Origin of the sequence: Clostridium sp. FP2 (assembly GCF_011065955.2) — a bacterium.
In the GTDB taxonomy this organism is placed as follows: domain Bacteria; phylum Bacillota; class Clostridia; order Clostridiales; family Clostridiaceae; genus Clostridium_AD; species Clostridium_AD tagluense.
Map to the genome: position 1 here is coordinate 1 of NZ_JAAMNI020000004.1, position 57,671 is coordinate 57,671.

The 57,671-nt window shown below is 28.9% G+C and carries 64 protein-coding genes and 3 pseudogenes; 39 read left to right on the forward strand and 28 right to left on the reverse strand.

All coding sequences use genetic code 11. From position 1 onward, the window contains the following. Positions 1 to 154 precede the first annotated feature (154 nt). Positions 155 to 877 (reverse strand): glucosaminidase domain-containing protein, encoded by a 723-nt coding sequence (locus tag G9F71_RS27680; protein ID WP_224626968.1) that lies wholly within the window; start codon positions 875 to 877, stop codon positions 155 to 157. Between the two features lie 82 nt (positions 878 to 959). Further along, positions 960 to 1,145, reverse strand: coding sequence for a glucosaminidase domain-containing protein (locus G9F71_RS26370; RefSeq protein ID WP_164951984.1), 186 nt, complete (start codon positions 1,143 to 1,145; stop codon positions 960 to 962). Between the two features lie 924 nt (positions 1,146 to 2,069). Here G9F71_RS26370 and G9F71_RS26375 point away from each other — a divergent pair. Further along, complete coding sequence (locus G9F71_RS26375; protein ID WP_318011125.1) at positions 2,070 to 2,795, forward strand: LytTR family DNA-binding domain-containing protein; 726 nt, start codon at positions 2,070 to 2,072, stop codon at positions 2,793 to 2,795. A 40-nt stretch (positions 2,796 to 2,835) separates the two neighbouring features. Then, positions 2,836 to 4,128 (forward strand): sensor histidine kinase, encoded by a 1,293-nt coding sequence (locus G9F71_RS26380; RefSeq protein ID WP_164951982.1) that lies wholly within the window; start codon positions 2,836 to 2,838, stop codon positions 4,126 to 4,128. Here G9F71_RS26380 and G9F71_RS26385 read toward each other — a convergent pair. Both G9F71_RS26385 and G9F71_RS26390 read right to left on the reverse strand, forming a co-directional pair. After that, positions 4,087 to 4,218, reverse strand: a complete 132-nt coding sequence (locus G9F71_RS26385; protein ID WP_164951981.1) for an AgrD family cyclic lactone autoinducer peptide — start codon at positions 4,216 to 4,218, stop codon at positions 4,087 to 4,089. The two genes, G9F71_RS26380 and G9F71_RS26385, sit on opposite strands and share 42 nt — an antisense overlap. Then, positions 4,208 to 4,786, reverse strand: a complete 579-nt coding sequence (locus G9F71_RS26390; protein WP_164951980.1) for an accessory gene regulator ArgB-like protein — start codon at positions 4,784 to 4,786, stop codon at positions 4,208 to 4,210. Before G9F71_RS26390 ends, G9F71_RS26385 begins: the two co-directional genes overlap by 11 nt. A 339-nt stretch (positions 4,787 to 5,125) precedes the next feature. Between G9F71_RS26390 and G9F71_RS26395 the strand changes: the two genes are divergently transcribed. The 7 genes from G9F71_RS26395 (at position 5,126) to G9F71_RS26425 (ending at position 13,560) form a co-directional block, all read left to right on the forward strand. Beyond that, positions 5,126 to 6,940, forward strand: a complete 1,815-nt coding sequence (locus G9F71_RS26395) for an ABC transporter ATP-binding protein (RefSeq protein WP_164951979.1) — start codon at positions 5,126 to 5,128, stop codon at positions 6,938 to 6,940. 40 nt (positions 6,941 to 6,980) lie between these two features. Beyond that, the gene (locus tag G9F71_RS26400; RefSeq protein WP_164951978.1) at positions 6,981 to 8,564 is read left to right on the forward strand and encodes a radical SAM protein; all 1,584 of its coding nucleotides are present in this window, start codon (positions 6,981 to 6,983) and stop codon (positions 8,562 to 8,564) included. A 97-nt stretch (positions 8,565 to 8,661) separates the two neighbouring features. Further along, a complete protein-coding gene (locus tag G9F71_RS26405) occupies positions 8,662 to 8,877 on the forward strand; it encodes a hypothetical protein (protein WP_164951977.1) in 216 nt (71 codons plus the stop codon). A gap of 91 nt (positions 8,878 to 8,968) precedes the next feature. After that, positions 8,969 to 10,252: a M16 family metallopeptidase gene (locus G9F71_RS26410; RefSeq protein ID WP_164951976.1), complete on the forward strand. Its 1,284-nt coding sequence runs from the start codon at positions 8,969 to 8,971 to the stop codon at positions 10,250 to 10,252. A gap of 27 nt (positions 10,253 to 10,279) precedes the next feature. Continuing rightward, on the forward strand, positions 10,280 to 11,164 hold the full coding sequence (locus G9F71_RS26415; protein WP_164951975.1) for an ABC transporter ATP-binding protein: 885 nt from the start codon (positions 10,280 to 10,282) through the stop codon (positions 11,162 to 11,164). Beyond that, positions 11,161 to 12,348, forward strand: coding sequence for an ABC transporter permease subunit (locus G9F71_RS26420; protein WP_164951974.1), 1,188 nt, complete (start codon positions 11,161 to 11,163; stop codon positions 12,346 to 12,348). The genes G9F71_RS26415 and G9F71_RS26420 overlap by 4 nt, the downstream gene beginning before the upstream one ends. A gap of 48 nt (positions 12,349 to 12,396) precedes the next feature. Further along, positions 12,397 to 13,560 carry an ABC transporter permease gene (locus tag G9F71_RS26425; RefSeq protein ID WP_164951973.1) on the forward strand — a complete coding sequence of 388 codons (1,164 nt, stop codon included), beginning with the start codon at positions 12,397 to 12,399 and terminating at the stop codon, positions 13,558 to 13,560. Positions 13,561 to 14,184: 624 nt separating this feature from the next. On the opposite strand, the gene G9F71_RS26430 is transcribed toward G9F71_RS26425, so the two are convergent. The 3 genes from G9F71_RS26430 to G9F71_RS26440 all read right to left on the reverse strand — a co-directional run bounded on the left by G9F71_RS26430 (position 14,185) and on the right by G9F71_RS26440 (position 16,481). Continuing rightward, on the reverse strand, positions 14,185 to 14,535 hold the full coding sequence (locus tag G9F71_RS26430; RefSeq protein ID WP_164951972.1) for a hypothetical protein: 351 nt from the start codon (positions 14,533 to 14,535) through the stop codon (positions 14,185 to 14,187). Between the two features lie 422 nt (positions 14,536 to 14,957). Next, positions 14,958 to 15,131: a hypothetical protein gene (locus G9F71_RS26435; RefSeq protein WP_164951971.1), complete on the reverse strand. Its 174-nt coding sequence runs from the start codon at positions 15,129 to 15,131 to the stop codon at positions 14,958 to 14,960. A 402-nt stretch (positions 15,132 to 15,533) separates the two neighbouring features. Next, entirely contained in the window at positions 15,534 to 16,481 is a 948-nt protein-coding gene (locus tag G9F71_RS26440; protein ID WP_164951970.1) for a hypothetical protein, read from the reverse strand. A gap of 200 nt (positions 16,482 to 16,681) precedes the next feature. On the opposite strand from G9F71_RS26440, the gene G9F71_RS26445 reads away from it, so the two are divergent. From G9F71_RS26445 to G9F71_RS26465, 5 genes are all read left to right on the forward strand, one after another. Beyond that, positions 16,682 to 16,999 carry a hypothetical protein gene (locus G9F71_RS26445; RefSeq protein ID WP_411956143.1) on the forward strand — a complete coding sequence of 106 codons (318 nt, stop codon included), beginning with the start codon at positions 16,682 to 16,684 and terminating at the stop codon, positions 16,997 to 16,999. 886 nt (positions 17,000 to 17,885) lie between these two features. Beyond that, positions 17,886 to 18,638 carry a ParA family protein gene (locus tag G9F71_RS26450; protein ID WP_164951968.1) on the forward strand — a complete coding sequence of 251 codons (753 nt, stop codon included), beginning with the start codon at positions 17,886 to 17,888 and terminating at the stop codon, positions 18,636 to 18,638. 28 nt (positions 18,639 to 18,666) lie between these two features. Next, positions 18,667 to 18,993: a ribbon-helix-helix protein, CopG family gene (locus G9F71_RS26455; protein WP_224626947.1), complete on the forward strand. Its 327-nt coding sequence runs from the start codon at positions 18,667 to 18,669 to the stop codon at positions 18,991 to 18,993. 1,258 nt (positions 18,994 to 20,251) lie between these two features. After that, on the forward strand, positions 20,252 to 20,980 hold the full coding sequence (locus G9F71_RS26460) for a metallophosphoesterase family protein (RefSeq protein ID WP_164951966.1): 729 nt from the start codon (positions 20,252 to 20,254) through the stop codon (positions 20,978 to 20,980). A gap of 189 nt (positions 20,981 to 21,169) precedes the next feature. Continuing rightward, positions 21,170 to 21,625, forward strand: a complete 456-nt coding sequence (locus G9F71_RS26465) for a GyrI-like domain-containing protein (protein WP_164951965.1) — start codon at positions 21,170 to 21,172, stop codon at positions 21,623 to 21,625. A gap of 448 nt (positions 21,626 to 22,073) precedes the next feature. Here the strand turns inward: G9F71_RS26465 and G9F71_RS27815 are convergent, their stop codons facing one another. Next, complete coding sequence (locus G9F71_RS27815) at positions 22,074 to 22,259, reverse strand: transposase (RefSeq protein ID WP_411956144.1); 186 nt, start codon at positions 22,257 to 22,259, stop codon at positions 22,074 to 22,076. A gap of 487 nt (positions 22,260 to 22,746) precedes the next feature. Between G9F71_RS27815 and G9F71_RS27820 the strand changes: the two genes are divergently transcribed. Next, complete coding sequence (locus G9F71_RS27820) at positions 22,747 to 23,631, forward strand: recombinase family protein (protein ID WP_164951964.1); 885 nt, start codon at positions 22,747 to 22,749, stop codon at positions 23,629 to 23,631. A 489-nt stretch (positions 23,632 to 24,120) separates the two neighbouring features. On the opposite strand, the gene G9F71_RS26480 is transcribed toward G9F71_RS27820, so the two are convergent. Together G9F71_RS26480 and G9F71_RS26485 are read right to left on the reverse strand one after the other, a co-directional pair. Continuing rightward, positions 24,121 to 24,426, reverse strand: a complete 306-nt coding sequence (locus G9F71_RS26480) for a hypothetical protein (RefSeq protein ID WP_164951963.1) — start codon at positions 24,424 to 24,426, stop codon at positions 24,121 to 24,123. Then, complete coding sequence (locus G9F71_RS26485) at positions 24,419 to 24,646, reverse strand: helix-turn-helix transcriptional regulator (protein WP_164951962.1); 228 nt, start codon at positions 24,644 to 24,646, stop codon at positions 24,419 to 24,421. Before G9F71_RS26485 ends, G9F71_RS26480 begins: the two co-directional genes overlap by 8 nt. A 191-nt stretch (positions 24,647 to 24,837) precedes the next feature. Between G9F71_RS26485 and G9F71_RS26490 the strand changes: the two genes are divergently transcribed. Then, entirely contained in the window at positions 24,838 to 25,002 is a 165-nt protein-coding gene (locus G9F71_RS26490; protein ID WP_164951961.1) for a hypothetical protein, read from the forward strand. A gap of 664 nt (positions 25,003 to 25,666) precedes the next feature. Here G9F71_RS26490 and G9F71_RS26495 read toward each other — a convergent pair. The 3 genes and pseudogenes from G9F71_RS26495 to G9F71_RS27830 all read right to left on the reverse strand — a co-directional run. After that, positions 25,667 to 25,948: a hypothetical protein gene (locus G9F71_RS26495; RefSeq protein WP_164951960.1), complete on the reverse strand. Its 282-nt coding sequence runs from the start codon at positions 25,946 to 25,948 to the stop codon at positions 25,667 to 25,669. Continuing rightward, entirely contained in the window at positions 25,941 to 26,213 is a 273-nt protein-coding gene (locus G9F71_RS27825) for a ParA family protein (RefSeq protein WP_411956145.1), read from the reverse strand. Before G9F71_RS27825 ends, G9F71_RS26495 begins: the two co-directional genes overlap by 8 nt. Positions 26,214 to 26,228: 15 nt before the next feature. After that, a pseudogene (locus tag G9F71_RS27830) lies at positions 26,229 to 26,635 on the reverse strand (ParA family protein); the annotation flags it as partial. Positions 26,636 to 26,972: 337 nt separating this feature from the next. On the opposite strand from G9F71_RS27830, the gene G9F71_RS26505 reads away from it, so the two are divergent. The 3 genes and pseudogenes from G9F71_RS26505 to G9F71_RS26515 all read left to right on the forward strand — a co-directional run bounded on the left by G9F71_RS26505 (position 26,973) and on the right by G9F71_RS26515 (position 28,266). Beyond that, positions 26,973 to 27,452, forward strand: a complete 480-nt coding sequence (locus G9F71_RS26505) for a hypothetical protein (RefSeq protein WP_164951959.1) — start codon at positions 26,973 to 26,975, stop codon at positions 27,450 to 27,452. A 314-nt stretch (positions 27,453 to 27,766) separates the two neighbouring features. Next, positions 27,767 to 27,958, forward strand: a pseudogene (locus G9F71_RS26510) (DUF1659 domain-containing protein); the annotation flags it as partial. A 71-nt stretch (positions 27,959 to 28,029) separates the two neighbouring features. Further along, complete coding sequence (locus G9F71_RS26515; protein WP_164951957.1) at positions 28,030 to 28,266, forward strand: DUF2922 domain-containing protein; 237 nt, start codon at positions 28,030 to 28,032, stop codon at positions 28,264 to 28,266. A gap of 137 nt (positions 28,267 to 28,403) precedes the next feature. Here the strand turns inward: G9F71_RS26515 and G9F71_RS26520 are convergent, their stop codons facing one another. After that, positions 28,404 to 28,562, reverse strand: coding sequence for a hypothetical protein (locus G9F71_RS26520; RefSeq protein WP_164951956.1), 159 nt, complete (start codon positions 28,560 to 28,562; stop codon positions 28,404 to 28,406). Between the two features lie 199 nt (positions 28,563 to 28,761). Then, complete coding sequence (locus G9F71_RS26525; protein WP_220322849.1) at positions 28,762 to 29,007, reverse strand: peptidoglycan-binding domain-containing protein; 246 nt, start codon at positions 29,005 to 29,007, stop codon at positions 28,762 to 28,764. A gap of 496 nt (positions 29,008 to 29,503) precedes the next feature. Here G9F71_RS26525 and G9F71_RS26530 point away from each other — a divergent pair, with 496 nt between their 5' ends. From G9F71_RS26530 to G9F71_RS26550, 5 genes are all read left to right on the forward strand, one after another. Then, positions 29,504 to 31,441 (forward strand): ABC transporter permease, encoded by a 1,938-nt coding sequence (locus tag G9F71_RS26530; protein ID WP_164951954.1) that lies wholly within the window; start codon positions 29,504 to 29,506, stop codon positions 31,439 to 31,441. Between the two features lie 10 nt (positions 31,442 to 31,451). After that, positions 31,452 to 32,291 carry an ATP-binding cassette domain-containing protein gene (locus G9F71_RS26535; RefSeq protein WP_164951953.1) on the forward strand — a complete coding sequence of 280 codons (840 nt, stop codon included), beginning with the start codon at positions 31,452 to 31,454 and terminating at the stop codon, positions 32,289 to 32,291. A 4-nt stretch (positions 32,292 to 32,295) separates the two neighbouring features. Then, on the forward strand, positions 32,296 to 32,937 hold the full coding sequence (locus tag G9F71_RS26540; RefSeq protein WP_164951952.1) for an ABC transporter permease: 642 nt from the start codon (positions 32,296 to 32,298) through the stop codon (positions 32,935 to 32,937). A gap of 395 nt (positions 32,938 to 33,332) precedes the next feature. Continuing rightward, positions 33,333 to 33,797: a tyrosine-type recombinase/integrase gene (locus G9F71_RS26545; protein ID WP_164951951.1), complete on the forward strand. Its 465-nt coding sequence runs from the start codon at positions 33,333 to 33,335 to the stop codon at positions 33,795 to 33,797. A gap of 4 nt (positions 33,798 to 33,801) precedes the next feature. After that, positions 33,802 to 34,410, forward strand: coding sequence for a class I SAM-dependent methyltransferase (locus tag G9F71_RS26550; RefSeq protein WP_164951950.1), 609 nt, complete (start codon positions 33,802 to 33,804; stop codon positions 34,408 to 34,410). On the opposite strand, the gene G9F71_RS26555 is transcribed toward G9F71_RS26550, so the two are convergent. Both G9F71_RS26555 and G9F71_RS26560 read right to left on the reverse strand, forming a co-directional pair. Beyond that, positions 34,307 to 35,053: a transposase gene (locus G9F71_RS26555; RefSeq protein WP_164951949.1), complete on the reverse strand. Its 747-nt coding sequence runs from the start codon at positions 35,051 to 35,053 to the stop codon at positions 34,307 to 34,309. The genes G9F71_RS26550 and G9F71_RS26555 overlap by 104 nt on opposite strands. Before the next feature lie 390 nt (positions 35,054 to 35,443). Continuing rightward, positions 35,444 to 35,632 (reverse strand): murein L,D-transpeptidase, encoded by a 189-nt coding sequence (locus tag G9F71_RS26560; protein ID WP_164951948.1) that lies wholly within the window; start codon positions 35,630 to 35,632, stop codon positions 35,444 to 35,446. Between the two features lie 436 nt (positions 35,633 to 36,068). Here G9F71_RS26560 and G9F71_RS26565 point away from each other — a divergent pair, with 436 nt between their 5' ends. The 8 genes and pseudogenes from G9F71_RS26565 (at position 36,069) to G9F71_RS26600 (ending at position 41,519) form a co-directional block, all read left to right on the forward strand. Next, the gene (locus G9F71_RS26565; protein WP_164951947.1) at positions 36,069 to 36,551 is read left to right on the forward strand and encodes a hypothetical protein; all 483 of its coding nucleotides are present in this window, start codon (positions 36,069 to 36,071) and stop codon (positions 36,549 to 36,551) included. Between the two features lie 444 nt (positions 36,552 to 36,995). Continuing rightward, positions 36,996 to 37,157 carry a YvrJ family protein gene (locus G9F71_RS26570; RefSeq protein ID WP_164951946.1) on the forward strand — a complete coding sequence of 54 codons (162 nt, stop codon included), beginning with the start codon at positions 36,996 to 36,998 and terminating at the stop codon, positions 37,155 to 37,157. 327 nt (positions 37,158 to 37,484) lie between these two features. Beyond that, a complete protein-coding gene (locus G9F71_RS26575; RefSeq protein WP_164951945.1) occupies positions 37,485 to 38,522 on the forward strand; it encodes a replication initiation protein in 1,038 nt (345 codons plus the stop codon). Between the two features lie 310 nt (positions 38,523 to 38,832). Then, positions 38,833 to 39,024: pseudogene (locus tag G9F71_RS26580) on the forward strand (DUF1659 domain-containing protein); the annotation flags it as partial. A 71-nt stretch (positions 39,025 to 39,095) separates the two neighbouring features. Continuing rightward, positions 39,096 to 39,332: a DUF2922 domain-containing protein gene (locus tag G9F71_RS26585; protein ID WP_125006667.1), complete on the forward strand. Its 237-nt coding sequence runs from the start codon at positions 39,096 to 39,098 to the stop codon at positions 39,330 to 39,332. 187 nt (positions 39,333 to 39,519) lie between these two features. Further along, entirely contained in the window at positions 39,520 to 39,693 is a 174-nt protein-coding gene (locus G9F71_RS26590) for a hypothetical protein (RefSeq protein ID WP_164951943.1), read from the forward strand. 100 nt (positions 39,694 to 39,793) lie between these two features. Beyond that, positions 39,794 to 40,807 (forward strand): serine hydrolase domain-containing protein, encoded by a 1,014-nt coding sequence (locus G9F71_RS26595; protein ID WP_224626948.1) that lies wholly within the window; start codon positions 39,794 to 39,796, stop codon positions 40,805 to 40,807. Between the two features lie 109 nt (positions 40,808 to 40,916). Beyond that, positions 40,917 to 41,519, forward strand: coding sequence for a YdcF family protein (locus G9F71_RS26600; protein WP_202018026.1), 603 nt, complete (start codon positions 40,917 to 40,919; stop codon positions 41,517 to 41,519). A 276-nt stretch (positions 41,520 to 41,795) separates the two neighbouring features. On the opposite strand, the gene G9F71_RS27495 is transcribed toward G9F71_RS26600, so the two are convergent. Further along, positions 41,796 to 41,918 carry a hypothetical protein gene (locus G9F71_RS27495; RefSeq protein WP_263488340.1) on the reverse strand — a complete coding sequence of 41 codons (123 nt, stop codon included), beginning with the start codon at positions 41,916 to 41,918 and terminating at the stop codon, positions 41,796 to 41,798. 263 nt (positions 41,919 to 42,181) lie between these two features. Between G9F71_RS27495 and G9F71_RS26605 the strand changes: the two genes are divergently transcribed. After that, entirely contained in the window at positions 42,182 to 42,649 is a 468-nt protein-coding gene (locus tag G9F71_RS26605) for a hypothetical protein (RefSeq protein WP_164952239.1), read from the forward strand. A gap of 105 nt (positions 42,650 to 42,754) precedes the next feature. On the opposite strand, the gene G9F71_RS26610 is transcribed toward G9F71_RS26605, so the two are convergent. The 5 genes from G9F71_RS26610 to xerA all read right to left on the reverse strand — a co-directional run bounded on the left by G9F71_RS26610 (position 42,755) and on the right by xerA (position 48,094). After that, the gene (locus G9F71_RS26610) at positions 42,755 to 43,615 is read right to left on the reverse strand and encodes a glucosaminidase domain-containing protein (RefSeq protein WP_164952238.1); all 861 of its coding nucleotides are present in this window, start codon (positions 43,613 to 43,615) and stop codon (positions 42,755 to 42,757) included. Between the two features lie 774 nt (positions 43,616 to 44,389). After that, a complete protein-coding gene (locus G9F71_RS26615) occupies positions 44,390 to 45,160 on the reverse strand; it encodes a hypothetical protein (RefSeq protein ID WP_164952237.1) in 771 nt (256 codons plus the stop codon). Beyond that, positions 45,147 to 45,635, reverse strand: a complete 489-nt coding sequence (locus tag G9F71_RS26620; protein ID WP_164952236.1) for an RNA polymerase sigma factor — start codon at positions 45,633 to 45,635, stop codon at positions 45,147 to 45,149. Before G9F71_RS26620 ends, G9F71_RS26615 begins: the two co-directional genes overlap by 14 nt. 757 nt (positions 45,636 to 46,392) lie before the next feature. Further along, on the reverse strand, positions 46,393 to 47,244 hold the full coding sequence (locus G9F71_RS26625; RefSeq protein WP_318011126.1) for an IS91 family transposase: 852 nt from the start codon (positions 47,242 to 47,244) through the stop codon (positions 46,393 to 46,395). Beyond that, positions 47,237 to 48,094, reverse strand: a complete 858-nt coding sequence (gene xerA, locus G9F71_RS26630; protein WP_164952235.1) for a site-specific tyrosine recombinase/integron integrase — start codon at positions 48,092 to 48,094, stop codon at positions 47,237 to 47,239. Before xerA ends, G9F71_RS26625 begins: the two co-directional genes overlap by 8 nt. 413 nt (positions 48,095 to 48,507) lie before the next feature. Between xerA and G9F71_RS26635 the strand changes: the two genes are divergently transcribed. The 6 genes from G9F71_RS26635 to G9F71_RS26660 all read left to right on the forward strand — a co-directional run bounded on the left by G9F71_RS26635 (position 48,508) and on the right by G9F71_RS26660 (position 52,686). Continuing rightward, positions 48,508 to 49,080 carry an RNA polymerase sigma factor gene (locus tag G9F71_RS26635; protein ID WP_164952234.1) on the forward strand — a complete coding sequence of 191 codons (573 nt, stop codon included), beginning with the start codon at positions 48,508 to 48,510 and terminating at the stop codon, positions 49,078 to 49,080. After that, positions 49,080 to 49,919 carry a hypothetical protein gene (locus G9F71_RS26640; protein WP_164952233.1) on the forward strand — a complete coding sequence of 280 codons (840 nt, stop codon included), beginning with the start codon at positions 49,080 to 49,082 and terminating at the stop codon, positions 49,917 to 49,919. Before G9F71_RS26635 ends, G9F71_RS26640 begins: the two co-directional genes overlap by 1 nt. Positions 49,920 to 50,446: 527 nt before the next feature. Beyond that, positions 50,447 to 50,869 carry a GNAT family N-acetyltransferase gene (locus G9F71_RS26645; protein ID WP_164952232.1) on the forward strand — a complete coding sequence of 141 codons (423 nt, stop codon included), beginning with the start codon at positions 50,447 to 50,449 and terminating at the stop codon, positions 50,867 to 50,869. A gap of 236 nt (positions 50,870 to 51,105) precedes the next feature. Then, the gene (locus G9F71_RS26650; RefSeq protein WP_164952231.1) at positions 51,106 to 51,543 is read left to right on the forward strand and encodes a LytTR family DNA-binding domain-containing protein; all 438 of its coding nucleotides are present in this window, start codon (positions 51,106 to 51,108) and stop codon (positions 51,541 to 51,543) included. A 12-nt stretch (positions 51,544 to 51,555) separates the two neighbouring features. Then, positions 51,556 to 51,996 carry a DUF3021 family protein gene (locus G9F71_RS26655; RefSeq protein ID WP_164952230.1) on the forward strand — a complete coding sequence of 147 codons (441 nt, stop codon included), beginning with the start codon at positions 51,556 to 51,558 and terminating at the stop codon, positions 51,994 to 51,996. 147 nt (positions 51,997 to 52,143) lie between these two features. Beyond that, positions 52,144 to 52,686 carry a hypothetical protein gene (locus G9F71_RS26660; protein ID WP_164952229.1) on the forward strand — a complete coding sequence of 181 codons (543 nt, stop codon included), beginning with the start codon at positions 52,144 to 52,146 and terminating at the stop codon, positions 52,684 to 52,686. 1,034 nt (positions 52,687 to 53,720) lie between these two features. Here the strand turns inward: G9F71_RS26660 and G9F71_RS26665 are convergent. The 5 genes from G9F71_RS26665 to G9F71_RS26685 all read right to left on the reverse strand — a co-directional run bounded on the left by G9F71_RS26665 (position 53,721) and on the right by G9F71_RS26685 (position 56,720). Continuing rightward, positions 53,721 to 54,137, reverse strand: a complete 417-nt coding sequence (locus tag G9F71_RS26665; protein ID WP_224626949.1) for a hypothetical protein — start codon at positions 54,135 to 54,137, stop codon at positions 53,721 to 53,723. A gap of 182 nt (positions 54,138 to 54,319) precedes the next feature. Continuing rightward, positions 54,320 to 55,054 carry a DUF4085 family protein gene (locus tag G9F71_RS26670; RefSeq protein ID WP_224626951.1) on the reverse strand — a complete coding sequence of 245 codons (735 nt, stop codon included), beginning with the start codon at positions 55,052 to 55,054 and terminating at the stop codon, positions 54,320 to 54,322. Between the two features lie 281 nt (positions 55,055 to 55,335). After that, positions 55,336 to 55,764 carry a hypothetical protein gene (locus G9F71_RS26675; RefSeq protein WP_164952226.1) on the reverse strand — a complete coding sequence of 143 codons (429 nt, stop codon included), beginning with the start codon at positions 55,762 to 55,764 and terminating at the stop codon, positions 55,336 to 55,338. A gap of 283 nt (positions 55,765 to 56,047) precedes the next feature. Continuing rightward, on the reverse strand, positions 56,048 to 56,452 hold the full coding sequence (locus G9F71_RS26680) for a glucosaminidase domain-containing protein (RefSeq protein WP_164952242.1): 405 nt from the start codon (positions 56,450 to 56,452) through the stop codon (positions 56,048 to 56,050). Positions 56,453 to 56,534: 82 nt separating this feature from the next. Continuing rightward, positions 56,535 to 56,720 carry a glucosaminidase domain-containing protein gene (locus G9F71_RS26685; RefSeq protein ID WP_164952225.1) on the reverse strand — a complete coding sequence of 62 codons (186 nt, stop codon included), beginning with the start codon at positions 56,718 to 56,720 and terminating at the stop codon, positions 56,535 to 56,537. Between the last annotated feature and the right edge of the window lie 951 nt (positions 56,721 to 57,671).

Here is a 57,671-nt window from a genome sequence, read left to right on the forward strand (position 1 = left end):
TGGCAATGGTGGTGGATGGGGCTTAGGAATGAAGCAAGGAAATCAAAATTAATAAAAGTAAATAATACCGTAGAATGTTAATTCTACGGTATTATTTATTGTTGGTAAGTTGAAAATGGAAAGCAAAGATAAGGTGTTTTGATAAATTTTTGTTTTAGGATAATAATCTATCCCAAGTGTTTTTTCCTACAATTCCATCTGCCACTAATTTATTATTTTGCTGATAGGTCTTAACAAGGCGTGCAGTTTCATTTCCATAAATGCCATCAATAGAGGCTCCAGTTCTCCACTGAATATATCTTATAGCTGTTTTGTACCCCATAGAATTAATGCTACATAAGGGCCTTTCCATAATACTTTTAACTGCAGATAATATTTCAGGTCCACACATGCCATACATAGAAAGATTAAGTATGTCCTGAAGCTTTTTAATTGCGCTTATGGTTAGTGGACCAATGAATCCATCCATAGATAAAGTATTATTATTTGTGTCTCTTATTTTCATAAGGTTTAAACACTTTTGCAAATACTTAATGTCTTCTGAAGAATTGTTTTTAGAGATTTCAGATCTAGGAGCATCATAAATATAAAGCTTATTTTCTTCAATTATAGAGATAAGCTTTTTAGGGTAATCAGTATCGGTACAATAACCTGAATTATAAACGTTCTGGCAGGCCTCCTTGTAGTCTTTAGATGTTATTACAGATTTGTACCTAGTGAAGCTTAAAAGCTTTCCATGGTCGAGGATGCTATCATCTAGAGAATCATACTTTCTAAATTTGCACACCATGGGGGTTTTGACTCCGTTAATCCATTCATGAGTATTAAGTTCTTGAACTTCATAGCCACAACCATTTGTCCATTTGATTCCGAAGATATTATTACCTTTAACGACATTTCAGAAGGAAAGTCCCCAACTTTTATAAGTGGGAGACACATACTATAACAAAAATAAAACTTTAGTGGAAGTCTAAATCTCCTTCTGAAGTCGTTAATTGCAGCTCCGCAGGAGATGATTTGACATATTGGAGCCAGCCTGTTTCGAGTATTGCCTCAGCTATGGTGAGTGAGGGGAGAATGTTGTATTTTTCATAGGATAGTAATGCTCCTGGGATCAGGGATTTTATTATTTGGGTTTTGTTCATGGGTGATTCCTCCTTTGGGGTTTTAACGACATTTCAGAAGGAAGGTCACCTATTTATATAAGTGGGTGCCACATACTATAGCAGAGAAGAAATATTAGTGGGAATATAAATTTCCTTCTGAAGTCGTTAATATTACAACACCTGCGGTGATGATTTAACTTATATATATGGAGGAGGGGGAGAGGTTTTTTAGATTTGGAGAAGATTTTTTTATTTTGGGTAAGATAGTTTATTAGATAAATATAATAATAAAATATACAGCATCGAATTTGATGATTTAAGATAAGATACAATAGGTAATTTGAAAAGAAATAAGACTATATATTATAAAAACTTGAAATTTTAGGTAATACAGAGTAAGATTAAATCAAATAAAGTTACAATAAACCAAATTAAACTACAAATATTTACAATAAAGTTGGCAATTTGAATTTATATATGAAATATACAAACTCTTGAATGTGCAAAGTTTGGCCACTTTAATTCAAGAGTTCAATAAATCAGATACATTCTCTAGGAGAGAATTATATCTTTAGATATTTAATTAAGTATATATATTTATTTTAATATATATATTCATTGTAGTCAATACAGTGTATATTAAATATTTAATAGATATTTTTAAAAGTTCTCCTAGTGGTTATACAGAAAAAGGGGGGCTTATTTTGTTGCTGAAAATTTTTATTTGATAATTTAAATGAAATTATCAAAAATTCAACAGAAGTGTCCATTGAAAAGGTGTTTAATAGCGCGCAGCTAATATAAACGTAGACACAAATAGAACTTTTATATTTAAATAATGATGAATATATTGGTATTACAATTTTAAAAAGGGATGGATGGTTGAGTTATCATTACAAAATAGACGAGCTTAAAGCCGGTATAATAAGTATGAGATGTTTTTAGTAATAGGGGGCAATGCAAATGAATGTGCTAATAGTAGAGGATAATAAAATACAAAGGAAAAGTTTAAAAAAGACTATACAACAAATAGATAAAGATATAAATATATATGAGTCAGAAGATAAAGATGAAGCTTTAGAGATTACAAATGATAATAATATAGATATATTTTATATAGATATTACTTTAAAGAATTCTTCAGGATTAGATTTTGCAATGGAGCTAAGACAAATACCTAGATACGAATTTAGTTTTATTATTTTCTTAACAACGCATGTTGAATATATAACTCAAGCATTTAAACAAGTGCATTGTTATGACTATATCTTAAAACCTTATGACATAGCTGATGTAGTAAATATGACAAAACGTTTTACATTATACGGTAACAGTGTAAAGGATACCCCAAAAGACAAGAGCTATGTGGTATTTGAAATTAGAAAAGGCATTTATGTAAAAATATATGTTGATGAAATAATTTTTATAGAAGTGCAGCTTCGAATACGTATGATACATACAGTAAATGGTGTTTACAAAGTTAATAATTTAGCACTAAAGAACATTCTTAAGCTTATAAACTGTGACAATATAATTCAGTGCCATAAATCATTTGCTGTGAACATTAACAATATAAGTAAAGTAGAGAGTATAGATAGTAAATTGAGTGAAATTTACTTTGAAAATTATGATAAAAATGCTCTTTTAGGTTACAAATTCAAAAATACAATAATGGAACGATTTCAATAATTATAAAAAATTGAATTTGTTATGAAATGGAGTGTATTAAATGCTAGATGTATTAAAGGAATCTTCGGTTAACTTCATTGAATTGACTGTGATTATGGTATTATGGTCAAAGTTTTATTTGAAAAATAAAACTGATTGGTTTAAAAATTTATTCGTAATTGTGATAAGTTCGTGCATAGTGGTTATGACGATGAATATAAGTATTTATTTGAATCTACTTATTAGATATTTAAGTATAATATTTTTAATTAAATTTATTTATAATAAATCTTTTATTAAGACATTAATGCAATTTATTGTGATTATTTGTATAAATATAGTAACGCAGATAAGTATTATTGCTTTTGTGAAGTTAATTGGATTTACATATTCAGATAAATTTATATTGAATATTACTATTATTATATTTGAATTAATTTTTATCATTGCCATATTAAGATGCAATTTTAGTACAAAAATAAGGAGTTTAGTTGAGTTAGAGTCTAAGATAATATATTATTTTATAATTAATTTAGGTCTATGTATATTATTTTCTAAATTTATATGGGCATATAATAAAAATATAATATTGAATAACTTGATAATATATATTTTAATTGTATCCTTGATGTTATCATTAAATATATTTTTATACTATTATATAGCTAAAATAAGTGAAGATAAAAAGGTTGCAGAATTGCAAAATAAGTATAATCCTATATTAATTGATATAGTAGAAGAGACAAGACGGAAACAGCATGATTTTAAAAATTATTTAAATACCATAAATGCAATAGTAGAAGTAGCAAGTGAAAATGAAGTTAAGCATGAATTAAAGAAGTATATTACGTCATTGAAAAATTCAAATAATAGTATAGAAGATATAGTATATATAGATAATATTATAATTAAAGCTATAATATATAATAAAATGTGTGAAGCAGATAGATTAAATATAAAATTTTTATTTAATGTGACGAATAATTCATTAGAAAATAGTTTAAATGATTATGAAATTTCTGATATACTAAATAATCTATTAGATAATGCTTTTCAATCCCTTGCAAATAGTAATATTGAGAAGGTGGTTATATTAAATATATGTGTAGAAGGAAATATTAATATTGTAGAGGTTAGAAATAGTGGAATAACAATAAAACCAGATACTATAGAAAACATATTCGAAAGAGGGTTTTCTACTAAAAAAGGGGAAAATAGAGGATATGGACTTTATAATATAAAAAAAATAGCTGAAAAAAACGGCAGTGATGTTCAGCTATTCTTTGAGGACAATTATACTGTTTTTAAAATATTATTTAAGCAAACTTTTAGGAGGCGTAGGCTCTCCAATTAAGCCAAAACAATTTATATTACTTATAAGTCCAGCTACAGCTATTAAGAATAGACCCATTATATTTACTACTGATTTTGATTTAATTTTCATAATCATACTCCTTTCTAGTTAGTAAGAATTGAATTACCTCTAATATAATTGTTAAAAATCCACAGTTTAAATAAGTTGATGAGTTTATGTAAAACAATAAAATGCTAAACCAAAATATAGTTACGAAGATGGAGATTAGTTTTATAATCCATCTTCTTTTTTTGCTTTTAATAGGCCTTTTTTTGTTTAAAAATGGGGCATAAATTGCAACTATAAATATACTCAATGCTGAAATTGTATAATAAAACAGAACATTAAATATAGGGAGTAGTGGACCTATCAATGAGGTTATTAAAAATAATATTGTTGAATATAACAAACATTTTAATGTAGTGTCGCAGTGATATCCACCTACAAAGCTTCTAAGGGTAAATAAAATCATCATTGAAAATAAAAGATAATTTATTTTTCCTAGTATTAAAAATAAACTTATTAATATTGCTATTTTGAATGTTTCACCTATAACTGCTTGTAATGCATAGTTTATTTTTTCTAAATCTTCATCTGTTTTAATATTGCTATTTTCTTTTATATATAGTGTCATTTTGTTAGATAAAATACTTATCATTTTAATCACCTTTAACAATTTATTATTTATAAAATAACATAAAAAATAAAATATGTAAATAAATATGTTGTAAAAAGCAAAAAAATGGTTATAAACGGAACATTATAAAAATATATGACATTCATGAACGAAAATATACGTTATAAGGCGTTTGTATTGTTTTATCTTGAAAAATTAGTAATATATACATTGTAAGGATTCTTACAACAAGTGGTCGTTCAATTAGAATATGAAATTCGGTTTAATTATACAAGGCTTACATTAAAAAAACATATTACAATACAAGTTATACGGAAAAATACTTATGAATTGTTTAAATTGTTAGGAGAAGTAATAATTATGCATACAGTCAAAAAAATTCATAAAGCGAAGTTGTTTTTTGAAAATATTATTAAAATAATAAAGATATCATGGAACTGTTCTAAATCAATAATGATTTCTTGTGTAATTTTAAGCATATTACTTGGTAGTATTGTTCCTTTAATACTAATAATATGGAAGAACTTCATTAACGAAGCAGCATTAATTTTATCCGGTAATTCACATAATTTCAATAAGGCAATAATATGGATAATATTGCATTTTATTGCTACGAGTTTAGATGGTTTTCTTAGAAAGCTTTTATCATACTTAACTAAAATACATGCAGATTATTTAAACAAATATACATCTGATTTAATCATGGAAAAAATTTCAAAACTGGATATGGAAAAATTTGATAATCCGAGTATATATAATGATATACAAAAAATAAATAATGAGTCAGTTTCACGTTCCATAAGTATTTTAAATGGAATTGTAAGTTTTATAAAAAATATAACGATTTTATTAGGAACTATAAGCATATTTTTTATGTTTAATCCTATAATTATAATTTTATGTTTTATCTCAGTCATACCAATGTTTTTTGTAAGAATAAGAATTTTAAAAAAACAGTTTTCTTTATATAACGGAAGGCTTGAACAATTAAGATTAGTATTATATTTGAAATCATTTTTTATAAAGAATGAAAATGTAAAAGAAATGAAAATATATGGTATAGGTAAATATTTTAAAAATATTATTTTAAATATTTATCAAGAATATATAGAAGAAGATAAAAAAATAAGAAAAAAATTTTTGAAAGAGCTTACTATTACAGATATATTAGAGAATACTATTTCTTATGGTTTCAAAATATATATTTTTCTAGTTACAATAAAGAAAAAATACGGAATTGGAGATTTAACAATGTATATTGTCTCAATTCAAAGATTTCAATCTTCTATTGAAGAAATATTAGATACTATTTCTGAATTATATGAGGACAACCTTTATATAAATAGCTTATTTGTATTGTTAGATTTAAAAGAAGAGCAAGAAGAAAAAAATAACTGCGATAAAATAATGTTCAATTATGATTTTGAAATAATCGAATTTAAAAATGTTTGGTTTAGATATCCTAATACAAAAGAATATGTTTTAAAAAATGTGAATTTGGAAATAAAATCAAAAAATGTTTATTCATTTGTAGGCCTTAACGGTTCAGGTAAAACAACTTTAATTAAGTTATTAATTGGATTATATTATCCAACAAAAGGTGAGATTAATATAGATGGTATCAATATTAAGAACTACGATAAAGAATCTATTTATAAAAATGTTAGTGCCATATTTCAAGACTTTATAAAATTCCCATTAGCCGTTAAAGAGAATATTGGATTAGGTGATATTCTTAATATTAATAATATAGACGTTATTAAAAATTCAGCTTATAAATCTGGCGCTAATAAGTTTATTGAGCAACTACCTCAAAAATACGAAACACGTCTTCAAAAAGAATGGACAGGTGGGGTTGATTTATCTCTTGGGCAATGGCAAAAATTAGCTATAGCTAGGGCTTTTATGAGGGATAGCACTATATTAGTACTCGATGAACCAACAGCATCACTGGATGCATTTGCTGAATATGAAATATTTAAAACATTTAGAGAGGGAGTTAAAGGGAAAACATGTATATTAATAGCTCATAGATTTTCAACCGTTAAATTAGCTGATAAAATTTTCGTTATTAAAGATGGCGAAATAATTGAAGAGGGATCTCATGAAAAATTGATAGAAATAAAGGGTGAATATTATAGTTTATATAAAATGCAAGCTGAAGCATATTCTTAGATAATTAAATTTAATTATAGATATAAAAGGAGGAGTAAAGTTGGAAAAGTTAAATGAAGCTAAAGATACTACACAATTATTAAAAAATTTATTCAAATTAAAAGAAACAGGTCAAATACTTAGGGTGGGGAAATTATTTAATACGAATAAAAATAATTATTTTTACGATACAGGTACTGGAAAAGTGCTATTGATAGATGATAATATCTTTAAAATATTTAATATTTTATTTAACGAAGAAGATAAAACTACATACGAAGAATTTAAATTATCTTTAAATGAAAATTTATCAGAATCGGTTGATGAATTAATGCAATCAATTAAAAAAGAAAACATTTTACTTGCACCATTAATGGATAGATTATATAGTTATAACCATTATGAAAATTTAGAAAATAAGGTTAATAATGAACTAGAGCAAATCATTTTAGAATTAACAGGACGATGCAATTTAAGATGTGGGTACTGTATTTACAATGATGATTATGAAGAGAATAGAAATTTTAATGAAGATGATATGTCAAAAGATTTAGCAAAGAAAGTAATTGATTATGCTAAAGAATGTGCAACGGACGAAGGAATTGCAATCTGTTTTTATGGTGGAGAACCTTTACTAAAATTTGATTTATTAAAATGGTGTATAGATTATACTAATAAAATATTCGGTGATAAAAAACATTCTTTTGCAATGACTACAAATTTAACTCTAGTTACTAAAGAAATAGCGGAATTTTTAGCTTCTGTAGATGGCATGAGTGTTCTCTGTAGCTTAGATGGACCAGAAAATGTTCAAAATGCTTATAGAAAATATAGTACTGGAGTGGGGTCATTTAATGAGGCTGTAAGAGGATTGAAATATTTAGTAGATGCATTTAAAGATAATGCTAAAAATAAAATTGCTGTAAATGCAGTTTTTGCTCCACCATATACTTTTGAAAAATTGGCTGAAATCAATAAATTCTTCAAAGGATTAGACTGGTTACACAAAGAAACTAGAATCACTATTGATTATGTTGCAAGTGGAAGTGTATCTGATAAAGAGCATATAAATGAACTTATGAATAACCCTAAATATAGAAAAAATGGACAAGACATTATAGATCCTTTAGGAGATTGGCAAACACAACTATTTGATAAGTATTCAGATAGTACAGGAAAAACACCATACTCATCTGATGGCAATATTAATAGGAAATTATTAAAAATTCATAATAGAATGCTATCAGATAAGCCTGTAGATTTTTACCCTTTTAATTCATGTTGTGTTCCAGGGTCTAGGCGACTTTATGTAAATACAAAAGGAGAATTTTCTGTATGTGAAAGAATTGGAAAAGCTCCTAATATAGGAAATGTTTTTGATGGTATTAACTTTAATGAATTGAAAAAACATTATATAGATGAGTATTCAAATAATTCTATAGGTGAATGCTCAAAGTGTTGGGCTGCAAGGATATGTGGCATATGTTATGTATCGATTGTTGAGGATGGGATTAACAAAGAAGTAAAGGCCATAGCATGTGATGCAGCAAGACGAGATACAGAAAGAAGTTTAGTTATGTATCATTCAATATTAGAGAATAATCCAGAAAAATTAGAAAGTTTAAATAGTATAATTACTTCTTAAGAGTTTACTTAGTTATTAATCTGTTTTTCATAATCCAATTTGGAAATGAACAATAGATATAAATATAAAATCACTAAAATTTAAGGGGGAAAATAACATGATAAAAGTTGTAAATCCATTTAACAAGAAAGCCGAAGAATTATATACTGCCGCAAACTGGGGGTGCAGTTGCAAATGTTACACAGATGATAGTAATAATGAGGGTAAGGGATGGACAGTCTTTTCACCAACTTCAAAGTGTGGATGTAATTGTCAGTATAACAACCCAGATAATAAAACTGAGAATCAAGCTATGGATAAAGCCAGAGGATAAAAGCAGATAGTATTTTTAAGTTTTTGAAAAGGATTAAAAAGGATTTTAAATTAGTTTAAGTCCTTTTTAATTTACTTTAATAGGAGATTTCATGAATAAAAACAATGAATTAATAGGGTCTTTAAAAAATGGATTGACATATTACCTTAGTAAAAATAAATTTAAGAAGAATGCTCAATTATTTTTAATAATTAAAGCTGGATCAATTAATGAAAATAAAAAAGAGAATGGAATAGCTCATTTATTAGAACATATGTGTTTATCTTATGAAAAATACTGCAATGATGGTGAGTTTTTAAAAAATAACTTAATAAATATAGAACCAAATCAATTTGATTATAGTGGATATACAGATTTTGATAAAACTGTTTTGTGTATAAAAAGTAGAGAAAATAATTGCTATACTATTATGGATGGAATTTGTATTTTAAGTGAAATAGTAAAGGGGAATATCTTAAAAGAAGATATTTTTGAAACTATAAAAAGAGATGTTATAGATGAGTGTAATCATTTCAGAGAAGAAAATTTACTAAAAGAAAAGATGGTATCTTTTCTTACAAATAATAAAATAACAAATCTGCCTATGGGAAATATAGATGACATATCTAATATGAAGTTTCAAGATTTATTAAGATTTCATAATGAAAATTTTATACCTAGTGAAGTAGGCATAATAATACAAGGAAACATAAATTTAATTAAAACCCAAGAGTTCATAAGTGGAAAATTTGATAGTATAAAAGATAATAAAAAGATAAGAGAAGAAAAACACAATATAAAACATAGTTCTAATGATAGATTATTAATATTAAATGAGAGGAAAAATAAATTTATAGAAATAAAATTTTTCTATAAGTTTTCATCTGCTGAGTTAACTATTAAAGATAAATTAATAAAGTATTTTTTTGAAAATATGATTAAAAATTATGTTGGGTGTAAATTTGAATTATATAACTTAAATATAAAACGATTAGTATGTTCAGATAAAATTATTAAACATGATTTTAAATTTTTCATTTTGAGTTATACCATTGATAAAATAAAAGATTCTGTTGAATACTTTACCAATATAATCAATGAACTTAAAAAAAATGGATTTAATAAAACAGAATATCAGTTAGAAAAAAATAAACTAAAAAATATAATGAAGCAAATATATAATGAAAGCACAATTCCAAGTGTTGATGAAATTTATGAATCCTATTTTTATAATTTTTTATATAATGAACCCATTTTTCAAATCAAAAAAGATTATGATTTGATTTTATCTATTATAGGTAAGATAACTATAGAAGATATTAATAATTTTATGATTTCTTTATTAAACAATTGTTATAATATGATTATCTCACAAAAGGATGATTTTTATAATTAATTTCACAATACATGGGGAGGTAGAAATTTGGAACTTATATTAAATAAAATTGATAAATCTTTTGGTAAAACTGAAATTCTGCATGATATTTCAGTTGCATTTGTTCCAGGTGTGTATGGGTTACTAGGGCCTAATGGTGCAGGTAAAACAACACTTATGAATATAATGACAAATACATTGATGCCAACTCACGGAAATGTTCTATGGAATGGAAAAGATGTACAAGCATGTGGAGAGAAATATAGAGAAATACTAGGGTATCTACCACAGGATGTAGGGTTATATCCTCATTTTACTGCACGTGATTTCCTAAGATATATAGCTACTTTAAAAGGCTTAGATAAAAGAGAAACAGAAGAAAAAATAGAGCGATTAGCAAAAGTTGTTAACTTGTCAGATGTATTAGATAAAAAATGCGGAAAATATTCTGGAGGCATGAAACGTAGATTAGGAGTTGCTCAATCATTATTAAATGATCCCAAGGTACTTATTCTAGACGAGCCTACTGCGGGATTAGACCCCATGGAACGTGTAAGATTTAGAAATATGTTATCAGAAATATCATCAGATAGGATAGTGATTTTATCTACTCACATTGTGTCCGATGTTGATAGAATTGCAAATAACGTAATTTTAATTAATGATGGTAGAATAATTGAAAATAATTCCGCTGAAAAAATTATAAATAATATGCAGGGCAAAGTTTGGGAGAGTACAGTAAGCAATACTGATTTAAATGAAATAGAACGTAAGTATAGAGTGGCAAATGTACAACAAACAAACGATGGAGTTTTAGTTCGAATCATTAATGAAGCAAAACCAACATCCAATGCCGTCAATGTACAAGCTTGCTTAGAGGATGTTTATCTATATTACTTTAACGACATTTCAGAAGGTGGTATCATAAAATGAGATTAATTGCTTTTGAAATACGAAAATTATTTTGTAGTAAAATAACACTAATTACAGTTGCGGCGATTTTAATCATAAGCAGTTGTATGGCTATTTCGGAGAGTCACACTTGGAAAAAACACATAGGTGATGTAGATATATTTAATAAAATGGTGCAGCCCTACGAAGGTAAGATAGATAAAAAATTAGCAAGTGAAATAAATGAGAAGATAGAAAAAAAACAATCCACAAGCTCGGATGGATATGATACTAATAGCAGTTTAAGTTATGAAGAAAGAAGAAAAGAGAGATTTGAAGGTAGCTATTACTCTGCATCAAACAACGCAAAAATGTGGAAATCTGATATATATGAGAATGCTGATATTCCTTATACTGTAACAGGATTAAGTAATTTATGTTCTACACTAGAAGCAAGAGGTCAAAAGGATAGTTACTTATATTCGGATACATTGAAACACGTAAATATGTTAAAAGTAGTCGGAGAACCTGGATATTATAATACTAAAGGGTGGAGTGGGCTTTTTCTATTTATTGCAGATTTACCAGGCATTATATTTATTTCAATCATACTTTTAATGGTGATAAGTCCTATATTTTCAAATGAAAGCAGGAATAATATGCAAAGAATTATTCTTTCTACAAAAAACGGACTACGTAAAATAGTATCAGCTAAAATAATAGCTTCTTTAGTTTTTACAATAGCTTGGGTTACTTTGTTTTATGTGGTAATGTACCTTTTATATTTAATACCATATGGAGCTTTAACGCATGGGAATATACCTTTAAACAGCCTATATGACTATACATATACCCCATATAATTGGACAGTGGTGCAAGCATTAGGAGTAATTTATTTAACAACGCTATTGTCAGCATGTACATTGGCAACTGTATTTTGTTTAATTTCATCATTTCAAAAAAAGAATTTAACAAGTATTGCTTGTGCTTTAATGTTTGTGATTGCTCCTATGTGCATAAGAGATGCTGGTACAATAGCTAATGTATTAATTCTTTTTCCTTCATCAATTATGTCTGGAAAAGTGCTTTTTAATAGTTATATTTCATTTAACATAATGAATACACCTATTATGTATCCAAGTTTGGCAATTATAGTTTTACTACTAACTTCATTAGTAGCAATTCTTCTTACGTTTAAATCTTATAGGCGTAAAATTAAAGCTTAAATGTATTTGCTATTCCTTAACTAATTTTAATAAAGGAAGTGGAGAAGAATGAGATTAATCATTTGGGAAATACGCAAATTACTTTTTAGTAAGCGGACAATAATTGCAACATTAGCTATATTAATTATTAGTATTACTTCAGGTCTATTAGAGGGATACTATTGGAATAGGCAAGTTGAGGATGTAACAGCCTATAATGAAATGGTAAAACCATATGAAGGTAAAATAGATAAAAAGTTGGTTGAATCGGATTTGGGACAATTTTATTATGTAGATCCTAAAGTAGGACCTAAAGAAAGAAGGATATTAACATTTAAAGATGAATATTCTAAAGCTATATTTTCAGCTCAACTGTACAGCAATAAAATAGAAAAAAATAAAAATAAAAATTATAAGTCTACTGTAAGTTATTTAAATAATTTATGTAGCACTTTAGAAAAAACAGGAAAAAAAGATAGCTATTTATATAAAGATTCATCAAAAAATTTGAAAATGATAAGTTCTGCAGGCGAACCAGGCTATTATAACAATGAGGGATGGCAGTTAGTTTATGTATTTCTCACGGCCACAAAAGGTATCTTCTTAATGTTAATAGCAATAATAGTAGTTATCACTCCTATTTTTTCAGAGGAAAATGATAATAATATGGAAAGAATTATTCTTTCTACAAAAATGGGGCGTGGTAAATTTATAGCAGCCAAGATAGTAACATCATTTATGTTTGTTATATCATGGATAACAATATATTATTTATGTAATACTCTTGTACGCTTAATTCCATACAAAAACTTAAATTTTGAAAATATACCATTAAACAGCATAAGAGGTTATTGGTTTACACCTTTTAATTTGACAGTATTACAAGGACTCGGCATTAGTTATATAACAACTATTTTATCAGCATTGGCATTAACAGCTGTATTTTGTGCAATATCAGCATGGCAAAAAAATAGTATTGTAAGTTTTGCATTGGGAGTCGGGATTTCATTAGGCACAGTATTTATAAGTGGAAATGAAGTTGTACATAAAATTGTATCCCTATGGCCTTCAATAACTATATCAAGCGGAGAGCTTTTTAGTAATTATAAGTCTTATAATATCTTAAATAATCCTGTTCTTTATCCAATATTTGCTGCAGTTGTTTTAATAATGATCTTAATCATAGGAGTTTTATTTACTTATAAAAATTTTTATGGAAAGATAAAAGCTTAAGTGGAATATATTAAGTCCTAGGTTGCCTCCACAGGACTTGTTTTTGTTTTTCTCATCTCATTATTAAAACATTAACCTTTTACAGGGTATTTTGGTGCTAGTAAGCATTTAGTTAAATTTAACTAAATGCTTACCAACCTATATGAATATTAAAAAAAGCAATATTTTGGTGTATTTGTAATAGTGTGTTTCATAATAATTTTAGATTTAGTTTGAAATAATTAATAAATAATTACTCTATTAGTATACCCAGTATACTAAATCTTGATAGTACAACTTCTTTTTAAAGATAGTGTAGTAGTTTTCTTAAGTTTGGGGGTTACCTGCAGCAGCTAACGGTTTTCTCATAAAATAGCGAATCAAAAGTTTTTGGCTAATATTTAAATTTTAAATTTGCTATCTTAATGAAAATGTGAGCTTTATTATGATAGATGCTCTAAGATTTTCACAACAAATGGTAGTTGCTGTGGTCAAGGCTTACGGGTCTTGTGAAAACTCCCAAACTTGAGACATCCCATTTTGGAGTATTCTTCTGTGGTAGGCATAATATAAAAATACGCTAAAAAGACATTTTAGTGTCTTTTTAGCGTATTGAAATTACTTCGAATTTACACGTCACTGGAGTTATTTCTTGAAAAATTCCAATCCAAGCTCCAAATCGCTTTTTTCCATTACTTTTTCTATAGTTCTATTTTTCAATTCATCTGCTAGCGCTAAAATATTAGGTATAACTGTGCTAAGCTCTTGGAGCTGCACTTGAGATGCAGTAAGATCCGCTTCAATTTTAGTTGCTAAGGTTTCTTCATCATGCCATTTAGATATTTGATTTTTATATAAACATATGTAATCTAATTGTTCGCTAAATACCTTAATAACTCTTTCTACTATTTCATAATTCAAAACATATGGTTTAGATTGTGCTTGTAAAAGATTTTTATACTGATTTTTAGCTTCTTCTAGTTGATCAGACAGCATAGGTAGCATACTGATAGGGTGCCAATTTTGTTGCTGTTTTTCCAGTATTTTAGTCCTTTCAAGTACTATATTTTTTATAATATATTCAAAATCTTAATCACTTAACTAAATTTAACTAAATGCTTAACAACATATATAATTCAAGGCTTCATTTAAAAATATGAATGTAATGTTTTATGGAAAAGTGTACATTCATTTAGGTCGTAGCTTTAGAACATTCTGAACTAATTTTCAATTGGTCTTTTGAAATAATGCCAACACCATTGTGCACAAACTAATTCCCAACCTTGTTGTCCTCTCACCCAATCCTCATATAAATACACATTTATATTCATATTTTTTCACAGACACCCCCTTTTTTAACCATTGTAATATACTTTATATTTATTTACGACTGATGCGTCATATACGAAGGTTATGAATTAATTTTTATTATCCAATAGTTTCTGGCATAAGTACATTAAACATCCATTTATTATTGCAAGTATAATATAATTAATTAAATTATTTTTTAATTTGATAACTTCAAATCCTATAAAAAATGTTAAGACAATACTCGAAAAATTTATTAATGCAAATAATTTATTCTTTTTCATATTTTATCCCCTTCATTCGTTAGGATAGTGTTTGCTCCGTATTATTCTACCAATCTGACGTAACTCTTAGGAATATTATACCATTACAAAACCATTTTTTATATTATGTGGCATAATTATAAATTACATAATATATAAAAAATATATTAGTATATTGCTTATTCTTTTACATTACATCAAACTTTAAAAGGTATCTGGGTAGGCTGATTTAAGTGCCCTATAAACAGATTTGTTAAAACATTTTTGGAGCATACTGCTCAGTCCATTTTCATTAAAAACATTTAGAGAGAGGTTTTTCTTTATATCGATTTTTGACAATTTAAGTTTTTCATCTACAAGCCACTTAGTAGCTTCTATGCCTGTCTCTATTGTCCAGTATTGGTTAGGAATTTGTATTAGCTCCTAGGGTTTAATTTTACCGGGATACAGTGCATTTATTGCTTTAAATGGGGAGGCACCATATACTATTTCAAACATCCCACCTAACCCATTTGTAGTAAATGTACTTACTCGAATAAACTTTTTAATATCATTTTCTGACCATTTAAGTTTCTCCTCAATAAGCCATTTGCTAGCATTTATACCTCTCTCTAATGTCCAATAGTTACGAGGACAATTAGACGCGAGTTCCCATTGATTAAATTTGTTTGGATATGTTGAGTCAATTGCATTAAAAAAAGAACCATTGTAAACTCCTTGTAACATTCCCCTTAATCCATTAATCGTGAATATATCTAATGAAATGTATTTTTTAATATCATTATCAGTCCATTTCAATTTTTCTTCAATAAGCCACTTAGTAGCTTCTATACCTGTTTCTACAGTACAATAGTTACGTGGAGATTTAGTAAATTCCCAATTCTTAAATTTATTAGGGTATGTGGTGTTAATTGCCTCATAAGGGGAGGCGTTAAATAACATCTTTAACATACCGTCAAGACCATTTTCCAAGTATTTAAGTTTCTCTTCAATAAGCCATTTAGTAGCCTCTATTCCGGAATCTAGTTCCCAATAATTTTTAGGAACACAGCCTAATTCCCAACTCTTAAATCGGTTTGGATAAGCAGCATTGAATGCTTCAAATGGCGACTGATTATGAACTTGATGAAGCATTCCATTTAATTTACATTCAACGAAAATGCTTTGAGATAACTTTTTCTTAATATCATTAGAAGACCATTTTAAAATTTCTTCTAATAAATATTTAATAATCTCCATTGCATTCTTATCAGCATCTGGTCTCTGCAAAAAATATGCGGGAAATTTCTTTAAATCACCTCTTAAAACCATTTTATAAATTTCTATTGCTGATGATTTATATAAATCATATTTATTTGTTTTTATATTCATAATTAAGCAATCTCCTTTAATGTAACATATTACAATATATTTACTAAATTATAATATATTTGTATATTATAATAAACATAGTTTTAAAATATAAATAATGGCCTTATCATATGTTTCTTGAAGTTAAAAAAAGAATTTATTATCATATCAAATATACATTAAATTTTAGTTGTATTTATAGTAAAAGAATTTATTATTATTTGAAGAGCTATGAGGACACTGGGTGGAGAATAGATAATCTTGACGCACTTAGAGATAAACTTCAATCTCCTAAGAGTTATAAAAAGTATTCTGATTTTAGGCGATTTGCACTAGAACCAGCACATGCTGAGATAAATAGTAACTCGGATATAAAATTTAAATATGAGGAAGTTAAAACTGGAAACAAAGTTATAGCCCTTAAATTTTCAATTAAATCATCAAAATGTGAAGAGGATTCCAAAGAGATTGCCATTGGTATCGATAAAGATCCAGAGATTATAAAGGAAGCTTTGGACAATCTTACTCACTGCCAGTAAATAAAATATTCTATTTAGACTTAGTAGCAGTCAGTAAACTTGTTCAAAGCAAAGCAATTAACTCCCCCTTCCCCCAGGGGTAACAATTCCTACTGCGTTTCCGCAGTAGGAATTGTTTTTTTGTTCTCCTTAACATTATCATTTAAAAAAACTCAACACGTTTTACAGGTATCTTAGGTCTAGTTATAGTTTAAAGTGAATTTAGATTTAGTTTTTAATAATAAAAACACACTTATTCTATTCATATACCTAGCATACTGAGTTTTGATAGTATAAGCGATTTTTCTTTCCACTGAAATAAAGATGGTGTAGTAGTTTTCTTAAATTTCGAGGGTTCCTACATCCGCTAACGGTTTTCTCATAAAATAGCTACTCGTAGGTTTTGGGCCAATGATTTAATTTTTGATTCGCTATTTTAATGAAAACTCGAGCTTTATTATGTGGTTGTTTTAAAGTTTTCACCACAAGTGGTATTTGATGTTTTGAATCAAAATCACTTTAATAAAAAATAATATATACGGATACGCAAATGAGTAATTTAAAGAATTATAATAGTAGTTAGATTTTGCTAAGTACAAGTACAGCTAACATGCTAGATAAATATATTCCTTGCAAACATTAATGTTTACAAATATGTAAACATTAATGTTTGAATATTTGTTTTCTTAAATGAAGATAATTTTGTAGATATAGTTGTAAATACTTATTGTTATGTGTTATCCTACTATTTAATCATCATCTGCGAAGCTGAAATATTAACGACTTAGAAAGATATTTAGGATACCACTGAAGGTTTCTATTTGTCCTAGTATGTGACACTCACTTATAGAAGTGGGAGACGTTAAAAGAGGATATAAATTTATATAGGAAAGCGAGGAAGAACTAAATGAAAAAAATTGCAGTTCTTAATAATAAGGGTGGCGTAGGGAAAAGTACCGTAGCTGTTCAACTAGCACATGGACTTTCAAAATTAGATTTTAAAGTTTTACTTATAGATTTAGATGGTCAAAATGACTCTTCTTTATTTTTAGGAAAAAATGAAAAAGATTATAATAAGACATTCTATGATCTTATTGATAGAAGAAATCCGGCAAAGATTGAAGAATGCATTATTAATGCCCGGGATGGTCTTGATCTCTTGCCAAACAAACATATAGAAGAAATAAATGCAGAATTCCATAGAGAAGCTAGAATTGATTTGTACCTTAACGAAAAGCTTCAAGGACTAAATCAACTTGGCTATGATTATGTAATTATAGATTGTGGTCCACAAAGAACAAAGGTTAATGATGCTGTGTTATGTTATGTAGATCATATAGTTATGCCAGTTCAAGTTGAAGCTGCATCGGTAAGAGCTATTGGTAATATTTATGAGTATCTTAGTGATTTAAGATTAAGTCCTGATATGATTGCTCTTGTAATACCAAATATGTTCGATCAAAGAACAAGGGATGCAAAAGAAAATCTAGATTTTTTAAAAGAGTTTTTCTCAGATAAAGATATTGTAACAGAGCCAATTCATAGAAGAGTAAAAATCACGGAAGCTGGAAAATTGGGAAAAACTGTTTTCGAGTATGACGAAGAAGCTGCCACGCAATTTTTTAAAGTCTTAGAGAGGTTGGTGAAAGAAATTGGCTAATATAAAAGAACAAAATAATTTTGATAAATTGAAAACTGAAATGCTTCAAAAAAAGAAGCAAGCAGAACAAAACAGCGAGATTAAAATGAATGTCATAAGTTCTAATGACATAAATGTTTCTAATAATGAAAACAAAGATGTAAACAAAAGTGTAAACATGCAAAGACAAGGCGTGATAACAATTGCAAAGAAAAAAAGCGAAGAAGATAAACTGATTAGAGCGACTTATTATGTAAGAGGAAGTCAGGATGAAAAACTTGAGAAATTAGCTAAAATGACTGGTAAAGGTAAAAATGAAATTTTAAGAGAATTACTTGATTCTGCTTTAAATATGATTCAAGTGGTTGAAGAATAAAAAGTACTTCCGGGATTTTTTTAATGAGATAAATTAAAACATCTCAATATTTGCTCTCTCAAGGGCATTCCTCTAGGGCCTCGCAAAAATTGAGCTGTTTTAATTTTTATGAAATTATCCCCCAGCCCCAAAGGGGAGCCTCTAGGGTAGTGCTCTGGGGTCAAGGAAGCTTTGGACAATCTTACTCACTGCCCTGAAGTAAAATACTTTATTAAAGTATGTTAACCTATATCTTTTAAATTAGTCTTAACAGCAGTCAGTAAACTTGTCCAAAGCAAAGAAATTAATTCCCCCTTCCCCCAGGGGTAACAAGTCTTGCGGCGCTTCTGCAGGACTTGTTTTTGTCTTCCACACACCATGATTTTAAAAAATTCAATAATTTTTTTTGATATCTTTGTATTGGTTATATTTTATAATAATTTTAGAGTTAGATTTAGTTTTAAATAATTAGTAATTGTAGACTATGCTTATATACTTGGTATACTGGTTTTTCATAGCACAAGTATTTTTTCTTTCCTCAGAAATAAAGATGGTGTAGTGGCTGTCTTAAGTGTAAAGGTTGCCTGCACCAGCTAACGGTTTTCTCATAAAATAGCTACTCGTAGGTTTTTGCCAATGAATTAATTTTAGATACGCTATTTTAATGAAAACGCGAGCTTTATTATGCAGATGTTCTGGGGTTTTTACCACAAGTGGTATTTGCTGGGGTAGTGCGCTGGGGTCCTCAAGGAAAGGACAAGCACTCGAAGTGTACTAGCCATCCTTGGCTGTTCCACTTCAACAGCTAGTCCTTTCCTTGAGGGGCGGGTGGACAAGCTCCTGGCTTAAGGAAATTGACAAGCCGTCCTTGGCTAGTCCATTTCCTTGGCCACAAGCTTGTCCACCCGCCTTTGATTAATCTAAAATAATCGTTAATTTAAAAAAGTTGAGTATACGCACGCATATATAATTTAATCATATCGTTAAAACTAAAAACGTATACCGCCGGTGGACAAGCCCAGGGCTGGTCCACCTTGAACAAGTTGTGATGAACCTACAACTTGCACAAGGTGGCTGGATTTTAAAATATACGTACGGAGTAAAAGTACGGAAACGATTCGTGCAAAAATATAATGTTTTATTATGAATTATTGTTGTTGCAATTAACTATAGGTTTCTGAGGCACGAAAAAGTAATGGTATAATTTATACACAAGTTGCGGCGCACTTGTAAAAATTTACGAAGGAACTGAAGGTTTATTAATAAGGGGGATTATTTTATGAAAGTAGCAGTTTTGTCCGATATTCATGGTAATGGAATAGCATTAAATTATGCAATAAGAGATTTGAAAAATTTAGGTATTAATAAACTTGTCATTTTAGGGGATGTGGTGATGAAAGGACCGATGCCTTCACAGGTTCTTGAAATGCTGAATGATAAGACTTTAGAGATTTTAGCATGGATTAAAGGTAATACAGATATGTGGTTTGAAGAAGTTTCAGAGACTTGGATACCTTCATCAGATAGAGAAAAGGAATTGTACTCATATTATAAATACGCAAAGGATAGTTTAAAAGAGGATCAAATATTATTTATTGAAAAATTGCCATTTGAATATTCATTTGTATTGAATGGAATTACAATACTTTGTGTTCATGGGACACCACAATCTATAGTTGAAGCAATTGATGGTAGCGTTTCAGAAGATGAAATTAAAAAAGCAATAAATGGTGTTAAGGAACAAGTAATTTTATGTGGACATTCTCACACTTCTTTTATAGGTGAGGTAGATGATAAAAAGATATTTAATGTTGGGAGTGTAGGTAATTCACTTGATGAAGATAATAGAATATCCTATGGTATATTAGATTTTTCAAAAAAAGAAATTAAATTAGTAAACAGACGGATTAGTTATCCAATAAATGAAATTATTGATATATCCATTAAAAATAATTTCCCTCTCTTGGATGAATATAAGAGCATTATATTGAACGCTTCTATGAATTAAAAATAGTATTTGCTATGTTGCATTTTTCATAAGAGACGACATAGTAAGAAAAGACGAAGTAAAGATTATTTACAAAAGATGCAGACAAATAGTAATTTGGTAATTTTAAAAAATAAGTTGAAATACATTTTAAAGCATTATATGATGAATTCAGGCATCGATGTACTCTATTAAAAAAGAAGGTAAGTTATGGATATTAATATTGAAATGATATCATCATATAAAATTGCTTATATACGAAGAATAGGTCCTTACGGTTCAGAAAATGTGCAAATAATGGAGCAATTAAAAAGTTGGGCTAGAGAAAAAAACTTATTTAATGAAAATTCAATTATATTAGGAATAGCCCAAGATAACCCTCAATTCACAGAACCTAAAGATTGTCGTTATGATACATGTTTAGTTGTTTCGGATGAATTTAAGGTTGAGTATAAGTATATTAATTTCGGAAAAATTATCGGTGGAAAACATTGCGTATTTAAAATAAGTCATACGGTAGATGCTATGCAAAAAGCATGGATGGAGATATTTTCGGAGTTATCAAAAAGAAATTATGAATTTGATGATAAAAGACCTATTCTTGAACGCTATGCAATGCAGATGATAAATAAGCATTATTGTGAAATTTGCGTACCAATATTATAAAAGAATATTAATACAAATTCCAATTTGTAGATTTGAATTAACATAATTTTAGACTCAGTTGTTTCGCATTTTGAATAGGTTTGGATTCAGATGTTGAGCCGATAAAAACTATCACCACAAGTATATACTTAAATGATGATAGTCACTAAAGTTGCTCAATTTCTGAAACAAGCTAAAGAACGATGCCACGTTTCCACTACTATGGGGATTCAATCTTTTCCCTCTTTCTGAAATTTGCTTTAACACTAAGAGTATTAACTTTAATTTCCACAAATGCATCTTAAATTCTTCTAAGTCTTGATTATTTTCTAAAAATAGACGTAATTTCCCACTACCCTAAATAAAGACGGTATGCTATTTTATTCTTTTGTAATCATTTTACCTTTACCACAGCAAGAACAGATATTTATATCTATCCCTGTAAGCTTTAAAAGAAGCTCCGCTGCACTTAACTTAACTTAACTTCTAAATTTTGATTTTTATTTTCTACTGCTCCTGTAAGTTCTTTGCATTTTTGAAGCTTAGTTGACCTATTTCTCTTGCTTAATATTCCATAATGTCTAATTTTAACAAACTTTCTTGATAAAACATGCATGAAAAATCTTCTAATAAATTCATCTAATGTAAGTGTCATAAACTTTTCTTTATTATGGTCTTTATAATCTCTCCATTTAAATGTTACATACCCTAGTATTGTTTACATCTAATACGCATCCTACTAGTAGTATTTGCTAGTGATATTTTAAAATCAAACAAATTTTATATTTAAAAACATTACCAATATAAAATAAGCTATAATTAAAAAAACAAATACATTTTGTTATCATAGAATCTAAAGAGTTTTTATATTAAATTATAAAGTGAAACTATAGTGAAACTATAGTTGTTATAGGCATACGGCAACCATTCATGTAAAAATGGGCCACTTCCCATTTTATGTAACAACTCAAGCCTTTTTATTGAAATCTTTCTCCCATAAACGACGGTATTTAATAATCAATAAATTCGTTAAATATAGTTTAGAAAAACCTGATAAAATGGTTATTAAAACTATTATCAAAAACATATTAACATTAACCACCCATTATGATAATATTATCATATGATTGGGAGGTGCTGCAATGGGTAAAAATTATAGCTATGGGTACGCAAGGGTGAGCACAGTTCAACAAGACTTAACCCGACAATTAGATATACTTAGTCAATATAATTGTATTGAGGTACTGACAGAAAAAATGTCGGGGACAAAAACAAACAGGCCTGAACTAATGCGCTTAAAAGATAAGGTAAGGGCAGGTGATACCATTATTGTAGAAAGCTTTTCTCGATTGGGAAGAAGTACACGGGATTTGATGGAGCTCGTAGACTATTTCAAGAGCAAGGGAATAATATTGGTAAGTATTAAAGAGAATTTTGATACAAATACGCCACAAGGAAATTTAATGCTTACAGTTTTTGAAGCATTTAGCCAATTTGAGAGGGATCTCATAGTGCAAAGGACAAAAGAAGGTTTAGAAAGTGCGAGAGCCAGAGGACGAAAAGGTGGTAGACCTAAAGTTAAAGAGAGAAATATTGAAAAAGCTTTAAAACTATACAATTCGAAAGAATATAGCATTAGTGAAATAGTAAAAATGTCTGGAATTAGTCAGGCAACGTTATATCGTTATATACAAAAACAAGGGAATCGTTCGGAAAACACTATTAATCCTACTAATGAAAAAATAGCACAAATCCTCATGAGCCTTAGAGTTGCGAATAATAATAAATTTGTTCGTGGAAAGAAAAAAGCCAAAGAAAATATTGAGAGATACTTGAAGTATTATTATAATATGAAAAAAGCATCCGCCTCGGATGATGACTACATAATTTTTGTGAAATATAAGGATATTGATGATTTGAAAAATACAGTATATGAGATATTCCGTGAATTAGAAAATGAAGCTGATGCAAAGAACTGTTTTACCGAAGGTGATGCTAGTTGTGATGAATTAAATTTGAATTGGTAAATTATAGTTTATGTAACGGGAATTTCTGTCCCATTACTACACAACCCCCAAATAGTATCAATGACAGGGATAAGTCAAATAACATTAGATCGGAATATTAGGAATTAATATTAATAATTTTTAGGCAATATGAAATATATGTATTTTCTATTGCCGTTTTGGTTCCATTGCTACACATACCCCTCTTACAACTCAACCATGGGGTAATCGTTCATTTTATTTTAGAGACTCAGATGGTAACTTAATTAATTTTTATACACGTACAAGATAAAAAGTAACAGAGTAATCTAATTCGTAATCTTCTAATATGTCGTAACAAATAACCTCATATCTAATTGATGTGGGATTTAATACATTTAGATTATATTAATATTCTGAAAGTAACACAATACTAATTGAGTTACTTTCATTGTGGGGCTATAGGCTAGATGTTCATATACAATAAATGCTGTGAAGTTTTGGTTTCACGGCATTTGTATTTTTAAATTCTTAGTTTAAGAATTTTTTTATAACAACTGCCAATAAAAAAGAAAAAATAGCAATAATCACTGACATTAATGCAACGTTTCTTATCATATTCTTAGGATAAATTTTTTTCTTATACTGATATATAATTGCTGGTAAACAGCTTAACAAAATTATCAATATTAAATCAAAACTTCCTTCATGGAACCTTATACACCTATACATAACATCAAGAAATATTGCGTATGTCATAAAATGAAATCCAATTTTGTAACTAGCATTTTCAACAGATGTTGTTCTTTCATCTTTTTCTACTAATTTATTAATCATTATTTTCACCCTCCTCAAAATAAAATAAATCTTCAAATTTTTTATCAAGTTTTTTAGAAAGGACTAATGCCACCTTTGCAGAAGGACAATATTGACCTGTTTCGATAGAACTAATTGTTTGTCTGGTTACACCTGCAAGTATAGCCAGTTCCTCCTGCGATAAATTTTTTTCAGCACGTGCAACTTTTAATCGGTTTTTTAGTTGTATATTTGGATTCAAACTATCATCTCCAGTAATTTAATAGTAACATATGCTTGTCAATATGTAAAGGTTACTTTGAATATTGACAATTAGGCTTATATTTAAGAACGATATAACATTTAAAAACATTCGTTGTATAATATTACAAATGGGAATATACTAAAATTAATAATAAATTTAATCTATAAAATAAAGAGGAGATGTTTTGAGTGAAAAAAATGAAATTTGCAGACATATTTTTTCTTTTTTTAGGTACAATAGGGTTACTGTTTGGAGGTGCTTTTGGAACTACGGGATATACGGTTTCAGCTATATGTATTATTTTATCTGCAATAATTTTTGTAGATACTAGAAAGAAAAAAGAGATTTTATAAAAAATGTTTATAATACATAAAAGGCAAATTAGAAATCACAAGTTAATTGACTTGTGGTTTTCTAATTTACCTTTTTTTCACTACTATATATATATTTTATTGGATTGTTTTTTTGTTAAATACAATGTATATTCATATTCTGAAAGTAACACAATAGCAATTGTGCTACTTTCACTTTGAGGCTATTGCCTATTCCTTGAAAATTTCAGTTTGAATGTAACTTAACGTATTGACTTGTTACGTTCAATGTATTATAAATCGATAATTATAATGCTAAGACGTCGCAGTCAAAGGCTAGTCCACATCAGATTTTCTCCTTCATACTTCATGCGAAAATCTGATGTGGCACAAGCTCTTTAACTGCTCCTGGTCCAAAAGGAAGCTTTGGACAATCTTACTCACTGCATTTAAGTAAAATAATCTATTAAGGTACCGTAACATGCATCTTTTTTTAGTATTAGCAGCAGTCAGTAAACTTGTCCAAAGCAAAAAAAATAATTCCCCCTTCCCCCAGGGGTAACACTTCCTGCGGCTTTGCCGCAGGAAGTGTTTTTGTCTTCAACATACCACTATCTTAAAAATTCAATACTTTTTTCAGATACATTAATGTTCGCTATGTTTCTAATTTAATAATTAACGTTAATTATCTTATTTCATATTTTTATTAAATATTCTTTTGATAATATGCTGCGATTGCTTCTTCAACTATAGTGGAATAATCTTTTTTCCTGTATTTAAATTTTAACTGGAATAACTGTTCTATAGCGGTTTCAGTTAACATAAAATTCTTTTTTTCTTTTTTCTTCTTTTCTTCTATTACTGGTTTAGGTATTTCTTCTTTTACTTGATTACTGGTTTCTTCCATGTTATTTATATCTTCTAAACTAGATAGAATCCCCTTACCTATATTTGCTAATCCTTTTATATCAGTTTTTTTGTTAGCCACGTTTAATGACCTCCTCTGCTAATTGTAAATATTCTTTATATGATCTTGATAATTTATCGTAAGTTGATAGTGGCTCCCGATTCATTTGGGATTTAACAACGCTCACACTTTGATGGATCATTGTTTCAAAAAGTTTTTTATCAAAAATATCTTTTAATTGATTACGAAACATTTGAGGAATAGTGCTTCTACTATCAACTCGTGTTAGCAGCACACCTTTAACTTTTAATTTACTATTAAACTTTTTAATTACAAGCTTTAACACATTGATAAGTTGTGCAAGGCCCTCCAATCCAAATACAGATGGCTCGAGTGGTATTAATAAGCTGGTAGATGCAACAAGAGCATTTATAGTTAGTAAATTCAAAGAGGGGCTACAATCTATTAATATATAGTCATATTCGCTTATGTTAGCGAGAGATTGTTTTAACATTAATTCTTTATCTATAATTTCCGCAAGTTCACCTTCAAAATTTGATAGTCCCATATCTGAACAAATTATATCCAAATTACTTCATCTATCGCAGCTTCTTTGATAAGCAAATGGTGTATGTTTTTCTTCTTTTCTTCTTTTACCTCTATACTCTTTGTTAAATTAGCTTGGCTATCTAAATCTAACAAAAGAACTTTCTTCCCAAGGTGAACTAAACAACTACCCAGATTAAGAGTGGCGGTGGTTTTTGCCACGCCTCCCTTTTGGTTTACAACGGATATTATACCGTTATAGGAAAATCTCAAAAATAAGGGTGCCAGACTTTGGTATTCTTATTTTTTTATAGGCAATATAGATTGCCGTAATGTTTGTTGATAATCTGTGGAGAATTTCGGTATATACCTTCAAAACAACAATAAATACAACTTATTTATGGTTAGGTTCCTTGTTGTTGTTTTAGATGTTTTAACATCTTTTTGTTTTAAATGTTTTAGACAAACCTCAAAGCATTGATATGACTAACTTTAAAAAGCTAACTATGAGCTTTGCATACCTAACTATGAGTTTTGCATACCCAAAGTAACTTTAACTATGAGTTTTACATACCTAAATATAAGCTGGTATTTACATTCACATAGTTGTGATATAAGCTTTGAATTTGAAGAAAAAAAGACTAGTAGGAAAATAACTTCAATTAAATTTTACATAACCAGTAATAAAAATACTTGTATAAGTGAAATAGCAGCTACACTGGCAGAGCCTAAACCAAAGCCACAACAAAACATTGACCATATTAAACTTATAAAAGAGATTATAAAAGAAGAAATAACAGACCAGGAGGCACAAAGCATATTGATTAGTGCCAATGGAGATATAAATATAATTAAAGAAAAATATAGATGTTCTCAAAGAGCAGCTAAAATTACAAATATGGTTGGTTGGCTTATTGATGCAATAAAAAAAGATTACAAGCCGCCTATAAGCAAAGTTAAAGTTGGTAAATTCAATGATTACGCGCAAAGAGAATATGATTTTGATAAATTGGAGAAGAAATTACTCGGATGGGAATAGATGAATGTTATATAATTAGTTTAGAATAATCAAGGGTGTAGCCATATGTTAGCTATACCTTTTTTGTTTTTATTTTTATTTTCAAAAAAACCGCAAAACTTCTGGAAGAGCATATATATTCAGTGAAAACAAATTGAAAGGAGTGATTAACATGGCAGTTAAATCATCTCCTGCGGAGCTGTAATTAACGACTTCAGAAGGAGATTTAGACTCCTTCTGAAGTTTTTTTTTTGTTATAGTTTGTGCCCCCCACTTATAGAAGTGGGAGACTTTCCTTCTGAAATGTCGTTAAATCAACAAGGGTAGCAAGTTCCTTAAAGCTTACTGTGATAGTGGGTATTGACAAGAAAGGCAAAGAGAAACATGGAACAAAAAAAATGGGTAATATAAAAACTACTGCAGTGGATGCAGACCTTTTTGCTGTAGGACAAGCTATTTCTAACATTAAAAATTATCCATTAGTTGGAATAGACAGAGAAGACGAGTTCAGCTTAGTTAATGCTTAGCTATTAGCTAAAAAGAGAAAGGCCTAAACTGAAAACCAGTGGGTTAATTAATTAAAAGGAGGAAAAGTGACATGAATAAATTAGTTATGAGATTTTTAACATCTGTAGACGGTAAGTATTTTACTTTAGCTGTAGATGACATTAAAGTTGATGAAAAAGGAGTTCCAACTGTAACATCTGCGCAAACAAATGCTCTTATGGATTTAGTTATTGCAAAAGATATATTTGCATCCGCTAGTGGCAAATTAACTGGCAAGAAAGATGCTAAGATAGTTGTTACTGATACTAATGAAGTTGAGATAGCATAGTAAAAAGATTTCACTAAGGGATTAACCTTGGTGGAATCTTTTTTTTGTTTAAATAATTGTAGCTATAGGTGGAGTAGATTTACTTATTTTGATTTCAATAGAGATGCAAAACTATAGGGGCAGCTATGGGTTTGTTATTATTTAAGAACATTGTCTAGGAGAAGTCTTACGGCTTCACTTTTAGTTATGTTGTTAGCATTTTTGAAGCTCCCTAAGGATTTGGATAATTCTTCACTTATTCTTATATGGATCAATTCACTTTTAGAGTTTTCAATTTTCTTTCTGCCTCTTGCCATAATATCACCTCATAATATTTGTGCTACATAAAATAAGCTTATAGATAGCCAATTTAATTATGTAATACAATAATTATTATAATATATATATTTACAAATATTACCATAAATACAAATAGAAATATTACAAAATCTAATTATTAGCAGACACCAGAGAAGTTGCGGAGTTGTCTACTAATTCAATACTAAAGGTGATGATTTATGAAAGCAAGTTTTGCCAGGTATCTTTACCTACAATTCCATCGGCCACTAATTTATTATTTTGCTGATAGGTCTTAACAAGTCTTATAGTTTCATTTCCGTAAATGCCATCAGTAGAGCTTCCAATTCTCCATTGGATATATCTTATAGCTGTTTTATAGACCGTAAGCTTAAGGCTGCATAGTGGCTTTTCCATAATACTTTTTACTTCAGATAATACTTCCTGTCCCAATATGCGATACATAGAAAGGCCTAGTATGTCTTGAAGCTTTTTAATTGCGCATAATGTTTGTATTTAAAAGTATAATTTGCAATACATAAATATGTATATTATGTTGATTTTTAATGTATTTTGTGTTAAATTGGAATAGATGGGAATTTCATTGATAAGTAATTACTTATTAGAATATAAAATTTAATTATACAGGGAGTAATGAAATTGAAAAAAAGAAATTATTAACTAGTTTTGCTTTATCTTGTGCAGTTTTACTTAGTTTATCAAGTAGTGTAAGTGCTACTTCAACGACGACGGTAGCTATTTCTTGGCAGATGGAATTAAATCCTTATGGAAGTGGAGCAAGTGGCTGCAATGATACAGGAAAACTTTGGTTTTAATTTTTTAGAAATGCGGATATACTAGTTAACTAATAATAATTATTTTTGTAAAAACATGCAGTAAATTATTTTACTGCATGTTTTTACAAATTTTATACGACAATTTTACTAAAGGGAGTATTTAAATGAATAATTTAATAAAAAGTAATTTTAAAATATTTTTTAAAAGTATATATTTATCTTTAGCATTTTTACTGTTTTTCGTTATAGTAAATGCATATTTGATTTTTAGTATTTATAATCTAAACATACACAAAGATGCCTTTTATTTTTTACAGTATAGTCAACGGATTAGCATGATTTATTTTGTTTTTTTTACTTTTATAACTTATGAGTATTTAATTAAAAGTAAAAATGAAAATCTCTTAGAATGCCTTTTAGTTTTAAACAAAGGAAACTTAAAGTTATATTTTTCAAAAATTATAGTTCTTATAATAATTATATTAATTATGACCTTAAATATTATTGTATATAACTTTAGTGTATATATTGCAATGAATATATACTTTGAACCTTATTTAGTTCACATCGTATTGAATAATGTTTTGAATATATTCCTAGTTTCAATTTTTGCTATGTGTCTTGGAAGTGTTATATCCTTATATTTAAAAAGGTTTCTTGCATATGCTGTAATGATACTTTTAATAATTTTAATAAGCCCAATTTTTGATTATGTACCTTATATACTTTTTATGGGTTATGGCATTAATATATATCCCTTCAGAGAAATATTAAATATTTTACCGCCTAATTTAAATTGGGATGGAGATTTATTATATGGATTATCTATAGAACCTTATAGGTGGAATCTATTATCATTTTTGATAAGCTTCATGAGTTTCCTTTTAATTTTAAAATTAAATAAGAAAAAACATAAATATTTAAATTTTATAGCTATAGGATTAATAATACTCTCACTCTTCAATTTTTATGGATATACGAAATCAGGTAGTATTGTAAAGAAAGATTATAACCCTAGAAGCTACGTAGCTTTCGATGAGTTGTATTACGCAAATGACATTCAAAAAGAAGAGAAGGTATCATTTAAAATTTCAGCTTATAATATGAATTTTACTATAAATAGACAACTACAGAGTAATGTAAGTATTTACTTAGATGAGAAAAAGCCTTTAAGCACTTACAAATTTACACTTTATAGAAATTATAAAATAGAGAAAATTATCGGTAAAAATAGTGAAATTTTGGAATATAAAAGAGATGGAGATTATTTCGAGATAACTAACCCCACTAATGAAAAACTGGAGAAAATCACAATTTTATATGGTGGATATAGTCCTGTGTTTTACAGTAACGCTCAAGGTGTGTTACTACCAGGATGTTTTCCATACTATCCAATAGAAGGCTATAAAAGAATATATATAAAAGAGGAATCTAGATTTATTCCAATAATAAGGGATTATAATACTAAATTTGAGGTAACTGTAAAATCAAATTTAAATATTTACTCAAATCTACAAAAAAGTAATAATAGATTTTCAGGTGAGGCACAAGAATTAACCTTAATCGGTGGATTTATGAAAGAAAAAGCCACTAAAAACAATGTTTTTTATGAACTTATATTGAGCAAAATGGATAAAAATAGATTTTCTGATATAAACAAGACATTGAAATTATATAAGGAACTACTTTCAGAACCCGAGGAGTTTAATATTAGCAATAAAAAAATATTTCAATCACCGGCAGCACTTTCTTCTAAAGTTATTGGTAATGGTACATTAATGTTTAGAGATCACATTTTTGTAAATGATTTAAATAAAAAAGAATTATCACTTGGATTAATAAAGTCGACATTACCACAAGATACAAAAAAAAGAAAAATTAATAACGTATTATTTTATTATCTTGAAGATAAAGATAGTTTTACAAACAACGTTAAAGAATGGAGTAAAAATAACGATCCATTTTTCGAAATACATAGTTTGTTTTTTAAAAAAATAAATGAACTAGGAGAAGCTTACGTTATTAAAAGTACTTATAAATTTTTAAAAGATAAAAATGACGAAAGAGATTCAATAACATTTATTAAAAATTTAAGTAATTAGGGGGATTCAAATGTTAGAAATTTTAGAGTTGCATAAATCTTTTGGAAAAAAAGAAGTATTGAAAGGAATTTCCATAAATTTAAAAACGGGGGTTTATGGACTTTTAGGTACAAATGGAGCAGGTAAAACTACATTGTTGAGGTGTATAGTTAATTTATACAATATTAATAAAGGAAAGATAAAGTTTCAGGAAAAAGACATTGTAAATAATAGTACATTTTCTAAAAATATTGGTTACTTACCTCAAAAATTCGGATTATTTAAAGAATTAACAGTATATGAAATGTTAGAGTATTTTGCCATACTAAAAAAACTACCTAAAGAACTAATAGACTCATATATCAAAAATAGTATTAAAATAGTTAATTTAGAAGATAAGATTCATGATAAGACATCAACATTGTCTGGTGGAATGATTAGGCGGGTAGGTATTGCTCAAGCAATATTAGGAAATCCTAAAATAATAGTTTTTGACGAACCAACTGCCGGTCTTGATCCAGAAGAGAGAATACGATTTAAAAATTTATTATCTTATATAAAAAAAGATAAAATAATTATAGTTTCTACCCACATTGTAGAAGATGTAGAAGCGTGTTGTGATAAAATAATAATTATGAATGATGGTAAAATAATTATTGAGGGAAATAGTGGGGACATTAAATCAATAGCAAATGGAAAGGTTTTTGAAGTTGATGAAGGAACAAAAATTAATTGTAACCACTTTGTTGAAAAAATTTTTGAGAGAGATGGTAAAAACTTTTTAAGAGTAATTTCAAGTGAAAAGGTAGCACATACAAATGTAGAAGCCACTATAGAAGATGGATACATGTGTCTATTAAAGGGAATATAAATCTATGATAAAAATTACATATTTTTCTCTCAAAAATCTAAAAATTTACTATTTTGTTCCTTTAATTATTTTATACATTTTTATTCCAATTTTAAATATTGGAATGGTTAATCTATCAGGAAATATTGAAAATGCTTATGTATTAGTATTTTCAGAAGCGGAAAAGTACATACCTATTCTATCTTTGTGGTGGATTACCTTTGTGTTTAAAGAATACATTGAAGAAGACGGAAATGAGATTTTATATTGCATCGAGGATTCAGGAAAAGTTAAAATTCATCATATAGCTTTATTATTTGCTTGGTATATCATACATGTTAGTGTTCTTTTTTTAGTATACAGTATGTTTTGGGATAATGTATTTTTAGAATTTATAAAGACGATTATTCAATGCTTCTTTTTTACTTCTGTAGCATACATGTTAATGTATACTTTAAAGTCAACTACTATAAGTTTTATGTTTTTACTTATATATGAACTGTTATCTATTTTTATAAATTCTAATTTTTTTAATTATATAAATATATTCGAAAATGGTGAAAAAATATCATTACAAGCTATCACTACAAAATATTCTGTATTTTTTATAGTAGGAACTTTATTTTTAATCATTGGTGTATATAAAAACAAAAAAATTTATTATTAAACTTGGATTAGTTGGTAACTAAGGAAAGTGGAAGTTAAACAAGTACATTGTGTAGTGGGGCGATTTAATAGATTGTAATACTTGTAGCATCTCTTTTTCCGGAGTGGAGAGAAAAAAATAATTACACCGATCTTCATGCGTAAAAAGCGGTCTGCCATAAATGGTCTCTAATTCATCATCACCGAGAATTCCAAGACGTTTTTGATCAGCATCACTCTGTCGATTTCTCCTTTCTGCGGCAGGCGTAAGCAGCAAACTAACGCTAGTCCTTCTTATTTTTGAAAGTTACACAATCAGATTGTGTAACTTTCACTTTCCTTATTTTTCAACGGTTTGCAGGATTTCATATATAATACTATGTAACTTTAGCAAATGGTAAAATTGGAGGAAATTTAATGAATAGCGTTGAGCCAATTAGAGAGATAAAAACAATAAAAAATATACGTTCTATTTTAAAAGGTCAATCAGTAAGAAATGAATTACTTTTCATATTTGGAATTAATGTAGGACTTCGAATTAGTGACATATTGAAATTGAAGATAGGAGATTTAGTAAAATCAAACCTTAAAACTGTAAGGGATTATGTAATTATTACAGAAAAGAAAACAGTTAAAACAAAGAAGTTTTATATCGGTGATATAGTGAAAAAGGTTATTGAAAATTATATTAAAGAATTATCTAATTTAGATATGAATAATTATGTGTTTCAAAGTAGAAAGGGTGAAAATATATATAAAAACACTAATATACCTTCTATACATATATTATACCATAAAATTCCACAAATTATAAGACTTATAATTTGTGTATTATTACTGTATCATTACAAATATGAATTAAATTTAATTATTAGGGGGTAATTTCATGAACATTGTGTACAGACAAACTCAACTTTACAAATTCTTAAACCATTGCCAGGATATTTCCTTAGAAAAAACGGTATTAGATTGTGGAGCAGGAGGAAACTGCCCACCCCTAGGACTTTTTCATGAATTTGGATATGAGACCTATGGAATAGATCTAGATGATACCCAAGTCCAAAAAGCCAAAGAATTTGAACTGCTTCACGGAATGATACTAAATATCGCCAAAGGTGATATGAGACACCTACCCTTCGAAGATAATTCAATTTCCTTTGTATATTCCTATAATTCAATCTTTCATATGAAAAAACAAGATATAGCCCTTGCCGTTAATGAAATTAAAAGAGTACTTAAACCTAATGGCTTATGCTTCATTAATTTTCTTTCACTGAATAACTTTGGATTTGAAAAGGGTGAAAAAGCTGGTGAAAATGAATTCCTTGAAGATGAAGATGGTGAAAAAGTTCTTCATTCATATTTTGATATAAATGAAGGTGACCAATATTTTAGTGATATGAATATATTATTGAAAGAGAATAGAACCTTGGAAAGAATATATGAAGGCAAAATGATAACTCAAGGATATATTGATTATATAGTAAAAAAATAAAAAAGTTTATATCCCATCCTGAATCTTTAGAAACAGCAAACAATTTTTTATTACTATACCAGCTATCACATAAAACATAACCTTCATTTACTGGCTGTGGTAAGGATTTTATAAACTCAATTGCCATTTGAATTTTACTCATATTTTCTTTATCGTAGATTGCCATAGTATATGGCAAAACAAGAGTATCACACAATAACATAACGGTAACTAATTGATGACCATAAACTGTTTTACCTTTTAAATGAGAATGGTGGAATCCACATTTTTCAGTAGGTTTCTTAGCCTTTGACGAGGGCACTGTCTTCTCTGAAATAGTGTCATCTATTACGATATGAATAGGTTTACCAGTTATTTTAGACGTCTCCCATATTCTCATAATTACACGTTTTTTAAGGGCCTTTTTAACAAAATCCTCATCCCATGGACTCTCAGATAAAAACTTTCCAATATTAGTCCTATGCCTAACCGGCATAAAGTCTGAAACGTCAGTTACTTTTCCACAGTAGCCTTTTGTCACCATAGAATTTATAAATAATATCAGATGATGAATTTGAGGCCTTGTGAGATAAAGAGTAATTTTTAATTCAATTAAAAATTTGTATATTGCCGATGATTTTGTTACAATTGAGTTGTTAAACATTTATGTTTTCTCCTTAGTTATGTTTTTGTGTAGTAACTTAATTATAACAGGAGATTTCATAGATGTTTTTCTTTTTTTTGACGTCTGGAAATTAATGGAGCTGTTTTCGCTCATTTATAGTTTTAGTTATTAAATGTAAAAAAATAGAGTAAATCATTCGATATAATAAAGGTTATAGAGAAGCAAAAAATAAAATTACTAACTCGCAAAAGTTAGTAATTTTATTTTTTAATAGGTTCTAAAGACTAAATGAAATGTAGCTCAAGTACTATGAGTTTCATTCTGAGTCCATAACATTCTTTGATGAATTAATTCATTTTTATTCTTTTCAGTGAATCATAAATAAGTAAATGGTGGTATTACTTAAATTCCACCATTTACTTATTAGCCTTAAGATATCATAATAGATCCGGTTCCTGTACAATTTTGATCAATATAGTTGGTTATGGTTTTGATGTCTCTATCAAATAATCTGATACAACCCTGTGTGTTCCAAAGACTACTTTGATCTCTTCCGCCATGAATTTGAAGACCAGTTCTTCCATATGTCGTATATGCTAATCCTAGATTTCCAGACATAGGTGAAATTAAATTAATTCTTCTGTTAGGTCCATAATGTACTGTATCGCCTGGGGCAATTGTATTACCGTGAGCGCATCCAGTTGGCGTGTCTCCATCTGAATGATTCCAAGGATATCCATTTATACCTTGACCTTTGCATTCACAAGAATGCTTAAATACAGTAATATCTCTTTCATTAACCGCGTCAAAAGCACAGAAATTTAAAGTTCCATTTTGAGAACGATTTGTTGGTAATGTCTATATACCAGCTATGACTCATAAAATATACCTCATGAAATTATAATTTATTTTTGATAATCGATTATCGTTTACAATTATAAAAGAGAAAAGTATCTTTCAAATGTAAACCTAATATTAATAAAACAGTTCAAAATTTACTTTAATTAGTATATATTGTAAAAAAGGAAATATTTTATTAAGGTGGAGGAATTTAATGAATAAAAAAATGATAATTACTTTATTGTGTATTTTCATGACTATCACTTTAGTGGCATGTACAGTTAAAAAAAATAATAAGGTTGAAAATCCTGTAGTAGCTAGCAGCACTCAGATTAAAAGTTACGAAGCAGTTTACAATTGGTCAATAAGCTCAGATAAAAATAATCCTGAACAAATAAAAAAAGTATTGAAAATACTTTATGATGTAGATTTTAAAAAACTGTATGAATTGGAACAGAGCAAAGGAAAAGAGATTCAATTTTATGAGCCTTTTTACAATTATCCCAATCATAATTTTGAAACAATTCAAAATATATTTGATGCCAAAACCGATGGTGCTATTTCAGCAGATTTCTCCTATCTTATTTTTAATTTATATAAAAAAAGCAATGTGAAACCAATTATAGAAAAAGTGGTTAGCTCTAATCCCAAATATAAGGAAAAATTAGATTCCATCATAAAATTTGAATCTCAATAAGGATGAAGTAATAGCATAAGAGGAAGACCAGAGGCTTTATGCTACCTTAGAGAAATTAGATCCAGTTGAAAAAGACGTTGTTTCGAGATTTTACTTACACTACGATAGTCTTCGGGAAATAGCCTGTGATGGTGATAAGAGTTATGCTCACTATAGAAAGATTAAAGATAAGGCTTTAAAAAAGCTTAAATCATCTTCTGCGAAGCTGCAATATTAACGACTTCAGAAGGAGATTTACCCCCTTGTAGACCTCTGGAGTAGATAACAATTCTCAATTGTTATCCCCCCACTGAAGGTTTCTTTTTGTTATAAGTACAGACCTCCCACTTATAGAAGTAGGAGACTTCCTTCTGAAATGTCGTTAAAAAATATATTTAAAAGATTATAGAAATCAATTGAAATAAGCATATATATTATCTATAGCGGTGAGGGAGGTGGTGCGTCATGTATGATGCATTTGTTAAACTGGTTAATACAGTTGGCTTCCCTATAAGTGTGACGATATATCTGCTAGTTCGATTTGAGAAGAAAATTGAAGATCTCAATAAATCTATTTCTGATTTAACTGTAGCTATATCCACCGTTATAGGCAAATCTCAAAAATAAGGGTACCAGACTTTGGTATTCTTATTTTTTATAGGCAATATAGATTGCCATAATGTTTGTTGATAATCTGTGGAGAAGTTTGGTATATACCTTCAAAACGACAACAAATATAACTTATTTATGGTTAGTTCCTTGTTGTTGTTTTAGATGTTTAACATCTTTTTGTTTAAGATGTTTAAAAGGTGCTTTTAAGCTAGTCATATCAAGGCGTTCAAAAATATAATGTGAGTTTTGTCTTACTAAAGGTGAGTTTTATCTTACTTTAAAGTGAGTTATGTTTACAATTACTCACTTTAAAATATATAATATATTTATGAGGTGATATTTATGGATAATAGTTATTTTAATACAAAAAATATTGTAACTAAATCTAATCAATTAATAGAAAGTAAACATAATTTAACATTGCAACAACAAAAAATAATATGTGCTGTAGCATCAAAAGTGCAAATAACGGATACGGAATTAACAGAATATAGTTTTCATATGAAGGAGTTAGCAGAATTATTAGAGTTAAATAAAAAAGGATATTATGCAGAAATCAGAAAAGTTATAAGAAGTTTGCAAACACAAGTATTTACAATTCATAAAATAGTAGATAATAAAATAAAAGATATTGATATTAATTGGTTCAATAGGGCTGAATATAATTTAACAGATAATATAGTTTCATTAAAATTTTCAGAGGATTTAAAACCGTTTTTTATGGAATCAAATGGTAATTTTACTAGTTATAAACTTGGGAATATTGTTAAATTAAATAGTGGATATTCTCTAAGACTATATGAAATATTAAGAAGTAAATCTTTTAAAAATAAAATTGAAATGCCGATTGATGAACTATACTCCATGGTTTCAAATAATTATGAAAGATATACAGATTTTAAAAAGAATGTACTTGAAAAATGCAAAGAAGAATTGAAAAATAAGACCGATATATCTTTTAGATATGAAGAAAAAAAGACCGGTAGAAAAGTAACTTCAATTAAATTTTACATAACTAGTAATAAAAATACTTGTAAAAGTGAAATAGTAGCTACACTAGCAGAGCCTAAACCAAAGCCACAACAAAACATTGACCATATTAAACGTGTAAAAGAGATTATAAAAGAAGAAATAACAGACCAGGAAGCACAAAGCATATTGATTAGTGCCAATGGCGATATAAATATGATCAAAGAAAAATATAGATGTTCTCAAAGAGCAGCTAAAATTACAAATATGGTTGGTTGGCTTATTGATGCAATAAAAAAGGATTACAAGCCACCTATAGGCAAAGTTAAAGTTGGTAAATTCAATGACTATGATCAAAGGCAATATGATTTTGATGAATTAGAAAAAAGTTGCTCGGATGGAAATAGATGAATGTTATATATTTAGTTTAGAGTAATCAAGGGTGTAGCAATATATTAGCTATACCTTTTTTGTTTTTATTTTTATTTTCAAAAAAACCGCAAAACTTCTGGAAGAGCATATATATTCAGTGAAAACAAATTGAAAGGAGTGATTAACATGGCAGTTAAATCATCTCCTGCGGAGCTGTAATTAACGACTTCAGAAGGAAATTTAGACTCCTTCTGAAGTTTTCTTTTTGTTATAGTTTGTGCCCCCCACCTATAGAAGTGGGAGACTTTCCTTCTGAAATGTCGTTAAATCAACAAAGGTAGCAAGTTCCTTAAAGCTTACTGTGATAGTGGGTATTGATAAGAAAGGCAAAGAGAAACATGGAACGAAAAAACTCGGTAATATAAAAACTACTGCAGTGGACGAGGATCTTTTTGCTGTAGGACAAGCTATTTCTAACATTAAAAATTATCCATTAGTTGGAATAGACAGAGAAGACGAGTTCAGCTTAGTTAATGCTTAGCTATTAGCTGAAAAGAGAAAGGCCTAAACTGAAAACCATTGGGTTAATTAATTAAAAGGAGGGAAATTGATATGAATAAATTAGTTATGAGATTTTTAACATCTGTAGAAGGTAAGTATTTTACTTTAGCTGTAGATGACATTAAAGTTGATGAAAAAGGAGTTCCAACTGTAACATCTGCGCAAACAAATGCTCTTATGGATTTAGTTATTGCAAAGGATATATTTGCATCTGCTAGTGGCAAATTAACTGGCAAGAAAGATGCTAAGATAGTTGTTACTGATACTAATGAAGTTGAGATAGCATAGTAAAAAGATTTCACTAAGGGATTAACCTTGGTGGGATCTTTTTTTATTAGGCTATGTTAATGAGTAGTGTTGAAAATCATACACACCAATTATAGCCAATATTATCCTTTTGTTGTATAATGGAGTTAATTCGGACTTGTAGAATAAGGCGGAGCAAACACTATCTAACGAATTAAGGGGATAAAATATGAAAAAGAATAAATTATTTGCATTAATAAATTTTTTGAGTATTGTCTTAATATTTTTTATAGGATTTGAAGTTATCAAACTAAAAAATAATTTAATTAATTATATTATACTTGCAATAATAAATGGATGTTTAATGTACTTATTCCAGAAACTATTGAATAATAAAAATTAATTCATAACCTTCGTAACTTGCGACACAACTGTAAAATAATGTGGTGCTAGTTTAATAGTGAATATACAAAATATGGACAAGTTATTTGAGGAGGTTAATGATGAATATTAATTTAAATGAATACTTTAAAAAACAAAAAAAATTTAGTGGTAATGTATTGTTATCAAAAAATAATGAAATTATATTTAATGAATCATATGGATATTCAAATAAGGAAAAAGGAATAAAAAATACACCTCAAACAAAATTCATGATTGGTTCTATGACAAAGGCAATAACTGCATTATGTATTATGCAGTTATCAGAAAAAGGTATGCTTTCAACACAACAGAATATTGAAGATTATATTCCAGACTTCTACAAGGGTCATGGAATTACAATTCATCATCTTCTGAATCATACTTCTGGTATACCTAACTACATAATGTTAAAAAAACAAATAAAATGGGGAGAACGTCATACACCCCAAGAAATACTACAAATTGTAAAAGGATATAAATTGAAATTCCCTATTGGTGAAAAATGGTCGTACAGTAATACTAATTATCTTATTCTTGGCTTGATAATTGAAATGGTTTCTGGAATGAACTATCACCAATATGTTAAAAATAATATATTTATTCCTGCTAAAATGAATAATTCAGGTTTTATAGACGAAGAACAAAAAAAAGTAGCAAATAATTATATTAAGGGTGAAAAAGGGTTCTATATGGACCCATCAATGTTCTTTGCTTGTGGTGATATTGTATCAACTGTTGGTGATTTTTATTTGCTTGATAGAGCAATTCAGGACGGTAAACTACTGAAAACTCAAATAGTAAAGGAAATGCAAAAGCCTCACCATAATGGTAAATATGTAAAATATGGATATGGATTGTTTGTAAAAAACCATTTTGATTGTAAAAGTATATGCCATGGTGGGTCAATTCCAAATGGGTACACTTCTCATTTTGAGAAATATATTGATGACGATATTACCATTGTTGTATTAAGCAATAATTTAGTAAAATACGCATGCTTATCGATGAAAGACACTGGTGGTACATATATAAGTAGAGAGATTGCTTCATTAGTTTATGGTAAAAAGTTAGGTGCTTTTAAGAAGATAATTTAAAAGAGATTCTTAATATAGGTAGTTACTTCACATTCTTCTTAAAATGCGAAGAATAGGTTATATATTGGTAGATGATAGTAATAGACACATATAAGAGGAGATATGATAAATGATAATATTATGTATTCTATGTGCAATATTAATATGCTTTATGATTGAGTATGCTGTTCTTTGTAACAGTTTAAAGAAAGCAACCTATAATAATGGGCAAAAAAAAGATGTGATTATTGTACTTGGTTATCCCGCAAAAAAAGATGGAAGCGTGTCACCAATTCTGCGAGAACGAATAAATAAAGCAGCAAAACTATATCATGAAGGAATTGCTGAAGTGATTATTTGCACTGGTGCGGCAGTCGCTAATAACTATGTTGAGGCAGATGTCATAGCACAAACCTTGATTGAATTAGGAGTGCCTAATTGCAGTATAATTCGTGAAAAACTTGCAACGGGTACATATGAAAATTTAGTAAACTCAAAGAAAATTATGAAAGATAGAGGATTGAGAACAGCAGTTATTGTATCCTCACCTTGGCATTTACGAAAAGCCAGTTCGTATGCTTTTAGACTTGAAATTAACCATACAGTGGAAAAATCTAAATTTCCTCATGAATACCTAATAATAGGAGTGGGAATTATTTACCTTTATTTATATACTCAGATGTTCATAAAGCTCTGCGTTATCATAAAGGCAAACAATAGAGTTAAGTCATAATTTTCATATATGACGCAATAAAGGCAGCCTTGAGAGGTTGCCTTTCAATTTCAACATTATTCTTAAACAGAGCCTTTTATTATATAGGAAACAGCTTGCGCAAATGATTGTGGATACCATGTATACTCGACTGTAAGGAGATTTTGTTCTTTAAATAATTGCCAGCATAGGTGGAGTAGATTTACTGCTCTTTGATTTCAATATAGATACAAAACTACAGCAGAATCTATGGTTTTGTTATTATTTAAGAACATTGTCCAGGAGAAGTCTTACTGCTTAACTTTCAGTTATGTTGTTAGCATTTTTGAAGCTCTCTAAGGATTTAGATAATTCTTCACTTATTCTTATATGGATCAATTCACTTTTAGAGTTTTCAATTTTCTTTATGCCTCTTGTCACAAAATCACCTCATAATATTTGTGCTACATAAAATAAGCTTATAGATAGTGAATTTAATTATGTAATACAATAATTATGTAATACAATAATTATTATAATACATATTTACAAATATTACCATATATTTGGAGTAAGTAAATCTTTGCAGGTGATGATTTAACCACATTCATCATTAATTCTTTATTTCATCATACTTCTATCACAATTGCACCCTATACTAAAGACATAGATTAAATAAAGAAATTAGAAGGAGAGTGTATTTTATGAAAAATATTAAGAAATTCGCTCTAGCAATTGCAGTGGTAAGCGTACTTAGTTCAAGTATGGTTTTTGCTGCTGTAACTACTAAGACGCCAGCGGATATACTAGCTGGATTAACAGGGAAGACAGTAGAGCAAGTTACAAAAGATAAAGCAGCTGGAAAAACATATGGAGCAATGGTAGGCGAGGCAGGTAAATTAGATGAATTTAAAATAGAGAGTCTTAAGCAGAAAAAAGCAGTTCTTGATCAAAGGGTAAAGGATGGTAAATTAACTCAGGCTAAAGCAGATGAAATTTATAATTCTATTAAAACTAATCAGGCAAATTGTGATGGAACAGGTAGCGCTTCTATAGGTAAGATGAATGGTGTAGGATTTGGACAAGGAGAAGGAAAAGGAATGGGTAAAGGTTCAGGACAGGGCAATGGTGCTGGATGCGGCTTAGGAATGAAGCAAGGGAACCAAAATTAATAAAAGTAAATAATAAATACCGTAGAATTTAATTTTACGGTATTTATTATTGTTGGTAAGTTGAAAATGGAAAGCGAAGATAAGGTGTTTTGATAAATTTTTATTTTAGGATAATAATCTATCCCAAGTGTTTTTTCCTACAATTCCATCCGCCACTAATTTATTATTTTGCTGATAGGCCTTAACAAGGCGTGCAGTTTCATTTCCGTAAATCCCATCAATAGAGGCTCCAGTTCTCCACTGAATATATCTTATAGCTGTTTTATATCCATTAGACCTAAGGCTACATAGGGGCTTTTCCATAATACTTTTTACTTCAGATAATATTTCAGGTCCACACATGCCATACATAGAAAGATTAAGTATGCCCTGAAGCTTTTTAATTGCGCTTATGGTTAGTGGACCAATGAATCCATCCATAGATAAAGTATTATTATTTGCAGCTCTTATTTTCATAAGGTTTAAGCATTGCTGCAAATACTTAATGTCTCCGGAAGAATTGTTTTTAGAGATTCCAGATCTAGGAGCATCATAAATATAAAGCTTATTTTCTTCAATTATAGAAATAAGCTTTTTAGGGTACTCAGCATCGGTACAATAACCTGAATTATAAACGTTCTGGCAGGCCTCTTTGTAGTCTTTAGATGTTATTACAGATTTGTACCTAGTGAAGCTTAAAAGCTTTCCATGGTCGAGGATGCTATCAGCTAGAGAATCATATTTTCTAAATTTGCACACCATGGGGGTTTTGACTCCATTAATCCATTCATGAGTATTAAGCTCTTGAACTTCATATCCGCAACCAGTTGTCCATTTGATTCCGAAGATGTTATTACCTTTAACATATTGTAGCCAGCCTGTTTCGAGGATTGCTTGGGCTATGGTGAGTGAGGGGAGGATATTGTATTTTTCATAGGATAGTAATGCTCCTGGGATCAGAGATTTTATTATTTGGGATTTGTTCATGGGTGATTCCTCCTTTGGGGTTTTTAACGACATTTCAGAAGGAAGGTCACCTATTTATATAAGTGGGTGCTACATACTATAGCAGAGAAAAAATATTAGTGGGAATATAAATTTCCTTCTGAAGTCGTTAATATTACATCACCGCAGGTGATGATTTAACTTATATATATGGAGGAGGGGGGAGAATTTTAAGATTTGGGGAAAATTATTTTTAAGGCGTACATTCTAAATAGCATCCTAGTAATATAAAACATCATGTTTAATAAAAGGAAAAAGTCATCTGGAGCCCAAATGACTTTTTCCTTTTGGTACAATATAACATTCGTTATATTGTATGCCTTTTAGTTATCTCCAATACTGATAGATTGAAGGAGCATTCCTATAACATCTTATTATATTGTATGCTTCTTATCTCTGAAACTCCCACACATAAATGGATGGGGTTCTTGAATACTAAATAACTTCTTTTATACTCTCATTTATAATAAAAACTATAAATTACAACATATAAAAACTAATTATTTTCTTCAAGAATTTCACTATCAAGCATCACAATTGACACATTAACGATAGTATATGGCTCGTTTCAAAACCTAAGTATATTATATCGTACTAAAATAACCATGTCTAATGGTATATTTTAGTACTGCTATCCATCCCACACCTAAAGAGAGTGGGCTTTCCGCACAAATTCTTTGTAACACATTAAATATTATATTAGAGTTGTTTTGGTAATAGTTTTGGAACTGAAAATCACGTATAAAGTGACTATTTTTATTTGGTACGGATAATTTGAGGTGCCATTTTAACTAATTCATCTTTCGATATATGAGAATTCATTGCCAATAAAGAATAATGGATTCCACCTTGCATCCAATCTAAATATTGAACCTGAGAGATTTTTACATTGTCACTTCCATAGCTGAATACATATTTATCGGACAATTTATCCTGCTTATCCTGCTCTGTCAATTTATAATTTGCTGGTACAAACTTATAAACAGATGAACTATAATATAAATCTATACCGTTACAAGTATCAAAAACAGTCTCTTTATTTGATCTTTCCTCGAACATTCCGTTTTCCATAGAAAGATTTAATTTGTCATTACCTTTTGTATACTTAAAATTAAGGGATTTTGTTTTTTTTACAGAATTGCCTTTATCATCAATGCCTTTATTATTGACGGTATATCCATCTGCAAAAGTGTATCCGTTGTCAAATTTATCAACTAATTTAGGATTAAATTTAAAATCATTATTCACTTGTTTTACTGTAGGTATAGTAGTATATGTTGGTATAGTACTTGAGCTTGAATTGATAGACTGTATTTTCCCTGCGGCAAATACAGTTGTTCCTATTACCATAGTAGCTGCTAATATAACAATAATTTTTTTCCTGATTGATCCTCTTTTATATAGTTTTATATTTTCCATTTCATCATTCTCCTTTTTTTCTGGTAAACTGCTTAATGTTTCATTTACCTTGTTTTTAAAACTTTTAGGCATATCTGGGAAGGTATTATTCCAATTATAGGCATTCATAATTTACCTCCATATTCTCTAATTTTATTTTTATTGATTTTCGTCCTTTTGATAACCTGCTTTTTACAGTTCCAGTGGGTATTCCTAAAATCTGTTTAATTTCTTTTACTGAATATCCATCTACATAATAAAGAACAATTGTAATACGAATACGCTCTGGTAAATTCTGAATGGCCATATATAATTCACTATAATCCTTTCTATCATCAGCCTTGGCAGACTCAAAGTATTCTTCATAAGGTATTTGTGGATGTTTTTTATTTTTCAAACTATAACATTCATTTATTAGTATCCTAACTAACCATGTTTTAAAATATTGTTCTTTCTTTAGTGTACCTAAGTTGTTATAGGCTTTTAAAATTGCCCCCTGAACTGCATCTTCACAATCTTGCTCATGAATCAAAATTGATTTAGACACATGATATAAAATAGATTGAATTTCAAGAACTTTGTCTGTAAATATAGCCTTGTTCAATTGATTTTCCTACCTTTCTTTGCAAACTGTAGCGCTACTTTTTTTTGCTTTACACTAATTAGATAGATATATCTGCTAAATGGTTCATTTAATTTTAACAATTTTTTATAACAGCTTTATTCTTGTTGAATAAAGCTGTTATAAAATTTTTAACTATAGTGTTATTATTTTTATTGTAATGGCTATAGTTGGTAAATATAATTTTCTTAATAAAGTTAATTATAACTAAATAATAATGCATAAATAGTGGGGATTTTCTCAATTAGATAGGTTTTATGCAGTTAAATAGAGCCTTATTGTATATTGAAATAGCATGAATGAGGGTATAGGCTAGTTGTATAGGGTAACACAATGTCGTGAAAAGAATAGGTTTGATTTCAGATGTTGAGCCGACAAAAGCTATCATCCTAAGTATATACTTAAACGATGATAGCTACGAAAGTTGCTCAATGTCTGAAACGAACTATTGAACGAAGCCGCGTTAGCACTGCTATGGCGATTCAATCTTTCACCTCTTTCTGAAATTAGCTTTAAATTCAATACCGTTACTGTAATTTCCATTAATGTATCTATAATCCTCATCAATTTTGATTGTTTTATAAAAATTGACGCATTTCCCCCCTCCCCTAAATAAAGACTTTATGCTATTTTATATGTTTCTCCTGGCGGAGAATAATTTTGGCGATCCAACTTCTCTTTTGTAATCATTTTACCTTTTCCACAGCGAGAACAGATATTTATATCTATTCCTGTCAGCTTAAGAAGAAGCTCCGCTGCACTTAAATGTTACATATCCATTTTCTAAATTCACAATCCTATGATTAGATATAGCTACTCGATGAGAGTATCTACCAAGGTACTCAAGTACGTGCTCTGCACTCCCGAAAGGGGGTTTGCAGTATACAACCCATTCTTTTTTATATAACTTACCTATAAAGCTTTGAAATATGTGTTTTTCTGTTAATTCCTCAATTCCAGTAAAATATTTAAGAGCATTACTATAATAAGCTTTTTTAAGATAAAATAAGAATTTCCCTCTAAATTTTCTTGATAAAACTTTCACTGGAATAAAAAAATCATTCTTTGAATTTATCCATCTTGTGCCATCAAAAGTTAATCCACCACTTGGTACTACACAATGTATATGAGGATGATTCATAAGGTTTTGACCAAAAGTGTGAAGAATACTCATAAAACCAATTTCGGCTCCTAAATATTTTTTATCTCTTGAAAGTTCAAGTAATGTTTCTGAAACAGCATTAAAGAGGATAGAATACATTTCCTTTTGGTTTGTAAGCGTTATATAGTTAAGTTCTTGAGGTATAGTGAAAACTACATGAAAATACCCTACGGGTAATAAATCCTCTTTTCTTTTTTCAAGCCATCTTTCCTTGGCTAAAGTTTGGCATTTAGGACAATGTCTGTTTCGGCAGGAATTATAAGAAACCCTAACGTGCCCACATTTATCACATTCATCTACATGACCACCAAGCTCTGCTGTTCTACAAGCTTCAATATCTATCATAGTTTTTAAAATATTCAGCGGAAGCTGATGATTCCTCCTATATTCATCACCATACTGGTTAAATATATCTTGAATCTCAATCATCTCGTTCACCTTTTTTATCTAGGAAGGTATCCAAAGGACTCTTTATATTAAGTAGATCCAGCCTCCTAAGATGTAAGTATATAGTGGTAGTAATTATGTTCCTATGTCCTAAAAGTCTTTGAATATAACATATATCCGTCCCATTTTCTAGTAAATGGGTAGCAAAACAGTGTCTTAGTGTGTGGACTGATGCATGCTTAGTGATTCCAGTCTTTTTCATAGATTTTTCTAATATTCTTTTAACAGTTCGTGGAGTTATAGCATGTGTACGACCATTTCCAGAAAATAAATATTCCGTAGGATGATATCTTATCCAATACTCTCTGAGAATTTTAAGATTTACTTCTGATAACAATGAATATCTATCTTTTTTGCCTTTTCCCTGCCTTATTAATATTTGCATGTTTTTGCTATCAATATCTGTTATTTTGAGATTACAAACCTCGCTGACCCTTAATCCTGCGGAGTAGATCGTCATGAGAATTGCCTTATGCTTAAAGTTTTCAGTAACATCAAAAATAGAATTAACTTCTTCAGGAGACAAAATAGAAGGTAATTTCTTTGGTACTTTAATCCTTGCAATTTTATCAACATTCCAATATCTATTTAGAGTTTTAGTATAAAAAAATTTAAGACTTGCATTAATATGATTAACAGTTACTTCACTTAATTTTTTTTCCATGATACAATAATGTAAATAGTGACGTATTTCTTCTTCCCCTAAATATTTTGGTGATTTGTTATAAAATTTAGCAAAGTTACTGACTTGACGAATATAACCTACTATGGTTCCAGAGCTATAACCCCTTAATTCCATATCCATTTTCATTTTTTCTCTTAATTCTGACATAAATAATAACACTTCCTTATTTTTTATTTCATCAATAAAAGTTTATAGGAAGTGTGCATTATAATAAAGAAGTATCCTAGTCAAATAGGATACTTCTTTATATTTTATTTAAATAAAAATTAAATTAACGTAATTAGCACTCGTCTGCCACCGCTGTTAGCGGTTTAGTTCAATTAATTATTTCACGACATTGTTTTTTGATACCTAATATATAACATTTTATAAAAGACTAAAATAATAATAGCAATAATTAAATTCAATATATATTTATCGTATTTATCATTGTAAGAATTAATAATAAGAGTTTTCTAATTTTTAGGTAAAATAAATAATTTTTGTGTAAAATGAACCAATTGATAGTTTGAAAGCTCTTATATATAGATGCATCTAAAAAAGCTAAGGAGGATATTAAGGTGAATGAAATAGAGCTTGTTAAAGAAATCCAGTCTGGTGATATGAACGCTTTAGGTGAAATATTTGAAAAATATAAAAATCAAGCCCTTAAATATTCATATTTTATTACAGAAAATAAATTTTCAAGTGAAGACATCGTGCAGGAAGCATTTATTAAGTGTTATTTAAGTGCAAAGAGCTTGAAAAATCCAGAGCAGTTCAAATCATGGTTTTTCAAAATCCTCACAAGAATTGCTTGGAAGCATGCCGGTAAAGAAAAAAAAATATTACCTGTAGAAAATATTTTTGAAAAAGCAGATGATGAAAATATTGATAAGTCAATAAATATGTACTTAGTAAGTCAAGAGGAAGAAGCACTTCATGCTGAAATTCAGCGGTTGGATTTAAAAAATAAGACAGTAATAATACTTTATTATTTTAATAGCTTATCAATAAATGAAATTTCAAAAGTTATGGGATGCTTTGAAGGGACGGTAAAGTCAAGGCTTTATAGTGCAAGGAAAAAATTAAAGAAAAGCTTATTAAATAGTGAAAAATGTATTGTTTTAAAAGAAAAGGAGTGTGGAAATTAATGAACATAAAATTAAATGATGATATAGATAAAAAAATTATAGATTGCTTAGACAATAAAGTAAAAGATATTTCAGCACCGGAAAATATGTTTTTTAAAATTAGAACTGAGATTTTAAAAGAGAAAAAAGGAGCGTTTAATAATATGAAATATAGATTTTTTAAACCTAAAATAGCTTTAATAGCAGGGCTTTTATGTATAGCAGCTACAGTAACTTGTGTAGCAACAACAAAAGATAGTTTTTCATGGTTTTCAACTTCGTCAAGTGCTAATATAACTAATACATTTACATTTCCAACAACTGATAAAGTAAAAAGCACTGTAGGTTTTTCACCAAAATATGTAGAAAAATTTCAAGGTGGATTTATGTTTAATGAATTTAATGCCTCTAATGCTGCATTAAAAAATGATCAGGGCAATACAGTTGTTAAGGTTAAGACTGCAGACTTTTACTATAAGAAGGATGGAGCTACAAAAGGTCAAATTTTAAGCTTGAGTGCAACATCTATTAATAAAAATTATTTCGATAATGAAATAAACAATAATAAAGATAAATATACTAATGGTAACATAATTGAGTATAAGGGTATAAAAATATATTATGAAACTATTTACCGTAAAGATGTTCCAGCAGATTATGTAAAAACAAAAGAAGATGAAAAATTAATTAATGAAGGAACTGTACAAATAAATTATGGTTCTGACTCTGTTAATGAATATAAAAGTCAAGGTGTTACTTGGTATGAAGGTGGTATTGAATATTGTATTATAAATTGTGCTTATGATGATGTTAGCAAAACTGCAATGATTGAAATGGCTAAGACTGTTATAAATAAATAAATAAATAAAGATAAATTGCAAGAAAAGTGGCTACTTGGCTACTTTTCTTGAAATTTTCTACCTAATATTTCGTATACTACAGTCATTATTGTAGGTCTTATAGCTATTATTATTTTTGCATTTAGGCAAGGAAAAGTGGTTAGTAGTCATAAATGACTACTAACCATAGTTTCTTTTGTAATTGGTGCAATCATGATTATTCTTGCTATATCGTACCTCTTTTTTTAAAAAAATTCTAAGTAGGATAGTAACCTCAAAATGATATAGAATAAGTATCATTAAACGAATATGTTAACTACATACTAAACAAGAAAGTCAAAGTTCGTGTTTTATCCGATACGCGAACTCTGGCTATATAACTAGCTTCCATGATCTCACTATAAAATAAACGAACTTTAGGTTGATATAACACGAACTTTTAATAAATTATGTATAACAAAATACAGATAATTAGCTTGATACTTACGTGACGTAATCATATATACTTCTTTTAATATGATTTTTTTATAAAATAAGGAGAGATAAAAATGATTTCTTATAAACTTTCAATACAGTGTATTAATTGGTCTGAACTTTTCGTTTTATATGAAAGGGTGGGAATGTTAAGACGTTTTATAGAAAATAGAGAGTTTGATAAAATTAAATCTGCATTTCAAGCAAGCTATAAGGTTGTTACGGCGTGGGATGGCTCGAAGTTAATAGGCTCATGTAGAATGTTATCTGATGGTATATGTTATGGTGCTGTATTTGATGTAGCCGTGTTACCTGAATATCAGAGAAAAGGTGTCGGAAAAGGTTTAATGAATTTATTGTTAAAAGAAGAAGAACTTATGACTATTCACCTAACTTCAACATTTGGGAACGAAGACTTTTATAAAAAATTAGGTTTTAAGAAGCATAAAACTGCTTATTCAAAGTATCCATTTGAATCAAAATATGTTGAGAATTAGATATTATGTAATAGCAAAAATGTTAACATTTTTATTCATATGAAATGGAAAGTGAAAGTAACACAATACCAATTGAGTTACTTTCACTTTGAGGCTATTACCCATTTTTAAAGAATTGTAAATATACTTAATTTATAATAATTATGGTATGATTGAATATATATCATTAGTGAAAATTGTATTAAACAGCGATATAAAAGTTATTTATTTTTAATACTATAAAGAAAGAGGTAACCATGAAAATATCTATTGAAGAAATTGATAAAAATCAGCAAGAAGAAATTATCATTAAATGTCATGAACTAGATGGCGAAGTTTTGCAGATTATAAAGCAACTACAGACAAATAATGATGTATTAATTGGTTATGATGGAGAGATTATACATAGAATTAGGCGGGAAAATATATTTTATTTTGAGGCAGTAGACAATAAGGTATTTGTCTACTGCAAAGAAAATGTATTTGAATCAAAGCAGAAATTGTATGAACTGGAAGAAATATTTGAATTCAGAAATTTCTTTCGTGCATCTAAGTCAACAATTGTAAACATTGCAAAAATTTCTTCTGTACAGCCCTCAATGAGCGGCAGGTTTGAGGCAACTCTAGATAATGGTGAAAAAGTTATCATATCTAGGCAATATGTGTCGGTTCTTAAAAAGAGATTAGGATTGTAGGAGGAAGAAAACTTGAAGATATCAGAATTTATAAAAAAGCTCATAAAGGATTATTTTATCATATTTGGGGTAGTTATTTTTGTGGTAACAGCATTAAACAGTGAATCGGGATTTGCATTAAACATAAAAGACTTATATACAGTTATGATTGGCTCATTGGCAGGTGACCTGACGAGTTTTATTCTTTATTCTCCAAATGAAATGAGCGGGAAAGAGACACGTGTCAGAATTTGCATTCACTTCATTATACTTGAGGTAATTCTTTTATTATTAGCTCATATATTAGGGATTGCCGCGGGATACATCCAGTTAGCCAAATTTGCGGTTGAAATTGCAGTTATCTATTTGGTACTCCGATTTTTAAGTTGGCAGGTATATAAAAAGGATGCAAAAGAAATTAACGGAAAATTGGAAAACATGAAAAAGGTGCCTAGTCATTCCGATAAGGAGTAAATGAATAAATATTTGGGGTGGAGGCTACAGCTTGCTACCCTTTTTTGACCACTTACTGATACCCTAAGACGACATACCTATTTTGATATTTACATTAGTTTTACTATGCTGTATATTTTTTTTATGATCTAAAAAGGAGATTTCGGCATGGGTAATATTCAAGTAACATCATTAACAAATATTATAATTGTAATCACATTAATTATATATATTATATATATTCAAGTTGCTGAAAGGAGCTTTAAAGCAAAAAAATATATTGTTTTACCAATAGTTTTTATATGGCTTACAATTTCAGTGATTGAAAAAATCAAAGGTGGTATTGAACAAGCAGCTCCAGGAATATTAATGCTTATAGTAATTGGATTAATATGTGGTGTTATTGCTGGCTTCATTACAAAAATATACCGAAAAGAAGACGGAAATCTTTATATAAAAGGTGGCTGGCAAATGCTTCTTTTTCTCATTATATCAATTCCTATAAGAACGATTTTGAGCCATCTAATTACAAGTTTACCTCAAGAAATAGGACTAGATTATGCAACGGCCTATCTTGTAAGGCTAACTTCTTTATTTATAGGAAGAACTATAGTTATATACATGAGAGTACCTGGTTTTTGGAATGTTATTCATTCACAAAGAGAAGAGAGGAAATTAAGAAGAGAAAGCAAGAAAAAAAAGTTCTCATAAAATCTCAATGTACAGTTAGGAGTAAATATTGCTATTTCATACAGTTAACAATCATTAGATGTAGGGTTACTTCTATTAATAATGTGAAAGTAACACAAATGTAATTGTGTTACTTTCACTTTGGGGCTATTGCCTATTCCTTGAAAATTTCAGTTTGAATGTAACTTAACGTATTGACTTGTTACGTTCAATGTATTATAAATCGATAATTATAATGCTAAGGCGTCGCAGTCAAAGGCTAGTCCACATCAGATTTTCTCCTTCATACTTCATGCGAAAATCTGATGTGGCACAAGATCTTTAACTGCTCCTGGTCCAAAAGGAAGCTTTGGACAATCTTACTCACTGCATTTAAGTAAAATAATCTATTAAGGTACCGTACCATGCATCTTTTTTTAGTATTAGCAGCAGTCAGTAAACTTGTCCAAAGCAAAAAAAATAATTCCCCCTTCCCCCAGGGGTAACACTTCCTGCGGCTTTGCCGCAGAAAGTGTTTTTGTCTTCAACATACCACTATCTTAAAAATTCAATACTTTTTTCAGATACATTAATGTTCGCTATGTTTCTAATTTAATAATTAACGTTAATTATCTTATTTCATATTTTTATTAAATATTATATTAAGTTTAGATTTAGTTTTTAATAATTAGATACTGATTTTCGGTAGTACAATCTATCTTTCTTTCTTGGAAAATAAAGATGGTGTAGTAGTTGTCTTAAATGTAGAGGTTTCATACATCCGCTAACGGTTTTCTCATAAAATAGCTTTGCATAAGTTTTGGGCTAATGTTTAAATTGTAGATTCGCTATTTTAATGAAAACTCGAGCTTTATTATGAGAGATGTTCTAAGGTCTTTACCACAAGTGGTATTTGCTGGGGTCAAGTCTTACGGGTCGTGTGAAACTTCACAAACTTGAGACATCCCATTTTGGAGTATTCTTCTGTGGTAGGCATAATATAAAAACACGCTAAAAAGACATTTTAGTGTGTTTTTAGCGTATTGAAATAACTCCGAATTTACAAGTCACTGGAGTTATTTATTGAAAAATTCCAATCCAAGCTCCAAATCACTTTTTTTCATAACCTTTTCTATAGTTCCACTTTTTAATTGATCTGCTAGAGCTAAAATATTAGGTATAACTGTGCTAAGCTCTTGGAGCTGTGATTGAGATTTAGCAAGATCCGCTTCAAGTTTAGTTGTTAAGGTTTCTTCATCATGCCATTTAGACATTTGATTCTCATATAAACATATAAAATCTAATTGTTCGCTAAATACCTTAATAACTCTTTCTAATATTTCGTCATTCAAAACATATGGTTTAGATTGTGCCTTAAAAAGATTTTCATATTGATTTTTAGCTTCTTCTAGTTGACCAGATATCATTGTAGATAGCATAGGTGGCATACTTATAGGGTGCCAATTTTGTTGTTTCTCCATTATTTTAGTCATTTCAAATACTATATTTTTTATAATATAGTACCATAAAAAACTATAATCGCTTAACTAAATTTAACTAAATGCTTAACAACCTATATAACTCAAAGCTTCATTCGAAAATACGGCTTAAAATAAAAACGTATATTTATTTAGGACGTAGTTTATGAAGAATGTCAACTAACCAAATTTTACGTTTATCTTTCTTGGTTTTTCTTAAAGTAAATGTGTTCAGCTGAAACACTAAATTCCACCAAATTCATATCCTTATTTTGAAGCAAAACCTGTAATTCATATTTGCCGTTTGTTTTATAAATTTCGTCATAAATCCACCAAGCGTTTTGCAGCAAAGCATCTTGCTTTATTATCTTATAATTTTCAAACTGTATTTCATAAATATCAGTAAATCCGCCTGAATTATCAAATAATATTGATAAAGACTGCTCTGTTTGCTTTATATCAATAACCCTACAATCATGAAAGTGTATATTTTCAACCATGTCTTTGTCAAATGATTTCAATGCTTTTTTATAATAGTTATTATATTCTGTAATGGTTCTATTTACTAATTTTTTATTGTTTTTACAAAATATAGTTACATCATTTATTACTTGGCGTGATGCCTTATCCAATACATAAACCCGAATATCTGCTATCATTTTTAATATTTCTGTAGGTAATATTTTTTTGATATGTTCCTGATTATATATAAATCCTTCTTCAAATTGTCTCGACAACTTTTCACTGTCAAATGGGTCGTGTGTAATACGGGTTATTTCTTTCCATGAACCTAGGAATTCTGTTAATTTTTGATTGTACAATTGTTGAAAATATTCTTCAGAGAAAGATTCTGCTTGTTCATCTTCCTCCAAATGCAAATTGCCACTAGTATTTTGACATAATTCATACCACTCTTTAGTAAAATAATTCATTGTTTTAATTTTCTCCTCTCCAAATAAAAGTTGTCTATATTTTACGTTTACTACAATCACTCATGTCAATACTCAAATATGAGAATCATTGCAGCATCTTATTTTACAATTGTTCATCAATTGTATTTTTGCGATAGATGAACAATATTAGAAAGAAGCGAAGCAATCGATCGTTGCCGTACCGCTACACCAACTAATAAAAAGGATAAATCTCATATAGTATGAGAAATTTATCTTTTCGTGGATTGTTAGATAATAATTAAATCAAAATATTCCAGAATTTATTTTTGATTGTACGTTTCTTCTATATATTCCTTTATAAAATTTGTATTGTCTGAAATTTCATCAGCTTTTCTTTTGGGTAGTAAGCAATAAATAATATCAATAAAACTTGATATATCATACTCTTGTATAATCGGAATTAGTGATTGTATTATAGCAATTATTTTCAAATCATCCTTACTTGTTCTGTCACATATCCATGATATTTTTTCAAATTCCATTAATAGTTTTAATTGTTCTGGATTTTTACCTTCAATTACCATATATAAACAATTCTTATAAACTAAATATATAGGATCAGGCAACTTTACAAACTCGTTGTCTATAAAGTTTTTTAATGCAATTGTTCCGCCTTTTAGCATATTATCCATTAATTTTATAGATACACCTATTAATTGATCTTGCCTATTATAGAATGAACTATTCATGTAGACCCCCTCCAATTGCAACTAGTATATAAATAATCTTTGTAAAAATTAATGCTATATCCTTCAAGATATCCACCCTCTTACAGCACATTATATTACCGTTGCGACTTAATCACTAGAAAAATCATACCATTAAACACCATTTTTATAAACTATAGTTTGATGTTAAAACGAATTGCCATACGTAAAGGTATGCCTTCACGTATGGTCAAAAACCCTATAAAATTGTGCGTGTAAAGTATAACAAAACAATTACGAATATCTACGTAAAGTACCTTTACCTTTATGAATATGGTTTAAGGTTCCTACTGGTGTGATTCAGACTTATGTTGGAGAGACTCCAAGACAATGTACTACTAGTTTTTTTAGAGATTTTAGATCTAGGAGCATCATAAATATAAAGCTTATTTTCTTCAATTATGGCCATTAGTTTTTTAGGGTACTCGCTATCGCTGCAATAACCTGAATTATAAACGTTCTGGCAGGCATCCTTGTAGTCTTTAGATGTTATTACAGATTTGTACCTAGTGAAGTTTAAAAGCTTTCCATGGCCTAAGATGCTATCATCTAGAGAATCATACTTTCTAAATTTGCACACCATGGGGGTTTTGACTCCATTAATCCACTCATGTGTGTTAAGTTCTTGAACTTCATAGCCGAAACCATTTGTCCATTTGATTCCAAAGATGTTATTATCTTTAACGACATTTCAGAAGGAAAGTCCCCAACTTTTATAAGTGGGAGACACATACTATAACAAAAATAAAACTTTAGTAGAAGTCTAAATCTCCTTCTGAAGTCGTTAATTGCAGCTCCGCAGGAGATGATTTGACATATTGGAGCCAGCCTGTTTCGAGTATAGCCTCAGCTATGGTGAATGAGGGAAGGATATTGTATTTTTCATAGGATAGTAATGCTCCTGGGATTAGGGATTTTATTATTTGGGTTTTGTTCATGGGTGATTCCTCCTTTGGGGTTTTAACGACATTTCAGAAGTAGGTCACTCATTTATATAAGTGGGTGCTACATACTATAGCAGAGAAAAAAATATTAGTGGGAATATAAATTTCCTTCTGAAGTCGTTAATATTACATCACCGCAGGTGATGATTTAACTTATATATATGGAGGAGGGGAGAGAATTTTAAGATTTGGAGAAGATTATTTTTAAGGCGTACATTCTAAATAGCATCCTAGTAATATAAAACATCATGTTTAATAAAAGGAAAAAGTCATCTGGAGCCCAAATGACTTTTTCCTTTTGGTTCAATATAACATTTTTTATGTTGTATTGTTTTTATCGTTTAACTTTATTTCTCCTTTTTCCATAATATATAGAAGTGTATATAATATGCTTAGAAGTAATAAAAAGGATGTACCTAGTAGAAGCCAAATAACAGTAGTGACAGAGTAACTACTGTTATTTGGCTAAAATTCTCATTAATTGTGGTGCACTTGTTATTATTGTCATTATAACAGGACCAAACATGGCAATTAATATAATTGCAAATACAGTTTTCTTAAATGTTATATTCAAAGCTTACCCCCCTTTTCTATATTAGAACCTCTACGAAATAAGGTAGCTGATTTATAGTTGTTTATATTTGTATCATTCACCATATTATAATAGTTCTAAATCTTATGTGCAAATCAAAATATATCTTTGTAACATTAGATATAAATAATGCATAAAGAAGTGTATATTCTCAATTAGACACCATTTATGCAGTGAAATAGAGACTTATTACATATTAAAAGAGCATGAATGAGGGTATAGGATAGTTATATGGGTTTACTGAACGTCGTGAAATGAACAGGCTCGGATTCAGATGTTGAGCCGATAAAAGCTATCACCTTAAGTATATACTTAAACGATGATAGCTACGAAAGTTGCTCAATGTCTGAAAC

Coding starts and splice junctions, on each gene's coding strand:
- G9F71_RS26435 (WP_164951971.1), bottom strand. CDS start 15,131: ATGAAAAAGAATAAATTATTTGCATTAATAAATTTTTCGAGTATTGTC.
- G9F71_RS26450 (WP_164951968.1), top strand. CDS start 17,886: ATGAAAAAAATTGCAGTTCTTAATAATAAGGGTGGCGTAGGGAAAAGT.
- G9F71_RS26440 (WP_164951970.1), bottom strand. CDS start 16,481: ATGAATATAAAAACAAATAAATATGATTTATATAAATCATCAGCAATA.
- G9F71_RS26520 (WP_164951956.1), bottom strand. CDS start 28,562: ATGGCAAGAGGCAGAAAGAAAATTGAAAACTCTAAAAGTGAATTGATC.
- G9F71_RS26525 (WP_220322849.1), bottom strand. CDS start 29,007: ATGTATCGCATATTGGGACAGGAAGTATTATCTGAAGTAAAAAGTATT.
- G9F71_RS26555 (WP_164951949.1), bottom strand. CDS start 35,053: ATGTTTAACAACTCAATTGTAACAAAATCATCGGCAATATACAAATTT.
- G9F71_RS26370 (WP_164951984.1), bottom strand. CDS start 1,145: ATGAACAAAACCCAAATAATAAAATCCCTGATCCCAGGAGCATTACTA.
- G9F71_RS27815 (WP_411956144.1), bottom strand. CDS start 22,259: ATGACACTTACATTAGATGAATTTATTAGAAGATTTTTCATGCATGTT.
- xerA (WP_164952235.1), bottom strand. CDS start 48,094: ATGTCAGAATTAAGAGAAAAAATGAAAATGGATATGGAATTAAGGGGT.
- G9F71_RS26585 (WP_125006667.1), top strand. CDS start 39,096: ATGAATAAATTAGTTATGAGATTTTTAACATCTGTAGAAGGTAAGTAT.
- G9F71_RS26560 (WP_164951948.1), bottom strand. CDS start 35,632: ATGTCTGGAAATCTAGGATTAGCATATACGACATATGGAAGAACTGGT.
- G9F71_RS26625 (WP_318011126.1), bottom strand. CDS start 47,244: ATGATTGAGATTCAAGATATATTTAACCAGTATGGTGATGAATATAGG.
- G9F71_RS26410 (WP_164951976.1), top strand. CDS start 8,969: ATGAATAAAAACAATGAATTAATAGGGTCTTTAAAAAATGGATTGACA.
- G9F71_RS26650 (WP_164952231.1), top strand. CDS start 51,106: ATGAAAATATCTATTGAAGAAATTGATAAAAATCAGCAAGAAGAAATT.
- G9F71_RS26685 (WP_164952225.1), bottom strand. CDS start 56,720: ATGAACAAAACCCAAATAATAAAATCCCTAATCCCAGGAGCATTACTA.
- G9F71_RS26425 (WP_164951973.1), top strand. CDS start 12,397: ATGAGATTAATCATTTGGGAAATACGCAAATTACTTTTTAGTAAGCGG.
- G9F71_RS26575 (WP_164951945.1), top strand. CDS start 37,485: ATGGATAATAGTTATTTTAATACAAAAAATATTGTAACTAAATCTAAT.
- G9F71_RS26465 (WP_164951965.1), top strand. CDS start 21,170: ATGGATATTAATATTGAAATGATATCATCATATAAAATTGCTTATATA.
- G9F71_RS26550 (WP_164951950.1), top strand. CDS start 33,802: ATGAACATTGTGTACAGACAAACTCAACTTTACAAATTCTTAAACCAT.
- G9F71_RS26670 (WP_224626951.1), bottom strand. CDS start 55,054: ATGAATTATTTTACTAAAGAGTGGTATGAATTATGTCAAAATACTAGT.
- G9F71_RS26515 (WP_164951957.1), top strand. CDS start 28,030: ATGAATAAATTAGTTATGAGATTTTTAACATCTGTAGACGGTAAGTAT.
- G9F71_RS26570 (WP_164951946.1), top strand. CDS start 36,996: ATGTATGATGCATTTGTTAAACTGGTTAATACAGTTGGCTTCCCTATA.
- G9F71_RS26565 (WP_164951947.1), top strand. CDS start 36,069: ATGAATAAAAAAATGATAATTACTTTATTGTGTATTTTCATGACTATC.
- G9F71_RS26505 (WP_164951959.1), top strand. CDS start 26,973: ATGAGTTTTACATACCTAAATATAAGCTGGTATTTACATTCACATAGT.
- G9F71_RS26640 (WP_164952233.1), top strand. CDS start 49,080: ATGAACATAAAATTAAATGATGATATAGATAAAAAAATTATAGATTGC.
- G9F71_RS26390 (WP_164951980.1), bottom strand. CDS start 4,786: ATGATAAGTATTTTATCTAACAAAATGACACTATATATAAAAGAAAAT.
- G9F71_RS26645 (WP_164952232.1), top strand. CDS start 50,447: ATGATTTCTTATAAACTTTCAATACAGTGTATTAATTGGTCTGAACTT.
- G9F71_RS26590 (WP_164951943.1), top strand. CDS start 39,520: ATGAAAAAGAATAAATTATTTGCATTAATAAATTTTTTGAGTATTGTC.
- G9F71_RS26430 (WP_164951972.1), bottom strand. CDS start 14,535: ATGCTGTCTGATCAACTAGAAGAAGCTAAAAATCAGTATAAAAATCTT.
- G9F71_RS26395 (WP_164951979.1), top strand. CDS start 5,126: ATGCATACAGTCAAAAAAATTCATAAAGCGAAGTTGTTTTTTGAAAAT.
- G9F71_RS26385 (WP_164951981.1), bottom strand. CDS start 4,218: ATGAAAATTAAATCAAAATCAGTAGTAAATATAATGGGTCTATTCTTA.
- G9F71_RS26405 (WP_164951977.1), top strand. CDS start 8,662: ATGATAAAAGTTGTAAATCCATTTAACAAGAAAGCCGAAGAATTATAT.
- G9F71_RS26665 (WP_224626949.1), bottom strand. CDS start 54,137: ATGACTAAAATAATGGAGAAACAACAAAATTGGCACCCTATAAGTATG.
- G9F71_RS26375 (WP_318011125.1), top strand. CDS start 2,070: ATGAATGTGCTAATAGTAGAGGATAATAAAATACAAAGGAAAAGTTTA.
- G9F71_RS27820 (WP_164951964.1), top strand. CDS start 22,747: ATGGGTAAAAATTATAGCTATGGGTACGCAAGGGTGAGCACAGTTCAA.
- G9F71_RS26530 (WP_164951954.1), top strand. CDS start 29,504: ATGAATAATTTAATAAAAAGTAATTTTAAAATATTTTTTAAAAGTATA.
- G9F71_RS26540 (WP_164951952.1), top strand. CDS start 32,296: ATGATAAAAATTACATATTTTTCTCTCAAAAATCTAAAAATTTACTAT.
- G9F71_RS26610 (WP_164952238.1), bottom strand. CDS start 43,615: ATGAACAAATCCCAAATAATAAAATCTCTGATCCCAGGAGCATTACTA.
- G9F71_RS26660 (WP_164952229.1), top strand. CDS start 52,144: ATGGGTAATATTCAAGTAACATCATTAACAAATATTATAATTGTAATC.
- G9F71_RS26380 (WP_164951982.1), top strand. CDS start 2,836: ATGCTAGATGTATTAAAGGAATCTTCGGTTAACTTCATTGAATTGACT.
- G9F71_RS26605 (WP_164952239.1), top strand. CDS start 42,182: ATGAAAAATATTAAGAAATTCGCTCTAGCAATTGCAGTGGTAAGCGTA.
- G9F71_RS26600 (WP_202018026.1), top strand. CDS start 40,917: ATGATAATATTATGTATTCTATGTGCAATATTAATATGCTTTATGATT.
- G9F71_RS26535 (WP_164951953.1), top strand. CDS start 31,452: ATGTTAGAAATTTTAGAGTTGCATAAATCTTTTGGAAAAAAAGAAGTA.
- G9F71_RS26545 (WP_164951951.1), top strand. CDS start 33,333: ATGAATAGCGTTGAGCCAATTAGAGAGATAAAAACAATAAAAAATATA.
- G9F71_RS26675 (WP_164952226.1), bottom strand. CDS start 55,764: ATGAATAGTTCATTCTATAATAGGCAAGATCAATTAATAGGTGTATCT.
- G9F71_RS26480 (WP_164951963.1), bottom strand. CDS start 24,426: ATGATTAATAAATTAGTAGAAAAAGATGAAAGAACAACATCTGTTGAA.
- G9F71_RS26595 (WP_224626948.1), top strand. CDS start 39,794: ATGAATATTAATTTAAATGAATACTTTAAAAAACAAAAAAAATTTAGT.
- G9F71_RS26615 (WP_164952237.1), bottom strand. CDS start 45,160: ATGAATGCCTATAATTGGAATAATACCTTCCCAGATATGCCTAAAAGT.
- G9F71_RS26420 (WP_164951974.1), top strand. CDS start 11,161: ATGAGATTAATTGCTTTTGAAATACGAAAATTATTTTGTAGTAAAATA.
- G9F71_RS26460 (WP_164951966.1), top strand. CDS start 20,252: ATGAAAGTAGCAGTTTTGTCCGATATTCATGGTAATGGAATAGCATTA.